Here is a 54,466-nt window from a genome sequence, read left to right as displayed (position 1 = left end):
CGCGACCGGCCCGATGCGCAGATGCTGCAGCCGATGCTGCTGCGCTCGATGCAGCAGGCCGTCTACAGCCCGGACAACATCGGTCACTTCGGCCTGGCCTACGAGGCGTACGCGCACTTCACGAGCCCGATCCGCCGTTATCCGGACTTGCTCACGCACCGCGCGATCTACGCGATCCTGTCGGGCAAGAAATACGTGCCGAAGGCGCCGGAAGGTTTCGAGCTGAACACCGCGCTGTCGCCGCGCGCTCGCGCGATGCAGCAGGCCGACGACGAATCGCGCGGCCGTTCGCGTTCGAACACGGCGATCTGGGAAGAGCTCGGCCTGCACTGCTCGGCGAACGAGCGCCGCGCGGATGAAGCATCGCGCGACGTCGAGGCCTGGCTCAAGTGCTACTTCATGCGCGACAAGCTCGGCGAGGAGTACGGCGGGATGGTGAACGGCGTCACGTCGTTCGGCATCTTCGTGCAGCTCGACACGCTGTTCATCGAAGGGCTCGTGCACGTCACGGAACTCGGCTCGGACTACTTCCAGTACGACGAGATCAAGAACGAGCTGCGCGGTGAACGCACGGGCATCCGCTATCGCCTGTCGGATCGCGTGCGCGTGCAGGTGAGCCGCGTCGATCTCGATGCACGCAAGATCGACTTCCGCCTCGTGCGCGATACGCCGGTGAAGGCGCCGCGTCCGTCGCCCGTGCCGGCGTCCGCTGGCGGCGGTGCCGACCGCGGCAATGGCCCGCGCGTACGCACGCTGCCGCAGGCGGAGGATCCCGTGCCGCGTCGCAAGAAGGCCGCGAGTGCGCCGAGCGTCGCGGTGAAGGAAGCGCGCGCCGCGCGCAAGAAGGGTAGCAGCGGTGGCGGTGCGGCGGCGAAGCCGACCGCGAAGAAGGCACGCGCCCGCAAGAAGTATTGAGCGTTCGGGGCGGCGCCCGCGCCCGCTCTGCAGTATCGAGAGACGCCGCGTGACCGGTCATCAACCGGCAACGCGGCGCTTTCCTTTTCCATGGATCGCGGCTGCGCGCGTCGCGCGGCCGCACGTTTGATCGAAGGTTGTTCCAGTCATGTCACGTCTGAAGGTTCTTTACGGTTTTCATGCGGTGACCGCACGTTTGCGGCACGATGCATCGACGGTTGCGGAGGTGCTGTACGACCAGACGCGCCGCGACCGCCGCATGCAGGACTTCCTGCACACCGCGAAGGAAGCGGGCGTGCGGCTGATCGCGGCCGACGAAACGCGCCTGTGGGGCCTCGCGCATACCGAGCGTCACCAGGGTGTCGTCGCGCGTGTCGAGGACGTCCCGCTCGCGCAGAACCTGTCCGAGCTGCTCGACGGCATCCAGGGCCCGGCGCTGCTGCTGGTGCTCGACGGTGTCACCGATCCGCACAACCTCGGCGCGTGCCTGCGTGTCGCCGATTCGGCCGGCGCGCACGCGGTGATCGCGCCGCGCGACCGTGCGGTCGGCCTGAACGCCACCGCGGCCAAGGTAGCGAGCGGTGCGGCGGATACGGTGCCGTACATCACGGTGACGAACCTCGCCCGTGCGTTGCGCGAGCTGAAGGAGGCCGGCGTGTGGATCATCGGCACGTCGGACGAGGCATCGGCGACGCTCTACGAAACGAAGCTCGACGGCCCCGTCGCGCTCGTGATGGGTGCGGAAGGCGAAGGCATGCGCCGGCTGACGCGCGACACCTGCGACGAGGTGATGAGCATTCCGATGGCCGGCAGCGTGGAAAGCCTGAACGTGTCGGTCGCCAGCGGCGTATGCCTGTACGAAGCCGTGCGCCAGCGGCGCGTGAAGGGCTGACGCAGCCCGCCCCGCGCGCCCTGCGCGGGCCTCGAATGACCCGAACGACGCGTGCCGCGATCCGATGCGGCACGCGGCTCTCCGGAGCTCGCGACCGATGACCCTGTTTCGCGCTGGCGCATCCTGCGCCGTGCTGTGCCTGCTGGCTGCCTGCACGTCGCCGTCGCTCGTCGAACGTGGTACCTACTACGCCGACACGAGCCTGCACGCGCGCGGCGCCGATTCGCGGATCCGCTTTCTCGTGATGCATTACACCGAAAGCGACGAGGCGAAATCGCTGCGCACGCTGACGGGCGATTCGGTCAGCGTGCATTACGTCATCCCGCCGCAGCCGCGCCTCGAGCGCGGGAGGCCGGTCGTCTACCAGCTCGTTCCGGAATCGGAGCGCGCATGGCACGCGGGCGTCAGCGAGTGGCAGGGCACGACGGAGCTGAACGCGGTGTCGATCGGCATCGAGAACGTGAACCGCGGGCCGCTCGATCCGCAAAACCGCACCTGGCAACCCTATCCGCCCGAACAGGTCGCGGCGCTGACCCGGCTGTCGAAGGACATCGTCGCGCGCTACGGGATTCCGCCGACGCGTGTGGTCGGGCACAGCGACATCGCGCCGCAACGCAAGATCGATCCGGGGCCGTTGTTTCCGTGGCATGCGCTGGCCGAGGCCGGCGTCGGTGCGTGGCCGGACGAGGCGACCGTGACCGCGCGGCTCGGCGGTCGCGATCCGCATGCGCCGGTCGACGTGCGCGAACTGCAGCTCAAGCTCGCGCGCTACGGTTACGACGTGGCCACCGATGGCGTGCTCGACGCACGCACGCGCCGCGTGTTCGCCGCGTTCCAGATGCATTTCAGGCCGTCCGACTATGCAGGCAACCCCGACGCCGAAACCGACGCGATCGCGCAGGCGTTGCTCGACAAGTACTTTCCCGGCACGCAACCGCCGGACAACGCGCCCGAGGCGGGCGCGCCCTGAATCCGCCGCGCCCGGCACGCCGAAAAACCCGGGCCGTCATCCGAGTCCGGTAAACTGGCGGTTTTCCGCAATCCCGCAGCATTACCACTCCATGACTCAAGACGAACTCAAACGCCTCGTCGGCCAGGCCGCCGCCGATTACGTGATCCAGAACGTGCCGGAAGGCGCCGTGATCGGCGTCGGCACCGGCTCGACCGCCAACTGCTTCATCGACGCGCTCGCCGTCGTCAAGGCGCGCTATCGCGGCGCCGTGTCGAGCTCCGTCGCCACGACCGAACGCCTGAAGTCGCACGGCATCAAGGTGTTCGACCTGAACGAGGTCGATTCGCTGCAGGTGTACGTCGACGGCGCCGACGAGATCGACGCGGGCGGCGCGATGATCAAGGGCGGCGGCGGTGCGCTGACGCGCGAGAAGATCGTCGCATCGGTGGCCGATACGTTCGTCTGCATCGCGGACGCCAGCAAGCGCGTGCCGGTGCTCGGCGCGTTCCCGCTGCCGATCGAAGTCGTGCCGATGGCGCGCACGGCGATCGGCCGGCGCGTGACCGCGCTCGGCGGCGTGCCGGTGCTGCGCGTGACGAAGGACGGCGCGCCGTACATCACCGACAACGGCAACGAGATCATCGACGTGAAGGGGCTGCAGATCGCCGATCCGCGCGGTTTCGAAGCACAGGTGAACGCATGGCCGGGCGTCGTGACGGTCGGCCTGTTCGCCGAGCGCGGTGCGAACCTGTGCTTGCTCGGCACGGAAAACGGCGTTGAAACGATCGTTTATTCGGCAAATTGAAAGATTTCACAAGCAGTCCGTAATGATGTGTCGCGTGTCGTAATGGACTGAATGTTTAAATCTTGTGGAAATCGGGGCCCGGTAGGCGCAATGCGCTTCCCGGGCCTTATTTTTAGCCGTATAAATCACCCGGTCAAAAAGAGGGATAACCCTGTCAGGTGTTTACCAGATAGCGAAATATCCTCGAACTCATCAACTTATAGATCATAAGAACAGTCGTAACCAGGGCCGGCGGAACTGCGGAGCAGGTGTTCGCAAATCGACGCACGGGGAGGTGTCATGGAGCAGGGCAAAGACCGGTCACTGGTCGCGAAAGTGATGGATGGGCTTGTCTCGGGTATCGTCGAGGACAAGTACGGCGGCATCTTGCCGCCGCAGGACGTGCTGTCGAAAGAGTTCGATGTGAGTCGCACCGTGATGCGGGAAGCGCTATCGATGTTGCTTGCGCGCGACATGCTGGACGTGCGCCCGAAAGTCGGCACGCGCGTGCGGCCGATGCGCGACTGGCGGATGATCGACGAAGACGTGGTGAGCTGGCGATTCCGGGCGAAACCCGATCCGCAGTTCATGCGCGACGTCATCGAATTCCGGATGCTGATCGAACCGCGCGCGACCGCGCAGGCGGCGGTGCGCGCGACGGCTGCCGACATCGCGGGCATCCGTGAAGCGTTCGATGCGTTCAAGGTGCTGCAGCCGGGCGACCCCGGCTACGACACGGCGGACGAGTTGCTGCACACGCGAATCGTGCAGGCGAGCGGCAACCAGTTCTTCCAGCAGATGGCGGCGATCGTGCGCGGTGCGGTGCGTCTCGTGAATCCGCGTGTCGTGCAGAAGGAAGGTGCGCACGACGTCGTCGTGAAGGCGCATGCACGTGTGGTCGACGCGATCGAGCGGCGCGACCCGCGCGAAGCCGAAGCCGCTTCGCTTGCGCTGATCGATTTCAGCGCCGACGAGATCTCGCGCGATTTCTCCGTCGACGTGCCCATGCGCGCCTGACGCTGCGCGACTCGCTCATCCGTGTGCCGCGGGCCGTTTATCATGACGGCCGGCCGGCAGCGTGCCGGCCATCGTCATACGACCGACACGGAAGATCAGGATGAACGACAACGACCATCGCACGGTGCGCTTCGGCATCGTTGGCGCAGGCAGCATCGCGCGCCGTTTCGCGCAAAGCCTCGCGCACGTGCCGGGTGCCACGCTCGCCGGTGCCTGGGCCCGCCGCGCCGATGCCGCGGCAGACTTTTGCGATGCATACGGCGGTACGCCTGCCGCAAGCCTCGAAGCACTCCTCGCGAGCGATATCGACGCGGTCTACATCGCGACGCTCCATGACAGTCACGCGCAGTACACGCTGGCCGCGCTGGCTGCCGGCAAGGCCGTGCTGTGCGAAAAGCCCGCGACGCTGAACGCGGCGCAGCTCGACACCGTGCTGCGTGCGGCACGCGACGCCGGGCGGCTTTTCATGGAGGCGATGAAGCCGCCGTTCTTCCCGCTGTACCGTCAGTTACGTGCGCATCTGCATGACGATCCGATCGGCGAGATCCGGCTCGTGCGGGCAGGGTGCGCGTCGTCATCGGTGCCGGACGACCATGCCGTCTATCGTCTCGATCGCGCGGGCGGCGCACTGCTCGATATCGGGATCTACGAGGCGTTTCTCGCGGTCGACTGGCTCGGCGCCGCGCGCGACGTGCAGACGCTCGGCCGCGTCGGCGAGACGGGTGTCGATCTGTTCGCAAGCCTGAACAGCGTGCATGCGAACGGCGGGATCGCGCAGCTCTTTTGCGGGCTCGACGTGATGGGGCGCGGCGACGCGCTGATCGCCGCGGCCGGCGGCCACGTGACGATTCACGAGAAATGGTGGAACCCCGCGCGCGCGACGATTCGTTATGCGGACGGGCGCACCGTCGAACTCGACGCACCGGTCGACGGCGGCGGCCTGAACTACGAGACGGCGCACTTCTGCGACCTGCTGCGTGCGGGCCAGACCGAAAGCCCGATCATGACGCACGACCATTCGCGGCAGATGATCGCGATGACCGATGCCGCGCGAGCGGCGCTCGGCGTGCGTTATTCGGGCGAGTAAGCGGGAAGGCGGGAGCCGGGCGCGCGCGAGCGGCCCGGCGCGCGGCGTGCGCTCAGTGCCGCGACGGCAGCGACAGGCGCTTTTCGTACCAGCGCTGCACCCATTCGAGGATCTGGCACAGGATCCAGTACACGGCCGCGGCGGCGAGATAAAGCGGCAGCGGCTGATAGGTTGCCGCGATTACTTCCTGCGCGCTGCGCAGCAGTTCGGTCACGGTGATCACGGACACGAGCGACGTGTCCTTGATCAGGCTGATCAGGCTGTTCGACAGGCTCGGCACCGCGATGCGCAGCGCCTGCGGGCCGATCACGTAGCGCAGCGTCTGCCCCCACGACAACCCGAGGCTGTACGCGGCGAGCCATTGGCCGCGCGCGATCCCGTTGATCGCGCCGCGCATGCTTTCCGACATGTAGGCCGCGACGTTCGCGGACAGCGCGATGACGCCGGCGGGCGTCGGGTCGAGCGAGATGCCGAGGCTCGGCAGCCCGTAGTAGATGACGAAGATCTGCACGAGCAGCGGCGTGCCGCGCATCAGGCTCACGTACGCGCGTGCCAGCCACGCGAGCGCGTTGACCCAGATGCGTTCGAAACCGTCGAGCGCTTCGCTTTGCCGGATGCCCATCATCGCGAGCACGACGGCGCCAAGCAGGCCGAACACCATCGACAGCACGGCGAACTTGACGGTCAGAACGGCGCCCTGGGCGAGCACCGGCAGCGATTGGACGAGCAGGGACGTTGTCGACATGGAATACGAATCGAATGCGTGCGCGAAAGCGCAATCATAAACCGGACGCATAAAACAAAGGGCGGCATCGTGACGGATGCCGCCCTTTCCGGCCCGCCGTCAGGCGGGAAATGCAGGCGTGCTTACTTGATCGGCTTCGTCACGTCGATGCCGAACCACTTGTCCGAGATCTTCGTGAAGGTGCCGTCGGCCTCGAGTTGCGCCATCGCGTCGTCGATCGCCTTCTGGAACTTCGGGTTGCCCTTCTTGAACGGGATGCCCGACGGGTTCGCCGAACCGACGTTCGCGCCCGGGCGCAGCGGCAGTTGCGAGTTCTTCGTCAGGTACGCGAGCATCAGGCGGTCGTTGAGTGCCGCATCGAGACGGCCGGCCGCGAGATCGCGCAGGTACTCGGGCGCGCCCGGGTACGTCTTCACGTCGATGCCCGGCACCGACTTCGCCATGTCCATGTAGTTCGTGCCGAGCGCGACGCCGAGCTTCTTGCCCTTCAGGTCTTCCAGCGACTTGAAGTCACGCGTGTCGTCCTTGCGCTGGATCAGCTGCGCGGACGAGTACGTGTACGCCGGCGAGAAGTCGAGCGTTTCCTTGCGCTTGTCGGTGATGCCGACCTGGTTGGCGATCACGTCGAACTTGCCGGCCTGCAGGCCCGCGATGATGCCGCTCCATTCGGTCGTCACGAATTCGGCCTTCACGCCGAGCTTCGCGGCCACGGCCTTCGCGATGTCGACGTCGAAGCCGACGAGTTCGCCTTGCGGGTTCTTCGAGTTGAACGGCGGGAACGTGCCTTCCAGGCCGACCCGCAGCGTGCCGCGTTGTTTCACCTGGTCGAGGAGGTCGGCCGCATGCGCGGTGGCAGCGGCGAACGACGTGCCGATCAGGCCGGCAACCAGCAGCTTCTTCAGCAGCGCAATCTTCATCGTGTGTTTCCTTGCCCTGTCCGGGTCATTGATTCTGATAACGGGGTCGATGATAGCAAAAATGCAATCGACTTTTAAATATCGTTTGTTTATGCCTATATTACGCGGAGCGTTCGCGGGCGACGGCCTTCACGCATTCCGCGACGAGCGCGGGACCGCGGTAGATGAACCCCGTATAGAGCTGCACCAGCGCCGCGCCGGCCGCGAGCTTCGCGCGGGCATCCTCGCCCGAGAAAATACCGCCGACACCGATGATCGGCACATCGCTGCCGACTTCGGCGTGCAGCTTGCGGATCACTTCGTTCGACGCGTCGAACACGGGGCGGCCGGACAGGCCGCCGGCTTCGTCCGCATGCGGCAGGCCCTGGACGGCCGCGCGCGACAGCGTCGTGTTGGTGGCGATGACCGCCTCGATCTTGTGGCGCAGCAGCGTGTCGCCGATTTCCTTGACCTGTTCGTCGTCGAGATCGGGCGCGATCTTCAGCGCGAGCGGCACGAGCTTGCCGTGCAGGTCGGCGAGGCGCTGCTGCTTGTCCTTCAGCGCCGCGAGCAGTGCGTCGAGCTCGCCCGCACCCTGCAACTGGCGCAGGTTCTTGGTGTTCGGCGACGAGATGTTGATCGTCACGTAGCTCGCGAACGGGTACACGCGTTCGAGGCAGTACAGGTAGTCCTCCGCGGCGCGCTCGATCGGCGTATCGGCGTTCTTGCCGATGTTCAGGCCGAGGATGCCGCGATAGCGGGCAGCCTGGACGTTCTTCACGAACTGGTCGACGCCGTGGTTGTTGAAGCCCATCCGGTTGATCAGTGCTTCGGCCTGCGGCAGGCGGAACATCCGCGGGCGCGGGTTGCCGGGCTGCGGGCGCGGCGTGACCGTCCCGACCTCGATGAAGCCGAAGCCGAGCGCCGCGAGGCCGTCGATGGCCGCGCCATCCTTGTCGAGGCCGGCCGCGAGGCCGACCGGGTTGCGGAACGTGAGCCCCATCACGGTGCGCGGCGCGTCGGGCACGCGGGCCGACAGCGCGCAGGCAAGGCCCGTGCGGCCGGCCGCGCCGAGCGCGCGTAGCGTGAGGTGGTGAGCGTCTTCCGCATCCATCTTGAACAGGGATGCGCGGGCCAGCGGATAAAGGGAACTGAACACGGGAATAGGGCGGACAGCCGGAATGAATGACAACCCGCTATTTTACCGGGAGTTGGGCGGCAGGGGCGCGCTTCGCTTCGTCACCCCCGCGGCGCGCGTCAGCCCGAGCCGGAATGCCCGCCCGGCAACGGCGCACGGGCCAGTGCCGCGTCGACGGGCGGCAGGTCGATCCGTTCCGGATCGAGTATCTTCCAGCGGCCGTCGATCAGCCCTTCGAGCGGGTGGAAGTTCGCCTTGTAGGCCATCTTCGGGCTCTCGCGGATCCAGTAGCCGAGGTACACGTAGGGCAGGCCGAGGCTCTTCGCCTGCTCGATCTGCCACAGGATGTTGTAGGTGCCGTAGCTCGTGTGCCGGTCGTCGGGCTCGAAGAACGTGTAGACGGACGACAGCCCGTCGCCGAGGATGTCGATCATGCTGACCATGCGCAGCTTCCCGGGCTCGCCGCCCGGGGCATCGAGGTCGCGGAATTCGACGAGGCGCGAGTTGATCCGGCTCTGCAGCAGGAATTGCTCGTACTGGTCGCGGCTGTCGCGATCCATGCCGCCGCCCGCGTGGCGCGCGGACTGGTAGCGCATGTAGAGCGCGTAGTGCTCTTCGTCGTAGTGCAGCGGCGAAACCGTCGCGACGAGCGTGCGATGCCGCTTCCACATCCGGCGCTGCGTACGCGACGGCGCGAACGCGGCGACGGGGACGCGCACCGGCACGCAGGCACGGCAGCCGTCGCAGTACGGACGATACGTGAAGACGCCCGAGCGCCGGAAGCCGGCCTTCACGAGCTCGGTGTAGATGTCGGAGTTGATCAGGTGGCTCGGCGTCGCGACTTGCGAGCGCGCGACGCGGCCGTCCAGATAGCTGCACGGATAGGGCGCCGTTGCATAGAATTGCAGCGCCGAAAGCGGTGAAAGCGGCAGCTCAGTCGGGTGAGTCATGGGCAGCTCTCGTTGCAGGGAGGGAGTGCCGCGCTAGCGCTCGATCCCGGAGGGGGCCGCCGTTTCGGCGCGGCCCGTCAGCGCGGCGAGCACGCGCTTGTCGAACTGCCACGGAATCGGCGGTTCGGCTACCGCGCTGCGCACGTGAGCGACAAAGGCCTTGCGTGCGATCTCGCGGCCGCCGAGCGACGCTAGATGCGACGTATTCTGCTGGCAGTCTATCATTTCCAGCCCCTGCTCGCGAAGGTGCGCGACGAGCGCGGCCAGCGCGATTTTCGACGCATCGGTCGCGTCCGCGTACATCGATTCGCCGAAAAACATCCGCCCGAACGACACGCCGTACAGGCCGCCGACGCGCCGCCCGTCGTGCCACGTCTCGATGCTGTGCGCGTTGCCGGAGCGGTAGAGCGACGTGTAAGCGTCGATGATCTCGGCCGTGATCCACGTGCCGCGCTGCCCGCGCCGCGGCGCCTGCGCGCACGCGCGCATCACGCCCGGGAAATCGTGGTCGACGCGCACTTCCCAGTCGGGCTCGCGCAGCACGCGCTTCAGCGTCTTGCGCAGCGAAGGCGACACCTTGAATTCGGCCGGCACGAGGATCATGCGCGGGTCGGGGCTCCACCACAGCACGGGCTGGCCGTCCGAATACCACGGGAAGATGCCGCGCAGGTACGCGTCGATGAGGCGCGAGGGCAGCAGGTCGGCGCTCGCGGCGAGCAGGCCGGGCGCGCCGGTCGCGGGACCGAGCGCGCGTTCGATGGGCGGAAACGGATCGTCCGGGCCGAGCCAGGGGACCATGGGGCGGGGGCTCAGCCGTTGCGCAGCGAGCGGAAGATATCGCCGGTGTGCACGCCGTAGTCGCCCGCGGCGCGATCGGCGAAGAAGAACCGCAGGGTCTGGCTGACGGTCGGGAACGCGATTTCGTCCCACGGGATGTCGGCTTCGTCGAACAGCTTCACTTCGAGGCTTTCCTCGCCGGCCTCGAACGCCGGATCGGTGAGCCGCGCGAGGTAGAACAGGTGGACCTGGTGCACGTGCGGCACGTTGAGCAGCGTGAACAGGTTCTGCACCTCGACGCGCGCGCCGGCTTCCTCGAGCGTTTCGCGCGCGGCGGCTTCGGCCGTCGTCTCGCCCATTTCCATGAAGCCCGCGGGCAGCGTCCAGAACCCGTAGCGCGGTTCGATCGCGCGGCGGCACAGCAGGATCTGATCGCCCCAGACCGGAACCGTGCCGACGACGTTGCGCGGATTCTGGTAGTGGATCGTGCCGCAGTGATCGCAGATGAAGCGCTCGCGGTTGTCGCCCGGAGGAATGCGCGCGATGACTTCGTGACCGCAGACGGAGCAGAATTTCATGTCGAGTGGAAGGGACGAGGTGATGCGAGTGTATCACCGGGGCGCGGCATTCTTGAACGCCTGCGCGTGCAGGCCGCGTGTCGCGCGAAGCGGGACGAGGCGTGCGGCGGAAAAACAAAAAGCCCGGCGCGGAGCCGGGCTTTTTGCGTAATTCTGGACGGTTGGTTGCGGGGGTAGGATTTGAACCTACGACCTTCGGGTTATGAGCCCGACGAGCTGCCAGACTGCTCCACCCCGCGTCCGTCGAAGAAATGAATTATAAGGAGTAACCCGAATGCGTGCAAGCGTTTTCTGACAATTTCTTGTCGCTGCTTGTGGGGCCGGTACGGCGGGTGCGTGCGCTAGAATCGAGCGGTTTGTTTCGTTTCTTCGGCAGCGGGGCCGCGCGCGATCGCTTCGGCGCTGTTGCGACTCTCATTACTGTATCGACGGATTCATGGATATCGCTCACGATCTGCAATCGATCGGCGCGCAGGAACAGGCGCTCGTATTTCCCCAATTCGACGCGGCCCGCGCATGGGCGCTCGGCAACCGGATGCACGCGCTCGCGACGTCGCGTGGCCATGCGATCGCGATCGACATCGTCACGTTCGGCCAGCCGCTGTTTTACGCAGCGCTCGCTGGCGCCACGCCCGACAATGCCGACTGGGTACGCCGCAAGCGCAACGTCGTCGCCCATTTCCGCCGCAGCTCGTACGCGATCGGCCTGCGCATGCAGCAGGCCGGTGCGACGCTCGCCGACAAGCACGGGCTGCCGATCGCCGAATATTCGCCGCACGGCGGCTCGTTCCCGCTGACCGTCGCCGGTGCCGGCGTGATCGGCTCGATCACCGCGTCGGGGCTGCCGCAGCGCGCGGACCACGAATTCGTCGTCGAGGCGCTGTGTGCCGAGCTCGGCCACGACTACGCCGTGCTGGCCCTCGCAAGGAGCTGAGCGATGCAGCTTCCCGGTTACGCCTGGCTCGCGATCGCGATCGTCGCGGAAGTGATCGGCACGTCGGCGCTGCGCGCGGCGGACGGCTTCACGCGCCTCTGGCCGTCGTTGCTGGTCGTGGCCGGTTATGGCATCGCGTTCTACTGCCTGTCGATCACGTTGCGCACGATGCCCGTCGGCATCATCTATGCCGTCTGGTCGGGCGCGGGCATCGTGCTGATCACGCTCGTTGCGATGCTGCTCTATCGCCAGGTGCCGGACCTGCCGGCCGTGATTGGCCTCGGCCTGATCATCGCCGGCGTCGTGGTGCTGAACCTGTTCTCGAAGATGCAGGCGCACTGAGCGTGCGACTGCCATTTGCCGGATGACTCTCATGACCGATTCCTCTCCCGCTGCCGTTTCCGCCGAATCCACTCAGCCCGACGTGCGCGCGACTGTCGCGAACCGCATCGGCTTTCTCGAACTGAACCGGCCGAAGGCGCTGAACGCGCTGTCGGTCGGCATGATCCGGCTGATGCAGCAGGCGCTCGACGCGTGGCGCGACGATCCGGAGGTCGTCGCCGTCGTCGTGTACAGCCCGCATCCGCGTGCGTTCTGCGCGGGCGGTGACGTGCGCTTCTTCCACGATGCGTGGCAGCGAGGCGACCGCGATGCGGTCGACACGTTCTTCACCGAGGAGTACACGCTCAACCACACGATCTTCACCTATCCGAAGCCTTATATCGCGCTGATGCACGGCGTCGTGATGGGCGGCGGCATGGGGATTTCGCAGGCGGCGCGGCATACGGGCGGCTTGCGGGTCGTGACCGACTCGACGAAGATGGCGATGCCGGAAACCCGTATCGGCCTGTTCCCGGACGTCGGGATGAGCTGGTTCCTCGCGCGCACGCCCGGCGCGCTCGGCCGCTATCTCGCCGTGACCGGCGCGACGCTCGACGCGGCCGGCGCGCTGTACGCGCAGCTCGCCGACGTTTATCTGCCCGATGCCGCAGTGCCGGCGCTGCTCGATACGCTGCGCAGCGCGCGCATCGACAGCGGCGCGCAGGCAGTCGCGTGCGTGGCCGACGCGGCGGCCGCACACAAGGTCGTGCCGACGCCCGACACGTCGGCGCTGGCCGACGCGCGTGCCGGGATCGACCGGCATTTCGCGCAGCCGGACATCGGCGCGATCCTCGCGTCGCTCGACGCCGAGCCGGATTGCGCGGCCGTCGACGGATGGGCCGAGAAGGCGACTCACGCGATGCGCGAACAGTTGTCGCCGCTGTCGATGGCCGTCTCGCTGGAAGTCGTCGAACGTGCACGTGGCGCAACGATGGCCGATTGCCTGCGGCGCGATCTCGATCTCACGCGCTCGACGTTCGCGCGCGGCGACGTGATCGAAGGCGTGCGTGCACTGATCGTCGACAAGGACCACCAGCCGGCCTGGCGTTTCAAGTCGTCCGCCGATATCGACCGCACGGACGTGCTCGCGATGTTCGACAGCCCGTGGACGCCGGACACGCATCCGCTGCGGAAGCTGCAGGACTGACGTCGGTCGGACTGGCCGAAGCGCGCGCTGGAAACGACAAGGCCGCCTGCACGTGCAGGCGGCCTTTTGCATGGGTGTCGACCGGTGGGTGGCGAAGGGCGTAGTGCTTGCCGCCGCGTTATTCGTCGCCTGCGTCGTCCGACATGAACGCGCGCATGAACACGAGTGCGCCGAAGCCCCATACCGCGTTCGCGGCGAAGCCGGCCGCGAGCACGGGCATCATGTTGCCCGACGGCCAGATGCCGCGCAGCGGATCGATCGCGAACACGCGGGCGGCCGTCAGCACGATGCCGCCGAACACCAGCGCGCCGATCCACGAGGCCTCGCGCTCCGGCGAGACGCGCAGCAGCCACGCCATCGGGATCGCGCAGCACGCGCTGATCAGCGCATTCGCGACAAATTCAGGAATGCCGAGCGGCGCGAACGGCTGCGTGGAGAAGCCGGTTGCGGCGATCAGGTCGGCCGTATGAAGGAGGGCGAGCGTCGCTTCGCGGAAGAACAGGGCGGCCAGGAAGCCGGACAGGAATGGCAGGATGACTTTCTGCATCGATGAGTGCACCGCGGGCGCGCACGGCCGGGGCCGTCCGCGCGGAGTTATTCGGATAGGTGCGCCATTATAGGGCCCGCCCGCCGCGATATTCGCTCCAGCGTCGTGCTAATCACGAAAGCGGAAAACCTAAGCTCAAAAAAATCGTTCCAAAGCCCTGCACCGATCCCTAGACTGATTTCCCAGAAACAGCCGTGCAATCGCGTCCTCGCCCGCTGCACGGCCTGACCGGCGAGCCATCCCGATTCGAACGCACACCATGCATGCGCCGCGCATCCGCGACGCGAGCAGGGAGGTGTTTTTTCAAATTCCGGCAAGGACAGTCAAGCAGGAGCAGCAGATGAATGTGTTCTGGTTTATCCCCACGCACGGCGACAGCCGCTACCTCGGTACGGCCGAAGGTGCGCGCGCCGCGGATTACGATTACTTCAAGCAGGTCGCGGTAGCGGCCGATACGCTCGGCTACGAGGGCGTGCTGCTGCCGACCGGCCGTTCCTGCGAGGATGCGTGGGTCGTTGCGTCGAGCCTCATCCCGGCGACGCAGCGCCTGAAATTCCTGGTCGCGATCCGTCCCGGCATCGCATCGCCGGGGCTGTCGGCGCGGATGGCCGCGACGTTCGACCGCCTGTCGGGCGGCCGCCTGCTGATCAACGTCGTGACGGGCGGCGATGCCGCCGAGCTCGAAGGCGACGGCCTGTTCGCGGATCACGACACGCGCTACGAAATCACCGACGACTTCCTGAACATCTGGCGCGGGCTGCTGTCCGCGTCGCACGACAACGGCGGGTTCGACTACATCGGCAAGCATCTGCAGTCGAAGGGCGGCAAGGCACTGTATCCGCCCGTGCAGCGTCCGCATCCGCCGCTGTGGTTCGGCGGCTCGTCGCCGGCTGCGCACCAGATCGCGGCCGATCACATCGACACCTACCTGACCTGGGGCGAGCCGCCCGAGGCCGTCGCGAAGAAGATCGCCGATATTCGCGCCCGCGCCGAGGCGCGCGGCCGCAAGATCAAGTTCGGCATTCGTCTGCACGTGATCGTGCGCGAGACCGAGGACGAAGCATGGCGCGACGCCGAGCGCCTGATCAGCCGCCTCGACGACGAAACCATCGCACGCGCGCAGAAGGCGTTCGCGAACATGGATTCGGAAGGCCAGCGCCGGATGGCCGCGCTGCACGGCGGCAAGCGCGGCGGCCGCGAGGCGCTCGAGGTGTACCCGAACCTGTGGGCCGGCGTCGGCCTCGTGCGCGGCGGCGCGGGCACCGCACTCGTCGGCAACCCGGAGCAGGTCGCCGAGCGCATGCGCGAATACGCGGATCTCGGCATCGAGACCTTCATCCTGTCCGGCTATCCGCACCTGGAGGAGTCGTACCGTTTCGCGGAACTCGTATTCCCGCTGATCAAGGGCAACGGCGCGGCGAAGGCGACCGGCCCGCTGTCGGGCCCGTTCGGCGAAATCGTCGGCAACAGCTATCTGCCGAAAGCGGCCCAGAGCTGAGCGACAGGAGGCCTGCGATGACAACGAAAACGTCGACGACGGCCGCGGCCGTGGCCGCCCGCGCGTGGCGCGGCGTCGCGCCGTGGCTCGTGCCGCTCGCGCTGCTGGCGGCATGGGAAGTGGGCGCGCGCATCGGCTGGCTGTCGACCCGCGTGCTGCCCGAACCCGTGGCGGTCGTGCGAGCGGCCTGGTCGCTCGTGACGTCGGGTGAAATGTGGGCGAACGTGAAGGTCAGCACGTGGCGCGCGCTGTTCGGTTTCGCGATCGGCGGCGGCGTCGGCCTCGCGCTGGGGCTCGCGACCGGCTTGTCGAAGGCGGCCGAGGTCGCGCTCGATTCGACGATCCAGATGATCCGCAACATCCCGGCGCTCGCGATGATTCCGCTCGTGATCCTGTGGTTCGGCATCGACGAGAAGGCGAAGCTGTTCCTCGTTGCGCTCGGGGTGTTCTTCCCGGTCTACATCAACACGTATCACGGGATCCGCTCGGTCGACGCAAACCTGATCGAGATGGCGAAGAGCTACGGCGTACGCGGCTTTGCGCTGTACCGCGACGTGATCCTGCCTGGTGCGTTGCCGTCGATTCTCGTCGGCGTGCGCTTTGCGCTCGGGCTGATGTGGGTGATGCTGATCGTCGCGGAAACGATCTCCGCGCAGTCGGGCATCGGCTACATGACGATGAACGCGCGTGAATTCCTGCAAACCGACGTGGTGGTGGTCGGCATCCTGCTGTACGCGGTGCTCGGCAAGCTGGCCGACGTGCTGGCGAAATGGCTCGAGCGCGTGACGCTGCGCTGGCACCCCGCTTATCAATCAGGAGCAAAGGCATGAATGCGACGACTTCGGCGGCCGCCTACGGCCCGCTTGCCGGCGCAGACCTCGAGGCCGAACTGGTGCAGGCGCGTGTCGCGGACGGTGACGCGCGGGACGCAGCGGTTCTCGAACGTGACGCCAGTGCATCCGTCGTTCCGCTCGCGCGGCGACGGCCGGGAAGCCCGGCACCGGACGATGCGGTGACGCTGTCGGGCGTCAGCAAGCGCTTCGGGGCGCGCACGGTGCTCGACAACGTCGAGCTCGGCATCGCGCGCGGCAGCTTCGTCGCAATCGTCGGCCGCAGCGGCTGCGGGAAATCGACGCTGCTGCGTCTCGTCGCGGGACTGGAGCAGCCGAGCAGCGGCACGCTCGAAACGCGCGGCGAGGGCGGCGGCGAACTCGATACGCGGATCATGTACCAGGATGCGCGCCTGCTGCCGTGGAAGACCGTGCTGCAGAACGTGATGCTGGGCCTCGGACGCGGCGCGCGCGACCAGGCACGCGCGGTGCTCGATGAAGTCGGCCTGCTGGAACGCGCGAACGACTGGCCCGCGCAACTGTCGGGCGGCCAGCGGCAGCGTGTCGCGCTGGCCCGTGCGCTCGTGCACCGGCCCCAACTGCTGTTGCTCGACGAGCCGCTCGGCGCGCTCGATGCGCTGACCCGTATCGAGATGCATGCGCTGATCGAGCGGTTGTGGCGCGAGCATCGATTTACCGCGCTCCTCGTTACGCACGACGTGCAGGAGGCCGTCGCGCTCGGCGACCGCATCCTGCTCATCGAGCAGGGGCGGGTGGCGCTGGATCAGCCGGTGCCGCTCGACCGGCCGCGCGCCCGCGCGTCGGCTGCGTTTGCGGCGCTCGAGGATCGCGTGCTGAAACGCGTGCTCGCCGGCGGGCCCGGTGCGGCCGACCACGACGCACCGCATGAGGCAGACAACGTTCGACCGGTCGGGCAGATCCGCTGGGCCGTTTAATTCCGGGCGGCAGCGGCCGCCCGTTCTGAGATCTTTTTCTTCGGAGCGATCAACCTGATGAGCATCACTGCAATCAACGTACGTAACCAGTTCAAGGGCAAGGTCAAGGAGATCATTCGCGGATCGGTGGTCTCCGAGGTCGACGTCGAGACGCCGTTCGGCATCGTCACGTCGGTGATCACGACCCGTTCGGTTGACGAACTCGAACTGAAGGTGGGCGCGGAAGTCGTCGCGCTCGTGAAATCGACCGAAGTATCGATCGCGCGCCTCTGAGCCCGCGTGTGCTGCACCGGCGCGGCGCCGCGGGCAACCTGCCCGTTGGCGCCGCCCGGCATCGGCGCAGCGCGTTTGCCTTGGTATTCGATGTCCGGACGAAGTGCTAGGATGGAGCGACACCGATGCCGGAGGCCAACGCATGACCCCCATCCTTTCCCCCGAAGCCATCGAGGCGCTGAAATGGATCGACCAGTTCGGTGAAAGCCGGCCGGTTCCCGCCGTGTTCGACGACGTCGTCTACGCGTTGCTGAACGAGGGGCTGATCTACCAGGCGGCGGCCGACCGGGTCGACCTGACGGCCGATGGCAAATCCTTTTTATCCGACGAATACGATTGAGCGCACGGCGCCGGCCGCCCGGGCGGTCTGGCGCTGCGTCGCCACGGAGCGTGCGATGGAACCGAGAGGCAGCGACCTCGGCGATTTCAGCGAGCCGTACCGCGGCTTCGAGATCGAGGTGAAGACCGAGCAGGTCTGGGACGGCGAGCATGCGCATTACCGCGTGCTGCAGGGCGACGCGGTGCGGATCGACTGGCGGCTCGTCAAGGTCGACGGGATGCTGCTGACCGAACGGCGCGTGATCGAGCGCGTGCTCGACGAGGCCCGGCGGGCGGTCGATGCTGAGCTGGGCGAGGGGTAGCACGCGTGCCGGGCAGGCACAGCCCGTGTTGCGGTAAAATACCGGGTTGTTTCCGCGCCGCCTGGCCTGTTGCCCGAAATCCATGTCCGTACCGTCTTCACTTCCTCCCCGCCGCGTATCCGTCGCGCCCATGCTCGACTGGACCGACCGGCATTGCCGCTCGTTCCACCGTACGCTGACGCGCGACACGTGGCTGTATACGGAGATGATCACGACGGGCGCGCTGCTGTTCGGCGATGCCCAGCGGCATCTCGCGTTCACGCCGAACGAATCGCCGGTCGCGCTGCAACTGGGCGGCAGCGAGCGCGACGATCTCGCGCGCGCGGCGAAGCTCGGCGAGCAGTGGGGCTATGACGAAATCAACCTGAATTGCGGATGCCCGTCCGAGCGCGTGCAGCGCGGTGCGTTCGGCGCGTGCCTGATGAACGAGCCGCAACTCGTTGCCGACTGCGTGAAGGCGATGCGCGATGCGGTGTCGGTACCGGTTACGGTCAAGCACCGGATCGGGGTCGATGCGGTCGAGGACTACGCGTTCGTGCGCGACTTCGTCGGCACGGTGGCCGAGGCTGGCTGCGAAACGTTCGTCGTGCATGCGCGCAATGCGATCCTGAAGGGGCTGTCGCCGAAGGAGAATCGTGAGATCCCGCCGCTCAAGTACGACTATGCGTATCAGCTGAAGCGCGATTTTCCGTCGCTCGAGATCGTCATCAACGGCGGTATCACGACCCTCGACGAGGTAGCGCAGCATCTCGAGCATGTCGATGGCGTGATGCTTGGCCGTGAGGCGTATCACAACCCGTACGTGCTCGCCGAGGTGGATACGCGCTTCTACGGGTCGACCGCCGCGGTGCCGACGCGCGAAGAGGCCGAGGCGAAGCTGATCGAATACTGCGCGGCCGAACTGAAGCGCGGGACCTACCTCGGCGCGATCGTGCGGCACGCGCTCGGACTGTATCGCGGCATGCCCGGTGCACGCGGCTGGCGTCGTGTGCTGTCCGACAACAAGAAGCTCGCCCGAGCTGATCTGGCCGTGTTCGACGAGGCGCGCGCGCATCTGAACGAGGCCGAAGAAATTTTTGAAAAAAAAGCTTTGCAAGATTCAAAAGTGTTCGTATAATCTTGTTCTTCGCTGCTGAAACACAAAAGCAGCGAAGAACAAAAAGCAGTAACAGTGGTGGCTGTAGCTCAGTTGGTAGAGTCCAGGATTGTGATTCCTGTCGTCGTGGGTTCGAGTCCCATCAGCCACCCCACAGAATTCCAAGCGGTATCAAGTTGTTAAAAACGGCACTGTCCCAAAAGACAGTGCCGTTTTTGTTTTGGCATTCCACAAAATGGAATTCCAAGCGCTTTCCGATTTTGTTTCGGTCGTACGCCCGTGCGGTTGTCGCGGGGTTCGCATGCAGGTCGGGCAGGGCGCCGCGCTCGCTCTGATGTTGGGTGCGTAATATGCACGCAAGTCATGGAATGCGAATCGACCGGCAATGACCTTCGCCTCGATCGTTTCGCTCATCAACTTCCCTCGGCATCCCTTGAATCCGTCGCGCGTGTAGTGCGTGCCGCGCCTCGGCGTGAACACGGACAGGCATTTCTTCGTGCCGAATCGCCTCCAACCGACCGGGGCGTGCCGCGAGCGTTGGCATGATTTCGAACGGCTCGATTACCTTGCGGCGCATCTTCCGGCATTGCATTGCGCGCTTCACGCGAGTGTCGACCGGCTAAGCGAGTGCCTTCGATCGACACAAGGCGGTCGAGACGCGGAAACGCCCCTTCAACGGCGGAAATACCGCAACCACCTCCGCCATGAGCGCTCGTTCCCGCGATGACTGATTTGGCTGGCCTATGACAAACGCCCAGTGTAATTTTTTGCCGGGCGTGATTGAATATGTGCTGACAGGACGGATACACCGTCAATAAAAAGCATGGCCGGGGAAAATATGAGAACGAGAGTATTGGGGGCGTTTGCGATTGCTTGGATACTGACGGGTGTCATGTTTGCTGTCGATTTCGCGACCATGGGCCGATTTGGGCTGTCCCTCATTCACGAGTGGTATCCGCAATCGGTCGAGACGTGCGTCATGACGCTACTGATCTGCGGTGTCTTGGTCGGCATCGGACGTATCCCGCGCTATCGGGAAATTGCCGAAAAATTTCGCTGTCGGGATATCGCGCTCTCGGTCCTTTGCTTTCGAACCGTCACGATGAATGCGCAGGCGGCAGTGATTGCGACGTATATCGGGGCGGCCGTCAACCGTCCCGAGATCCAGGGTGCGCTTCTGGCGTGGGAGCAATCGTTCGGATTCGATTGGTTGAAAAGCTACCAATGGGTCGTACGTTACGAGGTTATTCAGCAAGTACTTTTGTTCGCATATAAAACCATTTCGTATCAGATGGTTCTGTTGTGTTTTTTATTCGGACTGTTGCGCCGAAAGCAAGAGCTTTGCGAGATGATGCTGATATTCGTGATTTCGCTGATATTCGTCGTTGCGATTTCGACGTGGTATCCGGCGGCGAGTGCATTCCCGTACTTCGGTATTATCGACTCCGGTCCGGCGTCTCACCTTTCTGATTATTTCAGTGCGAGAAGTGGGGCGCCCATGGTGATGAATCCCATGGCGATGCAGGGAATCGTTTCGTTACCGTCATTTCATGCAGTCGTCGCGGTAATGTTGATCTACGTCACACGTAATCTTCGCTTCATTTTTCCCGTCGCGCTCGCGCTCAATTCGGTCATGCTGGCATCGACGTTCTCGGTTGGTGGCCATTACCTGGCAGATATCGGTGCCGGCGTGATCGTGGGCATTGTGACGATAGGGTTGGTGCGTCGCTGGTTCTTGGGGTATGAAATCGCGCGGCGACCGATCCTGACGGGACGCTGAATCAACCTTTCCACCGTCCGCATGCTTACTCGACGCGCTGAAAGCGCAAGCCTGCGGCCCAGACAATGGAACGGGAAACAGACTCAAGGAGCAAGGTCATGGCTGAGACGACTTCCAGGGGGTGTTTTATTCGCTCGCTGGAGTTGCTTCCGCCGTGCCCCTGCTGATCTTGTCGTGGCTTCTGTTGGATCCTGGTGACTTTGCATCATTGCTGTTGCGATCATCTAACTGCACGAAGCGCTGGTGGTTCTGCGTGCAAGATACTTGACCAGGCTTCTCGGGCGATAGGTTCTGATGCCTTGTCCCTGTCACAGCCTCGCCGCGCGCGGTTTCGCTTTCCCAAGCAGTGATCTCACGCACTGAAGCTGACACGGGCTGGCACCTGCACGTCGAACTTCTTCGATCAAAGCGTAGTCAGCTAGATCTGGACGGCGCTCGTCGTCACCGATCGGCCACATTGCTCGCGATCCCCGCCTGAACCGTTCGAGTGTTTCTAAAAACCACCCACGACCACAAAGCGCCACCCGCCACCTTTGCAACGAACTGCAATGCGGCGATCGTCGGAAACACCGCCCCGAACGCAATAAGCGGAAAGACGATGGAGTCGACAGCCGCACCCGCGACGTTCGCACCGTTGGCGCGCGCCAGTATCGGAAAGCGACGTGCGAGTTGAAACACGATTGCACTTGCTACGGCTGCCGAACCGAACGCTGCGAGAGACGCGAGGGCGATTTCCTTGGCAGCCGGATTGAGCGCGTAACTGACAACACCAGCGGCCGCGATCAACGCAAGCATCCTTGACCAAAGCGCGCGACCGCGCCAGTCCAGATGGAGTCGGTCTCGAATCGCGAGATCGAGTCCGATCAGAAAGAACGCGATGATCGGTGTAGCAGCGGGTCCGAAATGAGCGACCATCAGGTTCGCGACAGCGACTGCTGCGATATAGATCAAGACGTACATGATTCCCCTGCAGTGAAGAGTGCGCGCTGCGCCGATTCGGAGCCGAAGTTTGCCATACATGGCCGATTGAATGGAGTGGTGCTTTGCTACGAGCAAGCCGGGTGGAGCTTCGCACGGTTGGCGGACGGCCAGCGTTGCGGGCGACAGGATATCGTCACTGTGTCGCCGGTTTTCATCAATGGATCTTCGACACGAGATTGGATGGCCGTATCCCGCCGACATGATGTTGCGAAGTTTCCTGTCCCAGCTAAGGTTCTTGCGCTCCGTGCCGTTATCTTCCATGGACAGCCCTCGTGCCTCGAATGCTGATCCGTTTTCTTGCCTGCTCGCGTTCCGCGTGAGCAGGCTTTTTTCGTTTATGGCCGCGCTTTGCGCATGAATGGCGGAATGGGACAGGGACTTGGCGTGAACCGACAGCGCGCAACAGTCTTGCATTGATGTAATGTGTCGGCTTCCTCGTGCCCTCATGCTTTGCAGGGCCGTTCGATCCCGACGACCAATGATGGTGTCGGGATTTTTTTTGCCTTCATTCCGTTGCACAGGCAACGAGTTGCAGCGACGCCCGGCGGGCAGGCGCTGACGCGATCGCGTCAGGCGTGAAGAAGACGAGCGCTGGCGGACGTCACGAGCTGGTGGGTGGCGACGGCGCATGCAAGGTACGCGCCGATTACGTGCGGAGTGCGATGCCGTGATTTCGTCGGCTCGGGACAGGCCGACACGGTATCGTTCGCACGCAGGTCGTCGAGGGTTGCATGCCGCAACGCGCGGTATATTTTGCGGCGGGATGTCCCGATCAAGAGAGCAAGCTGAAGGAGTGACCACCGATGCCGGAAACCCGGGCCACGCTGCGTGCCGCGACAGCGCACGACGCAAACCATATCGCTCGCCTGCACACGCTGAGCTGGCAAACCGCATACAGCCACATCCTGCCGGCTGCCTACCTCGCCGACGAGGTACCGACGGAGCACGCGAACCGATGGCGGCACTATCTGGATCGCAATGAAGAAGAGTGGGGGCTCGTGCTGATCGCCGAGGCGGATGGCGAGCCCGTGGGCTTCGTCAGCGCCGAGCGTCCGGTCGACCCGGTGCCTGGCGTGTTGCTCGACTGCCTGCACGTCCATCCTGCGCATCACGGAAGCGGCACGGGCAAGCGCATGATCGAAGCCGTTCGTGCCTGGGCGCGTACGTTTGGCGTGGACAAGGTCCACCTGAAGGTGCTGGAGGACAACGAACGCGCGATCGGTTTCTATGAACACAACGGATGGCAACTGGCGGGTATCGAGACGAGCCGCATCGGCCAGACGGAGGTCACCGACCGGATCTATGCGATACAGGCGTAGCGGCCTGGCGACGTTCGAGCGAACGGTCGCACGAGGTACGGCCGTCGCCGGGCGAAAGCCGAACGGACTCCGTCGCTACTCGCCGCAGTACCGCACGAGCAAATCGGCTTCCGTCTCGTGCACCTCGACGGGCAGGGTCGTTGCGCCTGCATAGGCCAGATAGCGTGCGCGATGCTGGCCGTTGCGGAACGACGCGACGCCGACCTTCGACAGGCCGGGGATGCCGAGCAGCGTTCGCGTTCTCGTCTCGCGAAACGTGATGTACGGCATGTCCGCAATCCTGTCCTGTTCAGGATCGAGGAATTCGCGAATGCCCGCGGCTTTTCCAGGGGCCCAGTACAGAACGGACGGCAACACGTAGTCCGTCGTGTCGCGGTCGGCACATGCCAGCAGTTTCGGCAGGTCGATCGTCACGACCCGATGGCGCGTATCGTCAGACGAGAATACCCGCTTGAGGTGCGTGTAGGCATAGGGTGTGTGCCCGGGAAGCTGGATCACCCAGACTTCTACGCCATTTTCCTGTGCGTGGGCGAGTGCCATTGTTTCCTCTGATGCCGCAAGCGGCCTTATTGATTCCAGTTTAGCAGCGCGATTGCGGCGGCGAGGCAGGACAATACCCGAAATAGGAAATCGGCACGATTCGCGGCAGAACCTTGGCCGCGAGCAAAAGCGCGGAGAACAATAGTGAGCAAATCGATTGCGGTCATGTGTCGGCGATCGATATCGACAGGTCACGAGAATATCGCGATACTGCTCGCGGACATGATGCGCCGCGCGAATTTCATCGAAGATTCATACAGTGTCGAGGAACCCGATGCGCGGCACATCGTAAGTACAGAGCTGGCAGATCGACCGGAGAAAACCATGTCGTCGAAACTTGAAATCGAGTATCTCGATTACTGTTTCACCGCGATGCTCGAAATCAGGGCGTCCGGTCGGACAGGCGTTGTCGACTGGCATCTCGAATCCGATTCGCGAAGCAAGACGCTTGCGTGGGTCGTGTTCGATCGATTTCTCGAGCGACATGATTTCGTCGATGAAGAGGATGCGCGTGCCAACATCATCGACTGGCTGGAGCGGCTGGCCGATCCGAGATCGGGCGCGCCGGTCGAAATGGCGAAGGCGAACGCGGTTGCTGCCGGGACGGTGGCGACGGGCGCATCGACCACATCGACTGCCGAAATCGTCGACGAAACCGTCATCGATATCGCGGGCGAACTCGACTGGATAGAGATGGTCGCAGAATGGCTTTTCAGCTGACCGTCACGATGACGAAACCCGGTTGTCATGACGCGAGTCACGGCGTTCGCAAACTGCGGTTTCGAAAAAATCGGTGCAAGAAAATGAAACCAGAATCGTCTCGATCGGAAAAATAGAATAAACCTGCTTTGACAACACCTGCGACTTACCGGAGACTGGGCCCGGGCTGAAAATATCCGATTGAATTAAAACAAAATAAAACTCCAGACATGAAAAGAAGAACGCTGTTGACGGCGGGCGCGATCGTTGTCGCTGCCGGCCTGGCAGGCTGCACTGCCATGCTGTTCGAAGACGGCCATTACGAAGAGACAGTCGACCGATTCCTCGTCAGCGAGGACGGCAAGCAATTCGTCGTGCTCGGCAAGAAATATCACTACATCTTCGAGATGCCGGAGCATCTCGGCGCGGTGCTGGCATCGCCTTACCGGAAATCGATCGAGGCGTCGCTATCTGGGTTCGTCGCGCAGGGTAGCAAGATTTCGGGCGACTTCTCGCTGCGGCTCCACCGCGATCACATGACCGATGAGGACTGGAATCGTGCGCTGGAGGACGGTTTCACGAAGCTCGGAGACTGGGATCTGGGGATGAAGGGTGAACTGGCCGGATCGCGCTATCGCGCCGATGGTTTTGCGCATGGCAAGACGTGGTCGTCGTTTGCGCATGCGTACAAGATCCCGGTCACCGACCACATCACGACGGCGGGCAAGGCCGTGCGCGTGCTCGCGACGCCTGTCACCCTCGCGGCCGACGGCGTGATGATGATCGGGGCCGTGGTGCTGTCGCCCATCATCGTGGTAATGCTCGCGCCTGTCGCGGGCGTTGCGCTCGGACCGTGACGCGATCCGCGCGGCACGCGAGCGAACCAATTGCTGCGGCATTGTCACCAAATGGTGAGTTGCCGCACAGATCGTTGTGCGGCCCACGCTCACAATTTGGCCGGTTGACCGTTCTTCCCCGGCCCGGTCAACCGTTTCCCCGCTCGCTCGCGCAGGAGCGGGGGCTTTTTGCCCGTCCGACGCGGGAAGGCTGCGTCGACGGAACCGGACAGGCGTCCGGCGGGCGGCGTGAGCGCATCGATTGCGCGCCCCGGCATCCGTTCGCCTGGTCCGCACGAATCGCTTTCCTCGTGCCTGAGCGAACCCTCAGGCCCATCGCCGGTTTCGGCCGGTGATGCCTTGGTCCCGGCGGCGCGCAAGCATGCCGCCGGGATATTTTTTGCGCCGGATGCGTTGCATCACGTGTCGCACAGCGGGCAGGTCGACCCGCTCAGCCAGCCTGTTCGACGCTGGTTTCCCATCCGTCGTAATCCCCTCCGAGTGCACGCACTTCGTGGTTGATCGCGATCGTATGGCGCGTGATGTCGGCCAGCGCCATGGTGCCTTCATGTGAAAACCGGACCGCCGACTTGCCGTCCTCGGTGGGCGCCACCGATTCGACCGGATAGCCTTTCGATTCGGCCCAGTCCGCGAACTGATGCGCGTCGCTCGGGTCGGGGAAGTATGCCCAGTGCATCACGCGCCGGCTTACCTCGCTGGCGTCGCCTTTCTTCCGCAATTCATCCAGCACGCGCATGTCGCGCATGATCAGCCAGTCGTCATCGGTCGGGTAGAGCGTCTGCCAGTACGCTTCCTTGTCCGGATCGTCCTGATGTGCGTACTGCAGGGCGTAAGTCGTCTGATCGGCCAGCGTGTCGATGATCTCCGCCGCTGCCTCGTGATCGAACGGCACGTAGAAGAGGAAATCCCGGTGGCCGTCGACGGTGATGCGGCCAACCTGCACGCCCCCTTTCGCGGTGATCGTCGCGTCGAGCAGATCCTCGATCGTCGCGAGGTCGGTGAATTCGTCGCCGCTCGGCAGGCCTTCCGGTGTCGGATGCGCAAAGGGGACGCGCACGCTGAGCAGCGACGTGCGCGGATCGCCTTCGGCGATTTCCGCAAAGCTGTGGTTGAAGCTGATGAAAGCCTGATGGTCGCCCATTCTGGCAGGGAAGGTTCCCCAGGCGTCGGTCATGTGTTTCTCCCGTGCACGATTGTCTGTTGACGGTTGTAAAGCGTCCCAATGTATCATCGAAAATCACGTGGGCCGGAGACGCGCGCATGATCGCGAGTCTGGGCATTCTGGTGCCGGTCGAAGACGATCGCTTCCCGGCGGTGGTGGATTTCTATCGGGTGGCGCTCGCGCTGCCCGTGCATGCCGAAGGCGTGTCGGCTGCGGGGAATCCGTGGCATCGCTTTGTCTTGGACGGGGCGGCGCTGGCCATCCATACGGGTAGCGGCGGCAAGTTTCCGTACCCTGAGTTTCGTCCGACCGGCCATGGCATTGCGCTGGCGATCGAAGTCGCGCACGTGTCGGAAGCCGTCGCGCGACTTGAGTCGTGTCGCGTCAGTATCCTGAACGAATGGGACTACGGCGACGGCACGATCGCGATTTCCGTGGCCGATCCGGCGGGAAACGTCTGCGAGATCTGGGGCCGTCCGTGATCGTGTATCGGTACGGCGGCCCGCAAAAAATTCGAAGGAGATGCCGATGTCGATGTTTGCGGTGAATGGCGTGCGAATCGATCCGCTCAGCGCGCGCGTGACGCACGTGCGCTGGGCGGCCGTGAATCCGGCTGACCGGTCGTGGGCGGCGACGCCGAGCGAAGCACCGGTGGCAGATGTGGCGCGTGCGCTTGCGTCCGGTAACGATGTCCGCGCAATCTTCTCGGCATCGGACGCCACCGCGATCGGGCCCCGGCTGAAGCGCGTGCTGTATCGCGATGCATCGGAAGGCATCGAGCTCGACATCGATGCAACGAACGAGTCGCGCACTTTGCGCGACCTGCCGCAAATCTGACCGGCGCGGCATGCGTCAGCGATGGCGCGTGCCGCCGCATGGAGGGCGGCACCTGGCCGAATGGCCGCTCGCGCGACGTCGATCGCGAGGAGTAGTATTGGATGGTCGCCATGCTGCATTGGCGGTTGCGCCGAACGGTCTGACGGGGCACGTGATCTTGAGCGAGCCCGTTTTCCCGGAAGCGAATATCGCAAACGCGTACGAAATCATGTCAAGACCGCTCATCGCCCTGTTGGCATCCGCTCTTTGTCTGGCGTTGTCGGCTTGCCAGACCGCGCCCGAGCCGCCTCCGCTCCCGTCGCCCGACACCGCGTCGGCTGCCGCGGCCGTGCCGGCATCTTCGCCGTCCGAGCCGATCCGTGGCGTCGGCCAGGCACCTCATCTGGCAGGGCAGAGCCACTGGGCCATTGGTCAATGCACGACCAACGGTACCGTCAAGGTGTGCAACTGAACATGGCCGATGCCGACGGAGCGTGGCCGGTTCCGTGCGGACGAAGGCGTGTTGTCGTGCGTCGATGCTTACCGTCGTCGATCCCGAGCATTTTGCGGCGACAGGCCGCCTGTCTCGGCGCGTCGATCGGGTATCCGGCCGCGATGAGCGGGTTGCCGTCGACGTGAGCGATTGCGCGATGAACGACGAAAGCGAAACCACCGATTCCGCCGGCTGGCACGTCGATTCCGACGCGGGAACCGTCGTCGGCCCGTTGCCGGTGACGCTGGCGGTCGACGGCCGGAGCCTGAAAAGAAGGGCGATCGCGTGCGCGGTGCTGGCCGTGGCGAGCCTGTGCGGTTACGCAGCCGCGCCGGCGCTTTGGCCGGTGGCGGCACTGGCCGTGTTGCTGGCGCTGGCGGGGGCCGCCTTCTTCGTGTCGTCGCGGCGCAGGATGGCGCTGCAGGTCGACGAGACGGGCTTCAGGCTGATCGGGGCTTTGCGCGAGCAACCCGTCACGCGATGGCGTGACGTCACCGAATTCCGGATCATCAGCGTCGCCGGAAATCGCTACATCGGCTACCAGTTCTCGGCGCTTTCATCGCGCAACAAGGTACCGGGTGGCGTGATGCTGCCGATCGCCCGGTTTGCCGATCTGCCGCTCGATGCGGTGGCGGGATTGCTGGAGGCATGCCGCCGGCAGTTCGGCGTGCCGGGCAACGAGGCCGACCTGACGCGCCGATGACGTCCGATGCGGGGAACCCGCGTGCGCCGATACCCGAGAAAACAAAAAAATGTTGGGCGCCGTGTCGATTTCCGCCAGGTTCGTCCGTCGTAGCATCGGAGGCGTGCGCATCGCGCGTCCGTCCCGATTCCGATACGACAACCGCCCGAAGGAGCGACACCCATGTCCACGTCCGTCAAACCGATCCCGGAAGGGATGCGCACGCTGACGCCGCACCTGATCTGCGCCGGCGCAACCGCAGCGATCGACTTCTACAAGCGCGCGTTCAATGCGAGCGAACAGTTTCGCCTGGCGATGCCCGACGGCCGGCTCGCGCACGCGTGCCTCGTGATTGGCGATTCGACACTGATGCTGGTGGATGAAATGCCCGAGCACGGCGCGCTCGGGCCGAAGGCACTGAAAGGCACGCCGGTGTGCCTGCACCTGTACGTGCCGGACACCGACGCGGCGATCGCGAAGGCGGTCGCGGCCGGCGCGACGGTCACGATTCCGGCTGCCGACATGTTCTGGGGCGATCGCTACGGACAGGTCGAGGATCCGTTCGGCCATCGCTGGTCGCTCGCGACGCATCAGCGCGACCTGACGCCCGAGCAGATCGCGGAGGCCATGGCCAGCGCGCCGCCGTGCGGAAGCTGATGCAACCACGCAACCGCAGTTGAGCGGCGGGGCGGCAGGGCGGCGACATGCGCCTGCGCCTGGTCCGCCCGCGCTTACTTGCCGGCCGTCTTGCCGCGCTGCTTGTCCTCGTACATCCGTTGATCGGCCGATGCGAGCAGGTCGGTCACGTCTCGATGCCGTGCGGGATCGTAATCGACATGCCCGACGCTGAACCGGATGTCATAGCCGCGTGCGTCGGCCGCGTTGCGCAGCGCGAGCGCCCGCGTCACGCGTTCGACCGGCTCGGCAACGTCGGCCGGATCGGTGGCGCTCAGCAGCACGACGAACTCGTCGCCGCCAAGCCGGGCGATCACGTCGCTGTCGCGCAGCGCGCCCGTCAGCGTGTCGGCGAAGGCCTTGAGCGCATGGTCGCCTTCGGCGTGGCCGAAGCGGTCGTTGATCGACTTGAAATCGTTCAGGTCGAAGAACAGCAGCACCGCGTGACGGTCGAGGCGATCGCACAGGCTCAGCACGTGGCGGGCGAGAATCTCGAAGCCGCGCCGGTTGGTCAGTTGCGTGAGCTCGTCGGTGGTCGCGAAATGCAGCGCGGCGATCTCGCGCTCGGTCATGTGGGCGAGATCGCCGAGCAGCGCGAGCTCGTCGGGTTCGAGCGAGCGCGGCCGCGTGTCGATCAGGCAGAGTGTGCCGATGGGCGCACCGTTTGGCGCCGTGATCGGTCGACCGGCGTAGAAGCGGATGCCGGGCGCGCCGGTGACGAGCGGGTTGTCGTGGAAGCGGTTGTCGTTCAGCGCATCCTGGATCACCATCGTATGGCCCTCGTGCAGCGCATGGGCGCAGAACGACACGTCGCGCGACGTTTGCGTGACATCGAGCCCGGCATGGCTCTTGAACCACTGCCGATCGTCGTCGACGAGGCTGACGAGGGCGATCGGTACGTCGAACAGCCTGCGTGCAAGACGCGTCAGGCGATCGAAGCGCTCTTCCGGTGGCGTGTCGAGGATCGAGAGCGAATGAAGCGTATCGAGCCGGGCCGCCTCGTCGGCCGGTTTCGGTGCGATTTGCATGGGCCTTGTCTTTTGTCGCGGCTGCGAGGCCGGTTACGGGATCGTATGTCGGACAGTATCGCGCATTGTTCGGCGCATCGCCACGTTGCGATTCCGCCGACCGGGGGGGCGACCCGGCACGAATCGATGCAGATGGGGTGAGAAGCAGGCGCCATGGGACCGCGTTTCGCCCCGATGCGCAATCGGAGGCGCGATACCTCAAGGTACCCCGGCGCATTGCCGTAAACAGGGCGAGTCCATTCGTTCATCGCCGCCCACCGCACCATGGTTCGATTTCTGTACGCGGGCTATCTCGCGTTTGCGCTGTATCTTCTTTATCCGACGGTCCAGAACACGCTGGCATTCGGCGTCGTTTGCGTGAGCAGCGCGCTGCCCGGCGGCTTGCCGACGTCGTCGGCAAGCGGCGCGAGCGGACAGGCGAATCGCTGTGCGCCGACGACGCAGGCCGGTGCGGCGACCGGGCGGACGCCCGACATCCATTGAGTGCGGCGGCGCGCTGGCCATTCGGCTGAATTGAGTTGCGCGCCGCGCTCGCCGATCATCAGCAATACGGCGGATCGAACACGGGGCGCGCGCCGCGCGGCCTGCCTCAGTAGCTGGAGCGGTACGGCGTGCCCTGGTCGAAGCGGCTTTGCCAGTGCGTGAGATAACGCGACGCGAGTTGCGGGTTGTTCCACACCACGACGACGTTCTCGGAATTGCGGCTGGCCGCCGATGCGCTGTAGTTGAACGAGCCCGTTTCGACGTGCTCGGCGTCGATCACGAGGTACTTGTCGTGATGGATCGCATAGGCGTCGATCGTGCGCGTCGGGATGCCTGCGTTGACGAGCAGGTTCAGCGCCTGCTTGCTGCTTTTTGCGCGATTGCCTTTGTCGTCGACGACCACCGCGACATTCACGCCGCGTCGCTTGGCCGCGAGCAGCGCACGCGTGACAGGCGGCGACGTGAACGAATAGGCGGCGACGCGGATCGAGCTGCGCGCGGCGCCGATCGCTTTCAGCACGAGCGCTTCGGCACCGCCGTCGGGCGAAAACGCCGATTCGACGACCTGTGTCGCGGGTGCTTCGTGAGTGGGGGCCGGCAGCCAACGCGACACGAGGTCGATCGCCTGTTGAAGCAGCGATTCACTTTGCGTCTTGCCGAAGGCGGCGAACGGAGTGGCGAGCAGGGAGGCGGCGAGACAGGCAGCGGCGAGGCGATTGCGCGACAACATCTTGGACAGCGAATAATTTCGAGACAGCGGGCCGTGAGTGTAACGCAGACGTGGCGGCCCGGTCACGTGTGGATGAGACGGGATGACGCATCGCGATGACCGCGGTGGCAGAGGCGGTGACGCAAAGTTGCGTTGTGCGGGATCCGAGTGCGTGATCGGGTTGATCAGCGGCTGGAGTCGAAAGCAGCGCGCGATTGCGCTTGCGGTGGTGGGAGAGTCGCGGCATGCAAGCCCTGCGCGAGTGCAGCCGGGTGGGCTCGACGCAGGCACGCAACAGCAGCGTGAGTGCGACTAACGATCCGTGTGCGTTGCGCGTTCATTATGGACGCACGACGCTGCATCAATTCTCGTCCGCAGGCGCCCCGGCTGCCTCGACTGCAATCCACCCGGGGCCACGCTCCGGCTGCACGTCGCGTGCGTCGAGCGGCTCGCCGCATGCGGAGCATACGGTGACCGCATGCATCAGATGGCCGCAAGTGCGGTGACGCAACTGCACCGGCGGCCCCTGGCCGTCGTCTTTCCAGCGGTCGCCCCACGCCGTCAGCGCGAGCAGGGTCGGGTAGAGGTCGAGGCCCTTGTCGGTCAGCCGGTATTCGAACCGCGGCGGCCGCTCCTGATACGCGCGCTTGACCAGCACGCCTTCGTCGACGAGTCGCGCGAGCCGCTCGGCCAGCACATGACGCGTGAGGCCAAGCTGGGCCTGGAATGCGTCGAAGCGGCGGCAGCCGAGGAACGCGTTGCGGAGGATCAGCATGGTCCAGCGGTCGCCGAGCACGGCGAGCGTACGCGCGACCGAACAGTTCAGCGTGCCGATGTCATCCCATTTCATCGTCGAGTCTCTTGCATCCTTGGCGGCAGTTCAGCGAAACAGCGGGTTCGATTATAGAACCCGCCTTCGGTTGTAACGGGCCCGGCCACGTTGACAACGGCCGCCGTCGTTGTCAATAATGAGTTCCAATTTGGAACTTACTCGCGCGGCGACGCGCTTTCAACCCGGAGACAACCCGATGAACCCGCTTTCCTTGTCCGGTCTCGATCTGTTGCGCGCGGCGGTATCGGGCGATGCACCGCTCGCGTCGATTTCCGAGACGATCCCGATGCGTCCGCTCGACGTCGAACTCGGCTACGTGAAGTTTTCGGCGCGGGCGGACGGCCGGCACCTGAATCCGCTCGGCGGCGTGCACGGCGGGTTCGCCGCGACAGTGCTCGATTCGGTCACCGGGTGCGCGGTGCATTCGATGCTGGATGCGGGCGTCGGCTACGGCACGGTCGATCTGCATGTGAAGATGCTGCGGCCCGTGCCGCGCGACGTCGACCTGGTCGCGGAAGGGCGCGTGATCCACCTGTCGCGTTCGCTGGGCGTCGCGGAGGGCACGCTGAAGACCGCGGACGACAAGATCGTCGCGCATGCGTCGGCAACCTGTTTCATCCAGCGGCCGCAGTGACGGCGGGCGGCAGCGCCATCGTCCGGGCCCGCGCGTGAACCTCGTTGCCGGCGCCGAAGGCCGCCTGTAAGCGTAGGCGGAGCCGGTCTGAAGCAGTCGCTTCAATGTGATAGCGTTCCTGCTTTCCACCGACGCGACAGGAGCAGCATGGAATACCGCACACTTGGCGATTCGGGCATCGAGGTCAGCCTGATCGGCCTGGGCACGATGACGTGGGGCGAGCAGAATTCGGAGCGCGATGCGCACGAGCAGATCGACTACGCGATCGGGCAGGGCGTCACGCTGATCGATGCCGCGGAGATGTATCCGGTGCCGCCGAAACCCGATACGCAGGGGCGCACCGAGGCGTACATCGGCACCTGGCTCGCGCAGCATCGCGCGCAGCGCGAGCGCATCGTGCTCGCGACGAAAATCGCGGGGCCGGCGCGGCAGCCGCACAATCCGCGCCATATCCGCGGCGAAGGCAACCAGTTCGACCGCAAGAACCTGACCGAAGCGCTCGACGGCAGCCTCAAGCGCCTGCAGACCGACTACGTCGATCTCTACCAGTTGCACTGGCCCGATCGCAGCACGACCACGTTCGGTCGTCCCGCCTATCCGTGGGTCGACGACGCCTATACGGTGCCGATCGAGGAAACCCTCGGCGTGCTCGCGGAATTCGTGAAGGCCGGCAAGGTGCGCGCGATCGGCGTGTCGAATGAAACGCCGTGGGGCGTCGCGCAGTTCCTGCGCGCAGCCGAGAAGCTCGGGCTGCCGCGCATCGCGAGCATCCAGAATCCGTACAGCCTGCTGAACCGCACGTTCGAGAACGGGCTGTCGGAATTCACGCATCGCGATGGCGTCGGCTTGCTCGCGTATTCGCCGCTCGCGTTCGGCTGGCTGTCCGGCAAGTACGAGAACGGTGCGCGTCCGGCCGGCGCGCGCATCACGTTGTTCGAACGCTTCCAGCGTTACAGCAGGCCGCAGGCCGTCGAGGCGACGTCGCGCTATGTCGCGCTTGCGCGACGTCACGGGCTGTCGCCCGCGCAGCTCGCGCTGGCGTTCGTCAACAGCCGGCCGTTCACGCGCAGCAACCTGATCGGGGCGACGTCGCTCGAGCAGTTGAAGGAGAACATCGGCAGCGTCGACGTGAAGCTGTCCGAAGAGATCCTCGCCGAGATCGACGCGCTGCACGAACTGCAGCCGAACCCGGCGCCGTGACCTGAAGCAGGCGGCGCCTGGCCCGCGCGGCAGCGATGCCGCGACGGGCCGCGCCGGCGGCGCATCGCTGCGCCGTCGGTTCTTCCGTTAGCGCATCTTGAGCCGCGTGCGCGCGACGAACAGCGCGGCGAGGCTCAGCAGCGCGCACCCCATCAGGTAGAGCGCCGGCGACAGCCGGTTGCCGGTCGCACTGATCAGCCAGGTGATGACGAACGGCGCGAAGCCGCCGAACAGCGTGACACCCGTGTTGTAGCTGACCGCGAGCCCCGTTGCGCGGGTTTGCGACGGGAACAGCTCGGCCATCAGCGCCGGCAGCGCGCCGCAGTACATCGCCTTCAGCGCGCCGATCCAGACCAGGGCGGCGAGCATCGTCGCGAACGACGCGTGACGCGTGAGCCACGCGAACGTCGGGTACACGGTGACGAGCATCAGGACCGCCGCGACCGCCATCATGCGGATCCGCCCGGTACGATCGGACAGGTGGCCGACGACCGGTGTGACGAGCGTGAGCACGAAGCCGGTCGCGAGCGTGGCCGCGAAGCCCGTCGAGGCGGGCAGGCCGAGCTGCTTGATCGCGTAAGTCGGCATGTACAGGATCATGTAGTTGATCGCGGTCGAGATCACGAGCGCGCCGATCGACAGCAGCACCCGCACCTTTTGTTCCGCGAACAGCTCGCGCACCGGCGCTTCCGAGCGTGCCTGCGTCTTGAACTCGACGCCTTCGTCGACGTAGCGGCGGATATACAGCCCGACCGGGCCGATCGCGAGCCCGAACAGGAACGGCACGCGCCAGCCCCAGCTTTCGAGTTGCGCGGTCGTCAGCGTGGCGGTCAGCAGCGCGCCGAAGCCCGATGCGAGCAGCGTCGCGAGGCCCTGGCTCGCGAACTGCCAGCTCGACATGAAACCGCGCCGCTGCGGTGCATGCTCGACGAGGAACGCGGTCGAGCTCGCGAATTCGCCGCCCGCGGAAAAGCCCTGCATCAGCCGCGACAGCATGATCCCGAGCGGCGCGAGCAGGCCGATCGATGCATAGGTCGGCATCAGCGCGATCAGCAACGTGCCGGCCATCATCATCGCGATCGACAGCAGCAGCGACGCCTTGCGGCCCGCGCGATCCGCGTAGGCGCCGAGGATGAAGCCGCCGATCGGCCGGATCAGGTAAGACAGCCCGAATGTGCCGAGCGTCAGCATCAGCGACGTCGCTTCGCTGGTGGCGGGGAAGAACAGCTTGGCGATCGTTACGGCGAAGAAGCCGTAGACGATCAGGTCGAACCATTCGAGTGCGTTGCCGATCGACGCCGCGAAGATGATGCGCCGGATCTTCGCGGCGCTGGGGCGGGCGGCTTCCTGCGAGGTCAGGGTGGTCGTATTCATCGTGTGTGCAGGTCCCGTGAAAGGGGCGAAGCGCGTTACAGGGCGGCGCCGGCCGCGGCGGGCGCCGTGAGGCGAACGGCCGGCGCGTCGTCGCCGAGATCCCAGAAGAGGCCGGCCATCATCTGCAGCCCCTCGCTGACGACGCTCGCGAGCAGGTGCTCGTCCGGTGCGTGCTGCGAGCACGCCGGGTACGAGTGCGGCACCCACAGCGTCGGGAGCCCGAGCGTGTCGGCGAACACGTCGTTCGGCAGCGTGCCGCCGAGATTCGGCAGGATCGCGGGCTTCTTGCCGGTGGTCCGCGCGAGCGACGCGACGACCCAGCGCACCCACGGATCGTCCGGCGGCACGCGCGTCGCCGGTGCGCCGCGCTCGACGTCGATCTCGATGTCGGCGAAGCCGTGCGCATCGAGATGCGTGCGCAAATGCGCGTGCAGCGCCTCCCAGTCGGTGCCGACGACGAAGCGCAACTGGCAGTGCGCATACGCGGCGGGCGGGATCGCGTTGACGGGGTGCTCGGGGTTGCCGGCCTTGAACGCGAGGATCTCGAACGTATTCCAGCCGAACACGCGCTCGGGCGCGGTGAGGCCGGGCTCGCCCCAGTCGGCGTCGAGCGCCGGATCGCCGGGGCCTCCGCCGACGGAAAGATCGGCGAGCGCATCGCGCACGGCCGCCGGGATCGGCGGCGGACGCAGCCCCGCGACGCGAATCGCGCCACGCGCATCGACGACGCTCGCGAGCGCATGCGCGAGCACGATTGCCGGGTTCCGCAGCAGCCCGCCCCAGTTGCCGGAGTGATGCGCGCCGTCGCGGGCGCGCAGGCTCAGCTTGAAATTGACCGAGCCGCGCGAGCCGAGGAACACCGTCGGGCGCGCGGCGGCGATGCGCGGGCCGTCGGAGGCGATCAGCACGTCGGCCGCGAGCGCGTCGCGCTCCTGGCGGCACAGTGCGTCGAGCCCCGGCGAACCCGTTTCCTCGCCCATCTCGATCAGCAGCTTCGCGTTGAAGCCGAGCCGGCCGCCGCGCGCGTCGAGCACGCTCGCCAGTGCGGCCAGGTTAATGGTGTGCTGGCCCTTGTTGTCGGCGCTGCCGCGGCCGTACCAGCGGTCGCCGTCGGCCGTCAGCGTCCACGGCGACAACGGCGCGCGCCACTGTGCGTCGTAGCCGCGCACGACGTCGCCGTGGCCGTAGATCAGCACGGTCGGCAGCGCGTCGTCTTCGTGGCGCGAGGCGAGCAGGAACGGGCCGCCGCCGTCGACGGGATTGTCGACGATCCGCGACGTGAAGCCGAGGCGCGCGGCCTCGGGTGCGATCTCGTCGGTCAGGTAGGCGCGCAGCGCGTCTTCGTTGCCGCTGTCCTGGCTTTCGGTGCGCAGACCGACGCGGCGGCTCAGGGTCGTGAAGAACGCACCGGATTCGAACTGGTTCAGCGCGTGCTGGATGGCGGCGGTACGGCTCAAGTCGGGTCTCCTCTGACGGGTGCGCCGCACGCGCCGGATCGGGCATGCAGCGTGAAATGCGATCGATTCTAGGAAGCCGTTTTTTTTGTCACAATGATCGAATTTCGAACCTTTCTTTGCCGAAAAGGCAAAGCGGCAAGCCCGGCAGCCGGGCGGAGACAGAGCGATGGCGGCTTTCCTGCATGGCCTGGCGTTGCGGTATTTCGTCGAGGTGGCGCGCACCGGCTCGATCAGCGACGCGTCCGCGCGGCTGCACGTGGCCGTATCGGCGATCAGCCGCCAGATCGCGAAACTGGAGAGCGAGCTCGGCGCACCGCTGTTCGAGCGCCGGCCGCGCGGAATGGCGCTGTCGGAGGCCGGCGAGCGGCTGCTGGCGTTCGCGCAGCGCAGCCTGCTGGAGGCCGAGCACGTGATGAAGGACATCGGCGGGCTCGACGCACTGCACGGCAGCCTGCTGAAGATCGCGTGCTCGGAAGGGTTCGCGATCGATTTCCTGCCCGGCACGCTGGCCAGCTTCAAGGCGCGCCATCCGGGTGTCGATTTCTCCGTATGGGTGGTGTCGCCGGCGGACGCGACGCGGCGTGTGCGCGATGGCGATGTGGACGTCGCGTTGAGCTTCAGCCTCGCGCCGGAGAAGGGCGTGTGTGTCGACCACACCGAGCGCGCGCCGATCTTCGCGTTGGTGCGGCACGACCATCCGCTCGCGACGCGGGAAGCCGTGTCGCTCGCCGATGTCGCGCGTCACCCGCACGTGCTGCCCGAGGCCGGCACGACGGTGCGCCAGCTGATCGACATCGCGTGCGCGCTCGACGGGCTGTTGCTCGAGCCCGAACTGACGAGCAACAACACGGCGGCGATGTACGGTTACGCGCGGCGCACGGGCGCAGTGATGTTCACGGGGCTGCTGTCGGTGCGTGACCGCTGCGCCGCGGACGGCTTCGTCGTCGTGCCCGTGACGAACCCGCAGCTGCGCGAGCGCAGCATCCAGGTGCAGACGATGGCGGGGCGCGATCTGCCCGCGTCGGTTCGCGCATTCCGCGACCATCTGATCGACGCGATGCAGGCCGCGTCGGCGCCGCCGACTGCCGCGCGGGGCCCGAGAGGCCGGCCCGTGAGATAATCGTCAATCCGCCTTCCGTGCCCATGCGGCTCATCGAGCCGCATCGCCCCTGTTCGACGCCAAATTGAAGAACCTGATTGTCACCCTCGATCGCGCCGGCGAGTTCGACGAGATCATCGACGTGCGCACGCCGCTCGAGTTCGCCGAGGATCATATTCCCGGCGCGCTGAACGCGCCCGTGCTCAGCAACGAGGAGCGTGTGCTCGTCGGGACGATGTACCGCCAGGTGTCGCCGTACGAGGCGACCCGGGTCGGTGCGGCCATCGTCGCGCGCAACATCGCGCGCCATCTCGACACGACGTTCGCCGACCGCCCGCGCAACTGGCGGCCGCTGATCTACTGCTGGCGCGGCGGCAAGCGCTCGGGCTCGATGACGACCTGGTTCAACCTGATCGGCTGGAAGGCGCGCCAGCTCGACGGCGGCTACAAGGCGTACCGCCAGTCGGTGTGCGCGACGCTCGACTCGCTGCCGACGCGCTTTCGCTATATCGCGCTCGTCGGCCATACGGGCTGCGGCAAGACGCGTCTGCTGAACGCGCTGCGCGACGTGGGCGCGCAGACACTCGATCTCGAGGCGCTTGCATGCCATCGCGGTTCGCTGCTCGGCGCGCTGCCGGGCAAGCCGCAGCCGGCGCAGAAGGGGTTCGATTCCGGGCTCGTCGAAACGCTTGGACGTTTCGACCCCGAATGGCCCGTGTTCGTCGAATCGGAAAGCCGCAGGATCGGGCTCGTGCAGTTGCCGATCGCGTTGATCGAGGCGTTTCACGCAGGGCCGTGGGTGCATGTCGACGCGGCGCACGACGAGCGCATCGCATTTCTCCTCGACGATTACGCCCACCTGTTCGACGAACCGGACGCGTTCAAGGCGCAGCTTCATCGGCTGATCGGCCTGCATAGCCGTGAGCAGGTGACGCACTGGAAGGCGCTGATCGATGCGGACGCACGGGCCGAACTGTTCACCGAGCTGATCGACAAGCATTACGATCCCGCCTATGCGCGCACCTATCGCGCGACGTACAACAAGCCGAACCGGGCATTGACGTTCACGTTCCGGCCCAATGCCGCGGACGGGCGCGATCAGGCGCGCGCGCTGCTGGCCGAACTCGCGCAGGCCGGGTTGCCCGCATCGGCCGCGCTCGCCGCGGGCGCGACATCCGAAACCGACCAAGACCAATCGACGACCACACGATGACGACCACACGCACCCAACCCAGTCCCGCCCTCGGCTGGATGACCTTCCTGCTGATCGCGGTCGCGGGACTGTTCTATGTGAAATGGTTTCCGTACTACAACAAGGCGTTCGTCGCCGCCGAGCACCATTCGATCGGCCAGTCGATCCTGATGGGCACGTCGGCGACCGCGCCCGAGCCGTCGCTGAAGGCCGCGCTCGACTATGCGTGGGCGTACGGCAAGGCGATCTGGCAGGCAATGGTGCTGGGCCTGCTGCTCGGTTCGGCCGTGCAGGCGCTGCTGCCGGCGCACTGGGTCGCGCGCGTGCTCGGCCGCACCGGCTTCGGCAGTGTCGCCGCGGGCGGCCTGCTGTCGCTGCCCGGCATGATGTGCACGTGCTGTGCGGCGCCGGTCGTCGCGGGGCTGCGTGCGCGCCATGCATCGCCGGGCGGCGCGGTCGCGTTCTGGCTCGGCAACACGGTGCTGAATCCGGCGGCGCTGGTCTTCATGGGCTTCGTGCTCGGCTGGCACTGGAGTGCGCTGCGCCTCGTGCTCGGCATCGCGATGGTGTTCGGGATCGGCTATCTGCTGAACCGCATCGCACGTCCCGAAGACCGCAGCATCGACGATGCGCAGCTCGCCGCGCTGGCGGCCGAGCAGGCCGCGGCCGGCAATCCGTTCGTTCGCTGGATGAAGCTGCTTGCGCGCATGGCCGTGCGGCTCGTGCCCGAATACATCGTGCTCGTGCTGCTGCTCGGCGCCGCGCGCGCGTGGCTGTTCCCGCATATCGGCCCGGACATCGGTAATCATCTCGGCTGGATCATTGCATTCGCGGTCGCGGGCATGCTGTTCGTGATTCCGACGGCCGGCGAGGTGCCGATCATCCAGGCGATGCTGTCGCTCGGCATGGGCGTCGGCCCGGCCGCCGCGCTGCTGATGACGCTGCCGCCGATCAGCGTGCCGTCGCTCGCGATGCTCGCGCGTTCGTTCAAGCCTTACATGCTGGCGATCGTCGCGACGCTCGTCGTCGTGTTCGGGATCGCGAGCGGCCTGCTCGCGGTCGCGCTCGGGTTCTGACGCGCGCGGGCGGCGCGCCAGCAGGGCGCAATCGTCGTATTCATCCGGCGCCGCCGTTTCACGCGTGCGGCGCCATTTACAAGAAGCAAACAGGAAAACGCATGACCCAACCGAAGATCCATCCTCGACTCGAAAAGGCGCTGACGCGCGGCGATCTCGCGATCCGCCAGGCCAATTCCGCGCGGGCGACTGCCGTGCTGAACGCACTCGGCACGATGATCATCGAGGCCTCCGCAACGATCGGCGTCGAGGCCAGCATCGACATTCCGCAAGGCGACCGCATTTACGATCCGGTCAACGGCCTGTGGCCGCAGAAAATGCTGGTGTCGTTCGACGGCCCGGTGGACGAAGCCGACAAGGAAGAGCTGCGCACGGTGTATCTGGTGGCCGACGATCCGGGCACGCAGTTCCGCGTCGAATGGCATCGCGCGGACGGCAAGCTCGGCCGCCAGGAAGGCGGCCCGCTCGCGACCGTCGCGTTCCTGACCGACGTCGAGATCCCGTGGAGCGACGACGACGAGTAAGGTCGTCGCAGAAAGCCGGCGCCCGTGCGCCGGCCGTCAGCGCATCATCCGCCGCCGGAACAGCCACGCGGAAAGCAGGAATCCGCCGACCGCGTAACCGGCGAGCACCGCGACATGCAGCGCGACGTCGGTCGCCGGCCGGCCGAGCATCGCGGGCCGGATCAGCTCGACGGCATTCGCGAGCGGCAGCGCCTGCGCCGCATGCTGTGCGATCGGCGGCAACTGCGTGATCGGGAAGAACACGCCCGACAGCAGCAGCATCGGCGTCAGCACGAGCGTCTGATAAAACATGAAGAAATCGTAGGACGGCGCGAGCGCCGTGACGATCATCGCGATGCTGGCAAACGCGAGGCCCGCGAGCGCGATCACGGGCAGCGCCGCGAGCATCGACGGAAACCGCGCATAGCCGAGCGCCCCCGCGACGAGCATGATCGCGGCCCCCGACAGCATCGCTTTGCTGGCTCCCCAAACGATCTCGCCGAGCACGATGTCGCCGAGCGCGAGCGGCGTATGCATGATCGCTTCCCACGTGCGCTGCACGTGCATGCGCGAGAACCCCGAATACATCGACTCGAAGCTCGCGGACATCATCACGCTCGACCCGACCGTGCCGGCCGCGAGGAATGCGATATACGACACGCCGTCGACATGGCCGAGCATCAGCCCGAGCCCGAACCCCAGCCCGAACAGATAGATCATCGGATCGGCAAGATTGCCGAACATCGACGCGAGCGCGAGCTTGCGCCAGACGAGATAGTTGCGCCGCCAGACGGCGATCCAGTTGGTCGCGTTCGCGGGCATCGCGATCGCGAAGCGCGACACGCGCGGCGGTGCCGACGGTGCGGCGGTCGAATAGTTGCGGACATCCATGATCGATCAGTCCTGCATTTCGCGGCCGGTGAGCCGCAGGAACACATCTTCAAGATTGGCCGGGCGATGCAGATAGCGCAACCCCGTGCGACCCTTGAGTCGCGCGCTCAGCGGTTCCGGATCGCTCACGTAGCAGAACAGCGTCTCGCCGCTGATCTCGGTGTGCTTCGCGAACGCCGACAGTTCGTCACGCAGCGTGGCCGGATCGGGCCCGTAGATCTCGATCACGTCGCAGCCGATCTCCGATTCGATCAGCGCGTGCGGCGCGCCTTCGGCGATCTTGCGGCCTTCCTCGATCACGCACAGGCGGTCGCACAGGCGCTCGGCTTCTTCCATGAAGTGCGTGGTGATCAGGATCGTCTTGCCGCGTGCGAGCAGTGAGCGCAGCCGCTCCCACATGAGGTGACGCGCCTGCGGGTCGAGGCCCGTCGTCGGCTCGTCGAGCACCAGCACATCGGGATCGTTGACGAGCGCGCGGGCGAGCGTCAGGCGGCGCTTCATGCCGCCCGACAGCTCGCCGACCTTCGCATCGGCCTTGTTCTCGAGCTTCGCGAATTCGAGCAGTGGCTTCACGAGCGCGTGCGCGGCCTGCGCCGACATGCCGAAGTAGCGACTGAAGACGAGCAGGTTCTCGCGCACGGTGAAGTCGGGGTCGAGATTGTCGAACTGCGGGACGACCCCGACGCGCTGGCGCGCATGCCGCGCACGCGATGGAACCGGTTCGCCGCAGAGCGAAATGGTGCCTGCATCGGGATGCGTGAGGCCGAGCAGCATTTTCAGCGTGGTGGTCTTGCCGGCGCCGTTCGGCCCGAGCAGGCCGTAGCATTCGCCGGCCTGGACGGTGAAGGACAGGCCGTTGACGACGAGCTTGTCGCCATAGCGCTTTTCGACGTTCCGGAAATCGATCGGTGCAGCGGACATGGGCATGTTGTCGTTGTAGGCGGCGCGGAAGCGCTCCGCTGCCGGATGCGTGGCCGGTTGACGAACCGATCGGACGATTGCGTGTCACACGGGCATGACCGAAGCGCACGACGCCGGCGCCTGATGGCCCGCTGGAGTACGAACGGGCCATTCTAGTGCATCGGCTGCGTCTCTTCAGGGCATGCCTGCACGGTGCGATGCCTGTACGCACCGATCGTGCACTGCATCATCGCGCACGAGCCGAGCGGGGCGAATCAGCGTTTTCCATCCCTTGCGTCCTGAATTGCGGCGCACCATGATGAATGCGTAGGCTCGTTGTTGCGATAGGGAGGTTTCATGGCTAGCTACAACAAGATTTTGCTGTGTTACGACGGCACGCTCGAAGGACGCAAGGCACTGCGTTGCGGCGCCAATCTCGCGATGGACCTCAAGGCCGAGACGCATTTGCTGTCGGTGGTCGACATGCGCTCGAGCATTGCACAGAGCGCGGGTTTGCTGACCGACGTCGCATGTGGCCGGTTCGAGGAAACCGCGCGTGAAATCCTGCAGGAAGGGGTGAACTGGCTGCGCGAGCGCGGCGTGCAGGCCGAGGGCCATTTCGCGTTCGGCTATCCGATCGACGAAATCGCGAATCTCGCGACGGAGCTGAAGGCCGACCTCGTCGTCGTCGGCCATCGGTGCCGTAGCGGGTTGTCCAGATGGTGGATGGGGTCGGGCAACACGCAACTGCTCGATCGCGTGAACTGCAGCATTCTGGTGGCGTGTTCGTCGGCGCAGGAGCAGAAGGAAGAAATCGCGCGGGAGCGTGAAGCGGCCACGGCGAACGGCAAATGATCCAATGATTCGATGACTGCCTGACCTGCGGATCGCGCCGGTCGGGCGTCATGCCACGTCCGTGGGGCGGGCGCTGACCGTGGCCACTCAGGACCGCTCAAGCATGCAGGTCGATTGCGGACAACTTCCACGAGAACAGGCCGAAGCGGTGGAATATCGCCGCATAGCGCGTGCCGTCGGCACTGCGCTGGTAGGTCACGACGAATTCATCGATATTCCGGTACCCGGCGCTGGTTTGCTGCGGGTGCGGCACATGCGTTGCATCGACCGGGCTGGCCGGTGCAGCAGCGGCGGATGGCGATGACGCAGCGGTAGCGGCCGTGTTGCTACCCGGAGCGGCTGCGCTTGCCGGAGGAGCCGGATTGGCCGCCGGCGCCGCCGGCGTATTGCTGCCTGGCGGCAGATTCGACCATTCCGGTGGACGCTCTCCTGGATTGCCACGCGGTGGCAATCCGCTCATCAGCGCGGCTACGCCTTCCGGGGTCGCGTACGCATCGACCAGCGGGCCGATCAGAGCGGACCCGATCAGCGCGCCGAGCACCGCGAACGGATTGTTCTTCTTCACCGCGTCGATCCGGCGCATCAACTCTTCCGTGACCTGCTGCTTCAGGCTGATGCGCAGCGACGGGAAATCGACATATTCACTGATGGCCTGCGCATCGCGCGCATCGATCGCCGATTTCAGACGACCGAGCGCCACGTACGGCGACGCGTAGGCATAGCCGATCGCCGCAACGATGGCGACGGCCATCACGACGATCAGCACGGGTTTGAGCCGCCATGCGCGGCCCGAAGATCCGGTCACGTTGCCTCCGGTGCGGGGATGTTCCGCAATCAGAGACCGCCTGGCGTGGCCGATCGTTCCTCTGCGATGCAGCGATCGATCATCCGGCACACGGCATCGATCGTGCCGACCATGATCAGGCGCGACCGGCCGTGATAGACGCGCACCGGTGCACGGCGCGCGGGTTCGGCGTGATTCAGGCCGGCGTTCAGCGATACCCGCGCGAAAGCGGGGAGCGCCGACGGCAGCAGGGACGCCTGCCGTTCGACTGCGACTTCTTCTTGCACAGGCGCCGCCGCGGACAGCGGTGCGCAGGGCGTGCGGCCGCGCAGGTGACGCAGGCGGCCGAATTGACGGAAAGGCAGCAGACGGGCAAGGCGTTCCATGATGTTCTCCTCAACGAGACGGAATGTCAGAGTTCGCCCGAGCGAATCAGCCCGACGGCGATGCCTTCCAGCGCGAATTCCGCGCTGCCGGCCTTGACGAAGATGTTTTCGTAATCGGGGTTCTCCGCGATCAGCTCGAGACCGCCAGGCCGGCGCATCAGGCGCTTGACCGTGACGTCGTCGCCGAGACGCGCGACGATGATCTGGCCGTCCTTTGCTTCCGTGCGCTTCTGCACGGCGAGGAGGTCGCCGTCGAGGATGCCGGCGTCGCGCATCGACAGGCCGCGCACTTTCAGCAGGTAATCGGGCTTGCTGGAGAACAGCGCGGGATCGCACGCGTAATGCTGCGAGATGTGCTCCTGCGCAAGGATCGGGCTACCGGCCGCGACGCGGCCGACGAGCGGCAGCGACAACTGCATCAGGCCGGCGTGCGGCAGCGTGAACTGGTGCGGGGCATCGTCGATGCCGAGCAGGCGGATGCCGCGCGACGCGCCGGCGGCCAGCTCGATCACACCCTTGCGCGCGAGTGCGCGCAGGTGCTCCTCGGCCGCATTCGGCGAGCTGAAGCCCAGTTCGGCCGCGATCTCGGCACGGGTGGGCGGGAATCCGGAGCGCTCGATCGCGCGACGGATCAAGTCGAACACTTGCTGCTGACGGGCGGTGAGTTTGGTCATGGCTCAACTGTATGGATAGACAGTGAGCTGTATTTTTATACAGTAGTCCGCGAATTTCAAGTGTTACTTGAGGTTCGACGCGATCACGCCGGTTCCGACGCGATTTCACGACGCCCGGACGTCGGTTCATCCGTCGCAACCGTCCATCCCGTCTGCGTTAGCACTTTTGAGTATTAAAAAATAAGGAACGATTATTTTTAATCATGTAACCCGTTCGTTAGACTGGCCCGACATCGCAATACCGACAACACTGGAGAACCAAGGATGGGCAAGCGCAATACGGGGCTGGTGGGCGGAGTGGGCCGCCTGATCGCAACACTCGCGCTGGGCGCGGCGGCGGCGCTGGGCGTCGCGACGCACGCACAGGCCGATACGACCTTCCTGAACGTGTCGTACGACCCGACGCGCGAGCTGTATCAGGACTTCAACCAGGCATTCGGCAAGGAGTGGAAGGCGAAGACGGGCGAGACCGTCAACTTCAAGCAGTCGCACGGCGGCTCGGGCGCGCAGGCGCGCTCGGTGCTCGACGGCCTGCAGGCCGACGTCGTCACGCTGGCGCTCGCGTACGACATCGACGCCCTCGCGAACAAGGGGCTCGTCAACAAGGACTGGCAGAAGCGTCTGCCCGACAACGCGTCGCCGTACACGTCGACGATCGTGTTCCTGGTGCGCAAGGGCAATCCGAAGGGGATCAAGGACTGGGACGACCTGACCAAGCCGGGCATCTCGATCGTCACGCCGAACCCGAAGACGTCGGGCGGCGCGCGCTGGAACTACCTGGCCGCGTGGGCGTACGCGCTGCACAAGCCGGGCGGCAACGAGCAGACGGCGAAGGAATTCATCACGAAGCTCTACAAGAACGCAGGCGTGCTCGATTCGGGCGCGCGCGGCGCGACCACGAGCTTCGTGCAGCGCGGGATCGGCGACGTGCTGATCGCATGGGAAAACGAGGCATTCCTGTCGGTCAAGGAGTTTGGCACCGACAAGTTCGAGATCGTCGTGCCGTCGGTGAGCATCCTGGCCGAGCCGCCCGTCGCGGTGGTCGACAAGGTGGTCGACAAGAAGGGCACGCGCAAGCTGGCCGAGGCGTACCTGAACTTCCTGTACAGCCCGCAGGGCCAGGAGATCGCGGCACGCAACTACTACCGGCCGCGTTCGAAGAACGTGCCGGCGGAGCTGACGAAGCAGTTCCCGAAGCTGAAGCTGTACACGGTCGACGATACCTTCGGCGGCTGGACGAATGCGCAGAAGACGCATTTCGCGGACGGCGGCGTGTTCGATTCGATCTACAAGCCGCAGTAACGCCATAACAACGGCGGCGCGCCACGATAGCGCGCCGCATCCCCGACGGGGCCGCCGGCGCGATTCACTGCGCCGGCGTTTGCGTCGGACCCATGAGCAGCATCGACCCAGCAAGAGCATCCGATGACGACGTACACCTTTCGCAAGCCGAGCGCGCTGCCCGGTTTCGGCGTGACGCTAGGCATCACGGTGGCCTATTTGAGCCTCGTGGTGCTGATACCGCTCGCCGCCACGTTCCTGAAGACCGCGACGCTGTCGTGGGACCAGTTCGTCACCGCCGTCACGTCGCCGCGCGTGCTCGCGTCGTATCGGCTGACGTTCTCGGCCGCGCTCGGCGGCGCGCTGATCAATGCCGTGTTCGGTTTCCTCGTCGCGTGGGTGCTCGTGCGTTACACGTTCCCGTTCAAGCGGCTCGTCGATGCGGTCGTCGACCTGCCGTTTGCACTCCCGACGTCGGTCGCCGGCATTTCGCTCGCGGCCGTTTACGCGACCAACGGCTGGGTCGGCCAGTATCTCGCGCCGCTCGGCATCAAGATCGCGTTCACGCCGGCCGGCGTGCTGGTCGCGCTGACCTTCATCGGGCTGCCGTTCGTCGTGCGCACGGTGCAGCCGGTGCTCGAGGATTTCGAGCGCGAGCAGGAGGAGGCCGCCGCGTGCCTCGGCGCGTCGCGCTGGCTGACGTTCCGCCGCGTCGTGCTGCCGGCCGTGCTGCCGGCGCTTCTCACCGGTTTCGCGCTCGCGTTTGCACGCGCGCTCGGCGAATACGGCTCGGTGATCTTCATCGCCGGCAACGTGCCGATGAAATCCGAGATCACGTCGCTGCTCATCATCACCAAGCTCGAGCAGTACGACTACGCGGGCGCGACCGCGCTGGCGGTCGTGATGCTGGTCGTGTCGTTCCTGATGCTGCTGCTGATCAACACGCTGCAGTGGTATCTGCAGCGCCGTACGAGCAAGGGCGCGAGCGGCCCGGCGCCCGCCACCGTCACCGCCGCCGCAGCAGCAGGAGGCCAGCAATGAGCCAGGAGGCCACCGTCGTGCTGAAAACCCCGTCGCCGGCCGCGCGTGCCACGAAGCGGCTCGACCCCGTCAGCGAGTCGCGCGTCGTGCGCTGGCTGCTCACGGGCATCGCGCTGGCGTTCCTCGCGTTTTTCCTCGTCGTGCCGCTCGCCGCGGTGTTCGTCGAGGCGCTGCGCAAGGGCGTCGGCTTCTATTTCGAATCGCTGGCCGATCCCGATGCGTGGTCGGCGATCAAGCTGACACTGACCGTCGCCGTGATCGCGGTGCCGCTGAATCTCGTGTTCGGCGTGTGCGCATCGTGGGCGATCGCGAAGTTCGAATTCCGCGGCAAGGCGCTGCTGACGACGCTGATCGACCTGCCGTTCTCGGTGTCGCCGGTGATCTCGGGCCTCGTGTACGTGCTGCTGTTCGGCGCACAGGGCTGGTTCGGGCCGTGGCTGCAGGATCACGACGTGCAGATCATCTTCGCGGTGCCGGGCATCGTGCTCGCGACGATCTTCGTCACGTTCCCGTTCGTCGCGCGCGAGCTGATTCCGCTGATGCAGGCGCAAGGCACCGACGAGGAAGAAGCCGCGCGCGTGCTCGGCGCGTCGGGCTGGCAGATCTTCCGCCGCGTGACGCTGCCGAACGTGAGGTGGGGCCTGTTGTACGGCGTGATCCTGTGCAATGCGCGCGCGATGGGCGAGTTCGGCGCGGTGTCGGTCGTGTCCGGCCACATCCGCGGCGTGACCGACACGATGCCGCTGCACGTGGAGATCCTGTACAACGAATACAACTTCGCGGCGGCGTTCGCGGTGGCGTCGGTGCTGGCGCTGCTCGCGCTCGTCACGCTCGCGCTGAAGCTGATCGCCGAGCGTCATCTTGCGGCCGAACTGGCCGACGCGCACGACGCCGTTCCCGCACATGCCGGCCCCGTCGGCGCCGTTTCGTCGAAATCGTAAAGAGGCAACCAGAATGGGTATCACCGTCCGTAACCTTCAGAAGCGCTTCGGCGATTTCACGGCGCTCGACAACGTATCGCTCGACTTCCCGCCCGGCGAGCTGGTCGCGCTGCTCGGGCCGTCCGGCTGCGGCAAGACCACGCTGCTGCGCGTGATCGCGGGCCTCGAGCACGCGGATGCCGGCCAGGTGGTGCTGCAGGGGCTCGACGTCGCGTCGGTCGGCGCACGCGACCGCCAGGTCGGTTTCGTGTTCCAGCACTACGCGCTGTTCCGCCACATGACCGTGTTCGAGAACGTTGCGTTCGGGCTGCGCGTGAAGCCGCGCCGCGAGCGGCCGTCGGAAGCCGCGATCCGCGAGAAGGTGCACGAACTGCTGAAGCTCGTGCAGCTCGACTGGCTCGCGCAGCGCTATCCGTCCGAGCTGTCGGGCGGCCAGCGCCAGCGTATCGCGCTGGCCCGGGCGCTCGCGGTCGAGCCGAAGGTGCTGCTGCTCGACGAGCCGTTCGGCGCGCTCGACGCGAAGGTCCGCAAGGAGCTGCGCGGCTGGCTGCGTCGTCTGCACGACGACCTGCACATCTCGACGATCTTCGTCACGCACGACCAGGAGGAGGCGCTGGAAGTCGCGGACCGCATCGTCGTGCTGAATCGCGGCCACGTCGAGCAGGTCGGCAGCCCGCAGGACGTCTACGATCATCCGCAGAGCGCATTCGTCTACGAGTTCCTCGGCGCGGCCAACCGGCTGCCGGGCACGGTCGCCGGGCGCGGCTTCGTCGCCGAGGGGGCGGCCGCGCCGATCGAGGTCGACGCCGATTTCGCCGGCCCCGCGAACGCCTATGTGCGCCCGCACGACCTGCAGCTGTGGCCGGTTGGCGAAGCAGGGCACCGCGACGGCATCGCGGTGGACGTGCGCCGCGTGATCCCGCTGGGCGGCTCGGTGCGCGTGGAGCTCGAGGCGCGCGCGGGCGGCGCGCTCGAGGCCGAACTCGATCGTGATGCATGGCGGGCGCTGTCGCTGCAGGTCGGCGACGGGGCGACGGCGGTGCCGCGCGCGGTGCGTGTGTTTCCCGCGCGTTGACGAGAAAATGCAGGGCAGGGGGCGGGATACGCTCGGAATCGACAATCAAACAACGACAGCCTAAGAGGCATACCCATGAATTTTCAGCAATTGCGGTTCGTGCGCGAAGCGGTGCGCCAGAACATGAACCTGACGGAAGTCGCGAACGTGCTGTACACGTCGCAGTCGGGCGTGTCGAAGCAGATCAAGGATCTCGAGGATGAGCTGGGCGTCGACATCTTCATCCGGCGCGGCAAGCGGCTGACGGGGCTCACGGAGCCCGGCAAGGCCGTGCACCAGCTGATCGAGCGGATGCTGCTCGACGCCGAGAACCTGCGCCGCGTCGCGCGCCAGTTCGCCGACCAGGACAGCGGCCACCTTGTCGTCGCGACGACGCACACGCAGGCGCGCTACGCGCTGCCGAAGGTGATCCGCCAGTTCACCGACGTGTTCCCGAAGGTGCATCTCGCGCTGCGCCAGGGCAGCCCGCAGCAGATCGCGCAGATGATCCTGAACGGCGAGGCCGATCTCGGCATCTCGACCGAGGCGCTCGACCGCTATCCGGACATCGTTACGTTCCCGTGCTATTCGTGGCACCACACGGTCGTCGTGCCGAAGGGCCATCCGCTCGTCGGCCGCGAGAACCTGACGCTCGAGGAAATCGCCGAGTACCCGATCATCACGTACGACCAGGACTTCACGGGCCGCTCGCACATCGACCAGGCGTTCACGCAGGCGGGCGCCGTGCCCGACGTCGTGCTCACCGCGATCGACGCGGACGTGATCAAGACCTATGTCGAACTCGGCATGGGGATCGGCGTGGTCGCGGCGATGGCCTACGATCCGCAGCGCGACACGGGGCTCGTCGCGCTCGATACGCAGCACCTGTTCGAAGCGAGCACGACGCGGGTCGGGCTGCGCAAGGGCGCGTTCCTGCGCGCGTATGCGTACCGGCTGATCGAGATGTTCGCGCCGCATCTGAACGAAGCGGAAATCGCGGGGCTGTTGCGCGAATCCGTTTGACGGCAGCGCGTCGTGCGTCATCCGCGCGCTCACCGCGGATGGCGCGACATACCGGCGCGGATTGTCATGTATTGGGCAGCGGCAGGCGATATGCCGCTGCCTGGGTGATTCGACTCACCGTATCATCGACCGCCATCGCGGTTTCCGTCCGATTCTTCGCCGCGCGCGGCGAACGACATGTATTCGCTTGCCGACCCAACGACAAGAACAAGAGGGTGCGCGTGCACGCCTCGTGTCGGGTTCGGCCATCTGCCATATCGAGCGATCCATTGGCCGGCAAATGTGATTCAATGCGCGTGAATGCCGGGTGACGCGCGCTCGGGCCGTCCGTTGGTCGCCATCCTGCGGCCGGATCGCACCAGCGACGCAACGCGCAACACCGGAATGGAGTGCGAAAAGCAAAGCCGGCAGCCCGTCCGCCCTCAAGAAACAAAGCACGCGGATCGCCGGTCCCGGCACGCCTGGAGACCAACCGCGCAGCCCGCAACACGCGTGACGAAGAGGTAAACAATGAATCTGAAATGGCTTCTCTTTTCGTTCGAAGGCCGGATCGGACGCCTGCCGTGGTGGATCTACGCGCTGGTTTCCACCGTACTCAGCGCGATTTTCGATGCGGGTTCCCGCGGTGCGCCGGAAGACGATCTGCCGCCGCTGGTGATGCTGGTGGCCGTCGTCATCGCGGTCGTCGCGGTGTGGTCGTCGATTGCGGTCGGTGTGAAGCGGCTGCACGACATCGACAAGTCGGGATGGTGGATGCTGCTGCTGTTCGTGCCGATCGTCGGCGCGCTCGCGTTGTTCGTGATGAACGGCTTCATCGCCGGCACGCCGCATGCGAACCGCTTCGGCGAGCCGCCGTCGGCCGATGAAGACGAACCGGCGCCGCGGGGCCCGGCGTGACACGCGCTCCGAATAAACCCTTAAATATTGATCAGACAGGTTGCACGCCGACGCGAATCGGTACAGCATAGCCTTCACTCCGCCGGCGTCCCGCCGGCGGCGGCGCGTAAACGACAGCGCGCCAGGCAGTCGGCCGTCTGCCTCGCTTCCATTCCGTGGTACCGACAGCAGCATCGATGGCCATTGCCCGGGTAGTGTGGCGCAAACGTTTGCTCACATTAAAACAACAGTCAAATAATCGTCCGGCCCTTGGGGCCAGTCGCCAGGAGATGAGTATGAATGTTCGCTTTCGCCGTCGCTTCCTGACCGCCGCGCTCGCCGCCGTCGCGGTCGCCGCCGCACCGGCCGTCCACGCGCAATCGGCAGCCAAGCCGAAGGTCGCGCTCGTGATGAAGTCGCTCGCCAACGAGTTCTTCCTGACGATGGAAACGGGCGCGAAGGAATACCAGAAACACAACGCGGGCCAGTTCGACCTGATCACCAACGGCATCAAGGACGAAACCGACACCGCGAACCAGATCCGCATCGTCGAGCAGATGATCGTGTCGAAGGTCGACGCGATCGTGCTCGCGCCGGCCGATTCGAAGGCGCTCGTGCCGGTCGTGAAGAAGGCGGTCGACGCGGGCGTCATCGTCGTGAACATCGACAACCGGCTCGATCCCGACGTGCTGAAGTCGAAGAACCTGAACGTGCCGTTCGTCGGCCCGGACAACCGCAAGGGCGCGCGCAAGATCGGCGATTACCTCGCGAAGCGGCTGAAGGCGGGCGACCAGGTCGGCATCGTCGAAGGCGTGTCGACGACGACCAATGCGCAGCAGCGCACGGCCGGCTTCCAGGACGCGATGAAGGCGGGCGGGATGAAGGTCGTGTCGGTGCAGTCCGGCGAATGGGAGATCGACAAGGGCAATGCGGTCGCCGCCGCGATGCTCAACGAATACCCGAACCTGAAGGCGCTGCTGTGCGGCAACGACAACATGGCGATCGGCGCCGTGTCGGCCGTGCGCGCGGCCGGCAAGCAGGGCAAGGTGCTCGTGGTCGGCTACGACAACATCAACGCGATCAAGCCGATGCTGAAGGACGGCCGCGTGCTCGCGACCGCCGATCAGTACGCGGCGAAGCAGGCCGTGTTCGGTATCGACACGGCGCTCAAGGCGATTGCCGAGCATCGCAAGCAGGCCGACATGTCGGGCGTGGTCGAGACGCCGGTGGATCTCGTGACGAAGTGACGCGGCCCCGATTCGGCCGCCGCCCTCAAGAATCGGGCGCGGCGGCCGTTATCCGGGGTGAGCGCGATCACGGCCACTGCATGCACATGCACTTGTGAGCGTCACACCCGCGCGCCGCGTGCGCGCGGCCGCAACCAGGATCGCGATGGACCCGACTTTCCAACCCTCCCGCGCAGCCGCTCCCGTGCTGTCCGTCTCCGGCATCGGCAAGACCTATGCCGAACCCGTGCTCGCCGACGTCACGCTGACGCTCGAGGCGGGCCACGCGCTTGCGTTGACGGGCGAGAACGGCGCCGGCAAGAGCACGCTGTCGAAGATCATCGGCGGGCTCGTCGAGCCGACCGCCGGCACGATGCAGCTCGGCGGCACGCCGTATGCGCCGGCGAGCCGGACGCAGGCCGAGGCACTCGGCGTGCGCATGGTGATGCAGGAGCTGAACCTGCTGCCGACACTGACGGTCGCCGAAAACCTGTTCCTGAACCGCCTGCCGCGGCGCTTCGGGATCATCGATCGCGCGCGGCTGCGCGACGATGCGCGGGCCGCGATGGCGCAGGTCGGGCTCGACGCGGTCGATCCCGATACGCCGGTCGGCGCGCTCGGCATCGGCCACCAGCAGATGGTCGAGATCGCACGCAACCTGATCGGCGACTGCCGTGTGCTGATTCTCGACGAACCGACCGCGATGCTGACCGCGCGTGAAGTCGAGCTGCTGTTCGAGCAGATCGACCGGCTGAAGGCGCGCGGCGTCGCGATCGTCTACATCTCGCACCGGCTCGAGGAACTCGCACGGGTCGCCGAGCGCGTCGCGGTGCTGCGCGACGGCCGGCTCGTCCACGCGGGCGACATGGCGGCGACGACGTCCGACGGGCTCGTCACGCTGATGGTCGGGCGCGAGATCGGCGAGCACATCGATCTCGGCGAGCGTCATATCGGCGCGCCGCGGCTCGTCGTGTCGGGCCTCAGCCGCGGGACGGCGGTGCGCGACGTGTCGCTCGAGGTGCGCGCGGGCGAGATCTTCGGCATCTCGGGGTTGATCGGTGCGGGACGTACCGAGCTGCTGCGGCTGATCTACGGCGCGGATGCGCCGGACGCGGGGACGATCGCGATCGGCCAGCCACCGAAGCCGGTGCGGATCGGTTCGCCCGTCGAGGCGGTGAAGCAGGGCATCGCGCTGATCACCGAGGATCGCAAGGGCGAAGGGCTGCTGCTGACGCAGTCGATCACCGCGAACGTGTCGCTCGGCCAGCTCGACCGGCTCGCGCGCGGCGGGATCGTCGACGGCGCGCGCGAAACGGCGCTCGCCGAGCAGCAGATCGACGCGCTGCGGATCCGCGCGCACGGCGCGACGCAGGCGGTCGGCGAACTGTCGGGCGGCAACCAGCAGAAGGTCGTGATCGGCCGCTGGCTCGCACGCGACATGGGCGTGCTGCTGTTCGACGAGCCGACGCGCGGGATCGACGTCGGCGCAAAGTTCGAGATCTACACTTTGATGGGCGCGCTCGCGCGCGAAGGCCGCGCGCTCGTCGTCGTGTCGAGCGACCTGCGCGAGCTGATGCTGATCTGCGACCGGATCGGCGTGATGTCGGCCGGGCGCATGACCGCCGTGTTCGAGCGCGGCAACTGGACCCAGGATGCGCTGCTGGCCGCGGCGTTCGCCGGCTTCGGCCGCGACACGCCGCCGGGCGGCGCGCAGCATCCGGACGCGGGGCACGCGCAAGGCGCTGCTCCCGGTACTTCGAATACAGGACGACCATGACCCAGCCTCCCGTAACCCCGACCGATGCAGGCGCGCAGCAGGACGTGACGGGGCGCCGTGCGCGCACGCTGTCCGGCACGCGGCTCGGCCTGTCGAACTACCTCGGGCTCGCCGGTGCGCTCGCCGCGATGA

62 protein-coding genes and 2 tRNA genes (2 of these 64 cut by a window edge) are annotated in these 54,466 nt (G+C 65.9%); 43 read left to right on the top strand and 21 right to left on the bottom strand.

What is annotated here, in order from left to right; all coding sequences use genetic code 11:
- The 6 genes from rnr to LGM56_RS32350 all read left to right on the top strand — a co-directional run.
- Window positions 1–915 carry the end of a ribonuclease R gene (gene rnr / locus LGM56_RS32375; RefSeq protein ID WP_226207789.1) on the top strand. Its footprint begins 1,554 nt before the window's first position, so the window shows 915 of its 2,469 coding nt (coding positions 1,555–2,469); its start codon lies off the left edge, out of view; the stop codon is at window positions 913–915.
- A 148-nt stretch (window positions 916–1,063) separates the two neighbouring features.
- Window positions 1,064–1,807, top strand: a complete 744-nt coding sequence (gene rlmB / locus LGM56_RS32370) for a 23S rRNA (guanosine(2251)-2'-O)-methyltransferase RlmB (RefSeq protein ID WP_059234599.1) — start codon at window positions 1,064–1,066, stop codon at window positions 1,805–1,807.
- Window positions 1,808–1,904: 97 nt separating this feature from the next.
- Entirely contained in the window at window positions 1,905–2,777 is an 873-nt protein-coding gene (locus LGM56_RS32365; RefSeq protein ID WP_226207788.1) for an N-acetylmuramoyl-L-alanine amidase, read from the top strand.
- Window positions 2,778–2,868: 91 nt separating this feature from the next.
- Window positions 2,869–3,564 carry a ribose-5-phosphate isomerase RpiA gene (rpiA, locus tag LGM56_RS32360; RefSeq protein ID WP_027787641.1) on the top strand — a complete coding sequence of 232 codons (696 nt, stop codon included), beginning with the start codon at window positions 2,869–2,871 and terminating at the stop codon, window positions 3,562–3,564.
- Between the two features lie 279 nt (window positions 3,565–3,843).
- A complete protein-coding gene (locus LGM56_RS32355; RefSeq protein ID WP_021161556.1) occupies window positions 3,844–4,560 on the top strand; it encodes a FadR/GntR family transcriptional regulator in 717 nt (238 codons plus the stop codon).
- Between the two features lie 100 nt (window positions 4,561–4,660).
- Window positions 4,661–5,647 carry a Gfo/Idh/MocA family protein gene (locus LGM56_RS32350; protein WP_226207787.1) on the top strand — a complete coding sequence of 329 codons (987 nt, stop codon included), beginning with the start codon at window positions 4,661–4,663 and terminating at the stop codon, window positions 5,645–5,647.
- A 52-nt stretch (window positions 5,648–5,699) separates the two neighbouring features.
- Here the strand turns inward: LGM56_RS32350 and LGM56_RS32345 are convergent, their stop codons facing one another.
- From LGM56_RS32345 to LGM56_RS32315, 7 genes are all read right to left on the bottom strand, one after another.
- The gene (locus tag LGM56_RS32345; protein WP_006484207.1) at window positions 5,700–6,392 is read right to left on the bottom strand and encodes an amino acid ABC transporter permease; all 693 of its coding nucleotides are present in this window, start codon (window positions 6,390–6,392) and stop codon (window positions 5,700–5,702) included.
- 122 nt (window positions 6,393–6,514) lie between these two features.
- Window positions 6,515–7,309, bottom strand: coding sequence for a cystine ABC transporter substrate-binding protein (locus tag LGM56_RS32340; protein ID WP_039358847.1), 795 nt, complete (start codon window positions 7,307–7,309; stop codon window positions 6,515–6,517).
- A gap of 100 nt (window positions 7,310–7,409) precedes the next feature.
- A complete protein-coding gene (locus LGM56_RS32335; RefSeq protein WP_089494763.1) occupies window positions 7,410–8,447 on the bottom strand; it encodes a quinone-dependent dihydroorotate dehydrogenase in 1,038 nt (345 codons plus the stop codon).
- A gap of 98 nt (window positions 8,448–8,545) precedes the next feature.
- Window positions 8,546–9,376, bottom strand: coding sequence for an arginyltransferase (locus LGM56_RS32330; RefSeq protein WP_089425267.1), 831 nt, complete (start codon window positions 9,374–9,376; stop codon window positions 8,546–8,548).
- A gap of 33 nt (window positions 9,377–9,409) precedes the next feature.
- Entirely contained in the window at window positions 9,410–10,174 is a 765-nt protein-coding gene (gene aat / locus LGM56_RS32325; protein WP_089494765.1) for a leucyl/phenylalanyl-tRNA--protein transferase, read from the bottom strand.
- Window positions 10,175–10,185: 11 nt separating this feature from the next.
- Window positions 10,186–10,731: an NUDIX hydrolase gene (locus LGM56_RS32320; RefSeq protein WP_089425269.1), complete on the bottom strand. Its 546-nt coding sequence runs from the start codon at window positions 10,729–10,731 to the stop codon at window positions 10,186–10,188.
- Between the two features lie 162 nt (window positions 10,732–10,893).
- Window positions 10,894–10,970: transfer RNA gene (locus LGM56_RS32315), tRNA-Met, on the bottom strand.
- 197 nt (window positions 10,971–11,167) lie between these two features.
- Here LGM56_RS32315 and LGM56_RS32310 point away from each other — a divergent pair.
- Genes LGM56_RS32310 through LGM56_RS32300 form a run of 3 tightly spaced genes read left to right on the top strand, consistent with a single transcriptional unit; the run spans window position 11,168 to window position 13,193 of the window.
- Entirely contained in the window at window positions 11,168–11,665 is a 498-nt protein-coding gene (locus LGM56_RS32310; RefSeq protein WP_124584177.1) for a heme-degrading domain-containing protein, read from the top strand.
- 3 nt (window positions 11,666–11,668) lie between these two features.
- Entirely contained in the window at window positions 11,669–12,007 is a 339-nt protein-coding gene (locus tag LGM56_RS32305) for a DMT family transporter (RefSeq protein ID WP_039358831.1), read from the top strand.
- 31 nt (window positions 12,008–12,038) lie between these two features.
- Complete coding sequence (locus tag LGM56_RS32300; protein ID WP_089494767.1) at window positions 12,039–13,193, top strand: enoyl-CoA hydratase/isomerase family protein; 1,155 nt, start codon at window positions 12,039–12,041, stop codon at window positions 13,191–13,193.
- Between the two features lie 118 nt (window positions 13,194–13,311).
- Here LGM56_RS32300 and LGM56_RS32295 read toward each other — a convergent pair whose 3' ends face one another.
- Window positions 13,312–13,740, bottom strand: coding sequence for a hypothetical protein (locus LGM56_RS32295; RefSeq protein WP_006484223.1), 429 nt, complete (start codon window positions 13,738–13,740; stop codon window positions 13,312–13,314).
- Window positions 13,741–14,080: 340 nt separating this feature from the next.
- Here LGM56_RS32295 and ssuD point away from each other — a divergent pair, with 340 nt between their 5' ends.
- The 9 genes from ssuD (at window position 14,081) to LGM56_RS32250 (ending at window position 20,814) form a co-directional block, all read left to right on the top strand.
- Window positions 14,081–15,238: an FMNH2-dependent alkanesulfonate monooxygenase gene (gene ssuD, locus LGM56_RS32290; protein ID WP_059496210.1), complete on the top strand. Its 1,158-nt coding sequence runs from the start codon at window positions 14,081–14,083 to the stop codon at window positions 15,236–15,238.
- A 17-nt stretch (window positions 15,239–15,255) separates the two neighbouring features.
- Window positions 15,256–16,068, top strand: coding sequence for an aliphatic sulfonate ABC transporter permease SsuC (gene ssuC, locus LGM56_RS32285; protein ID WP_089439997.1), 813 nt, complete (start codon window positions 15,256–15,258; stop codon window positions 16,066–16,068).
- Complete coding sequence (locus tag LGM56_RS32280; protein ID WP_226207786.1) at window positions 16,065–17,024, top strand: ATP-binding cassette domain-containing protein; 960 nt, start codon at window positions 16,065–16,067, stop codon at window positions 17,022–17,024. Before ssuC ends, LGM56_RS32280 begins: the two co-directional genes overlap by 4 nt.
- A gap of 57 nt (window positions 17,025–17,081) precedes the next feature.
- Entirely contained in the window at window positions 17,082–17,297 is a 216-nt protein-coding gene (locus tag LGM56_RS32275; RefSeq protein ID WP_006476104.1) for a TOBE domain-containing protein, read from the top strand.
- A gap of 142 nt (window positions 17,298–17,439) precedes the next feature.
- Complete coding sequence (locus LGM56_RS32270; protein WP_089425274.1) at window positions 17,440–17,637, top strand: hypothetical protein; 198 nt, start codon at window positions 17,440–17,442, stop codon at window positions 17,635–17,637.
- Between the two features lie 55 nt (window positions 17,638–17,692).
- Entirely contained in the window at window positions 17,693–17,938 is a 246-nt protein-coding gene (locus tag LGM56_RS32265) for a hypothetical protein (RefSeq protein ID WP_089425275.1), read from the top strand.
- Between the two features lie 130 nt (window positions 17,939–18,068).
- Complete coding sequence (dusA, locus tag LGM56_RS32260; RefSeq protein WP_235986660.1) at window positions 18,069–19,055, top strand: tRNA dihydrouridine(20/20a) synthase DusA; 987 nt, start codon at window positions 18,069–18,071, stop codon at window positions 19,053–19,055.
- Window positions 19,056–19,112: 57 nt separating this feature from the next.
- A tRNA-His gene (locus LGM56_RS32255) sits at window positions 19,113–19,188 on the top strand.
- 825 nt (window positions 19,189–20,013) lie between these two features.
- Complete coding sequence (locus tag LGM56_RS32250) at window positions 20,014–20,814, top strand: phosphatase PAP2 family protein (protein WP_226207785.1); 801 nt, start codon at window positions 20,014–20,016, stop codon at window positions 20,812–20,814.
- 441 nt (window positions 20,815–21,255) lie between these two features.
- On the opposite strand, the gene LGM56_RS32245 is transcribed toward LGM56_RS32250, so the two are convergent.
- Window positions 21,256–22,056 (bottom strand): VUT family protein, encoded by an 801-nt coding sequence (locus LGM56_RS32245; RefSeq protein WP_226207784.1) that lies wholly within the window; start codon window positions 22,054–22,056, stop codon window positions 21,256–21,258.
- A 542-nt stretch (window positions 22,057–22,598) separates the two neighbouring features.
- Between LGM56_RS32245 and LGM56_RS32240 the strand changes: the two genes are divergently transcribed.
- Complete coding sequence (locus LGM56_RS32240) at window positions 22,599–23,114, top strand: GNAT family N-acetyltransferase (protein WP_226207783.1); 516 nt, start codon at window positions 22,599–22,601, stop codon at window positions 23,112–23,114.
- 75 nt (window positions 23,115–23,189) lie between these two features.
- Here LGM56_RS32240 and LGM56_RS32235 read toward each other — a convergent pair whose 3' ends face one another.
- Window positions 23,190–23,654, bottom strand: coding sequence for a plasmid fertility inhibition factor family protein (locus LGM56_RS32235; RefSeq protein WP_089456141.1), 465 nt, complete (start codon window positions 23,652–23,654; stop codon window positions 23,190–23,192).
- A gap of 144 nt (window positions 23,655–23,798) precedes the next feature.
- On the opposite strand from LGM56_RS32235, the gene LGM56_RS32230 reads away from it, so the two are divergent.
- A complete protein-coding gene (locus LGM56_RS32230) occupies window positions 23,799–24,374 on the top strand; it encodes a hypothetical protein (protein ID WP_226207782.1) in 576 nt (191 codons plus the stop codon).
- A gap of 227 nt (window positions 24,375–24,601) precedes the next feature.
- The gene (locus LGM56_RS32225) at window positions 24,602–25,210 is read left to right on the top strand and encodes a hypothetical protein (RefSeq protein ID WP_226207781.1); all 609 of its coding nucleotides are present in this window, start codon (window positions 24,602–24,604) and stop codon (window positions 25,208–25,210) included.
- A 430-nt stretch (window positions 25,211–25,640) separates the two neighbouring features.
- Here LGM56_RS32225 and LGM56_RS32220 read toward each other — a convergent pair whose 3' ends face one another.
- Window positions 25,641–26,384, bottom strand: coding sequence for a DUF695 domain-containing protein (locus tag LGM56_RS32220; RefSeq protein WP_226207780.1), 744 nt, complete (start codon window positions 26,382–26,384; stop codon window positions 25,641–25,643).
- Between the two features lie 86 nt (window positions 26,385–26,470).
- On the opposite strand from LGM56_RS32220, the gene LGM56_RS32215 reads away from it, so the two are divergent.
- From LGM56_RS32215 to LGM56_RS32200, 5 genes are all read left to right on the top strand, one after another.
- Window positions 26,471–26,854: a VOC family protein gene (locus LGM56_RS32215; RefSeq protein ID WP_226207779.1), complete on the top strand. Its 384-nt coding sequence runs from the start codon at window positions 26,471–26,473 to the stop codon at window positions 26,852–26,854.
- A gap of 46 nt (window positions 26,855–26,900) precedes the next feature.
- Window positions 26,901–27,209 (top strand): phosphatidylserine/phosphatidylglycerophosphate/cardiolipin synthase, encoded by a 309-nt coding sequence (locus LGM56_RS32210; RefSeq protein WP_046546333.1) that lies wholly within the window; start codon window positions 26,901–26,903, stop codon window positions 27,207–27,209.
- Between the two features lie 208 nt (window positions 27,210–27,417).
- Window positions 27,418–27,660, top strand: a complete 243-nt coding sequence (locus LGM56_RS36985; RefSeq protein WP_226121710.1) for a hypothetical protein — start codon at window positions 27,418–27,420, stop codon at window positions 27,658–27,660.
- 178 nt (window positions 27,661–27,838) lie between these two features.
- Window positions 27,839–28,384, top strand: a complete 546-nt coding sequence (locus tag LGM56_RS32205) for an aspartyl-tRNA synthetase (protein WP_226207808.1) — start codon at window positions 27,839–27,841, stop codon at window positions 28,382–28,384.
- A gap of 162 nt (window positions 28,385–28,546) precedes the next feature.
- Window positions 28,547–29,020 (top strand): VOC family protein, encoded by a 474-nt coding sequence (locus tag LGM56_RS32200; protein ID WP_046545626.1) that lies wholly within the window; start codon window positions 28,547–28,549, stop codon window positions 29,018–29,020.
- 74 nt (window positions 29,021–29,094) lie between these two features.
- Here the strand turns inward: LGM56_RS32200 and LGM56_RS32195 are convergent, their stop codons facing one another.
- Window positions 29,095–30,066, bottom strand: coding sequence for a sensor domain-containing diguanylate cyclase (locus LGM56_RS32195; protein ID WP_089494779.1), 972 nt, complete (start codon window positions 30,064–30,066; stop codon window positions 29,095–29,097).
- A 264-nt stretch (window positions 30,067–30,330) separates the two neighbouring features.
- On the opposite strand from LGM56_RS32195, the gene LGM56_RS32190 reads away from it, so the two are divergent.
- Entirely contained in the window at window positions 30,331–30,549 is a 219-nt protein-coding gene (locus LGM56_RS32190; protein ID WP_089494780.1) for a hypothetical protein, read from the top strand.
- Between the two features lie 106 nt (window positions 30,550–30,655).
- Here the strand turns inward: LGM56_RS32190 and LGM56_RS32185 are convergent, their stop codons facing one another.
- A complete protein-coding gene (locus tag LGM56_RS32185; RefSeq protein WP_034201824.1) occupies window positions 30,656–31,279 on the bottom strand; it encodes a phospholipase D family protein in 624 nt (207 codons plus the stop codon).
- A gap of 340 nt (window positions 31,280–31,619) precedes the next feature.
- Window positions 31,620–32,108, bottom strand: coding sequence for a winged helix-turn-helix transcriptional regulator (locus LGM56_RS32180; protein WP_089494781.1), 489 nt, complete (start codon window positions 32,106–32,108; stop codon window positions 31,620–31,622).
- A 178-nt stretch (window positions 32,109–32,286) separates the two neighbouring features.
- On the opposite strand from LGM56_RS32180, the gene LGM56_RS32175 reads away from it, so the two are divergent.
- Window positions 32,287–32,724 carry a PaaI family thioesterase gene (locus tag LGM56_RS32175; protein ID WP_039358790.1) on the top strand — a complete coding sequence of 146 codons (438 nt, stop codon included), beginning with the start codon at window positions 32,287–32,289 and terminating at the stop codon, window positions 32,722–32,724.
- A 147-nt stretch (window positions 32,725–32,871) separates the two neighbouring features.
- Window positions 32,872–33,924 (top strand): NADP(H)-dependent aldo-keto reductase, encoded by a 1,053-nt coding sequence (locus LGM56_RS32170; protein WP_226207777.1) that lies wholly within the window; start codon window positions 32,872–32,874, stop codon window positions 33,922–33,924.
- Window positions 33,925–34,011: 87 nt separating this feature from the next.
- On the opposite strand, the gene LGM56_RS32165 is transcribed toward LGM56_RS32170, so the two are convergent.
- Both LGM56_RS32165 and LGM56_RS32160 read right to left on the bottom strand, forming a co-directional pair.
- Window positions 34,012–35,298, bottom strand: a complete 1,287-nt coding sequence (locus tag LGM56_RS32165; RefSeq protein WP_226207776.1) for an MFS transporter — start codon at window positions 35,296–35,298, stop codon at window positions 34,012–34,014.
- Between the two features lie 35 nt (window positions 35,299–35,333).
- Window positions 35,334–36,755, bottom strand: a complete 1,422-nt coding sequence (locus tag LGM56_RS32160) for a M20 family metallopeptidase (RefSeq protein WP_226207775.1) — start codon at window positions 36,753–36,755, stop codon at window positions 35,334–35,336.
- 166 nt (window positions 36,756–36,921) lie between these two features.
- Here LGM56_RS32160 and LGM56_RS32155 point away from each other — a divergent pair, with 166 nt between their 5' ends.
- The 4 genes from LGM56_RS32155 to LGM56_RS32140 all read left to right on the top strand — a co-directional run bounded on the left by LGM56_RS32155 (window position 36,922) and on the right by LGM56_RS32140 (window position 40,646).
- Entirely contained in the window at window positions 36,922–37,875 is a 954-nt protein-coding gene (locus LGM56_RS32155; RefSeq protein ID WP_226207774.1) for a LysR family transcriptional regulator, read from the top strand.
- Window positions 37,876–37,939: 64 nt separating this feature from the next.
- Window positions 37,940–39,067, top strand: coding sequence for a tRNA 2-selenouridine(34) synthase MnmH (gene mnmH / locus LGM56_RS32150; RefSeq protein WP_089494785.1), 1,128 nt, complete (start codon window positions 37,940–37,942; stop codon window positions 39,065–39,067).
- Window positions 39,064–40,122 (top strand): permease, encoded by a 1,059-nt coding sequence (locus LGM56_RS32145; protein ID WP_089494786.1) that lies wholly within the window; start codon window positions 39,064–39,066, stop codon window positions 40,120–40,122. Before mnmH ends, LGM56_RS32145 begins: the two co-directional genes overlap by 4 nt.
- 101 nt (window positions 40,123–40,223) lie before the next feature.
- Complete coding sequence (locus LGM56_RS32140; RefSeq protein WP_034174145.1) at window positions 40,224–40,646, top strand: hypothetical protein; 423 nt, start codon at window positions 40,224–40,226, stop codon at window positions 40,644–40,646.
- A gap of 36 nt (window positions 40,647–40,682) precedes the next feature.
- Here the strand turns inward: LGM56_RS32140 and LGM56_RS32135 are convergent, their stop codons facing one another.
- Complete coding sequence (locus LGM56_RS32135) at window positions 40,683–41,516, bottom strand: ABC transporter permease (RefSeq protein WP_089494787.1); 834 nt, start codon at window positions 41,514–41,516, stop codon at window positions 40,683–40,685.
- A 6-nt stretch (window positions 41,517–41,522) separates the two neighbouring features.
- Window positions 41,523–42,437, bottom strand: a complete 915-nt coding sequence (nodI, locus tag LGM56_RS32130; protein WP_264171048.1) for a nodulation factor ABC transporter ATP-binding protein NodI — start codon at window positions 42,435–42,437, stop codon at window positions 41,523–41,525.
- 336 nt (window positions 42,438–42,773) lie between these two features.
- Between nodI and LGM56_RS32125 the strand changes: the two genes are divergently transcribed.
- Complete coding sequence (locus LGM56_RS32125) at window positions 42,774–43,271, top strand: universal stress protein (RefSeq protein ID WP_039358765.1); 498 nt, start codon at window positions 42,774–42,776, stop codon at window positions 43,269–43,271.
- A 97-nt stretch (window positions 43,272–43,368) separates the two neighbouring features.
- Here LGM56_RS32125 and LGM56_RS32120 read toward each other — a convergent pair whose 3' ends face one another.
- From LGM56_RS32120 to lexA, 3 genes are read right to left on the bottom strand one after another with little or no spacing between them, the layout of a single operon-like run.
- The gene (locus LGM56_RS32120) at window positions 43,369–44,076 is read right to left on the bottom strand and encodes a DUF2939 domain-containing protein (RefSeq protein WP_226207807.1); all 708 of its coding nucleotides are present in this window, start codon (window positions 44,074–44,076) and stop codon (window positions 43,369–43,371) included.
- 29 nt (window positions 44,077–44,105) lie between these two features.
- Window positions 44,106–44,441 carry a hypothetical protein gene (locus LGM56_RS32115; RefSeq protein WP_006476078.1) on the bottom strand — a complete coding sequence of 112 codons (336 nt, stop codon included), beginning with the start codon at window positions 44,439–44,441 and terminating at the stop codon, window positions 44,106–44,108.
- 26 nt (window positions 44,442–44,467) lie between these two features.
- Window positions 44,468–45,115 carry a transcriptional repressor LexA gene (lexA, locus tag LGM56_RS32110; RefSeq protein WP_009689103.1) on the bottom strand — a complete coding sequence of 216 codons (648 nt, stop codon included), beginning with the start codon at window positions 45,113–45,115 and terminating at the stop codon, window positions 44,468–44,470.
- A gap of 264 nt (window positions 45,116–45,379) precedes the next feature.
- On the opposite strand from lexA, the gene LGM56_RS32105 reads away from it, so the two are divergent.
- The 9 genes from LGM56_RS32105 to LGM56_RS32065 all read left to right on the top strand — a co-directional run.
- Window positions 45,380–46,417, top strand: coding sequence for a sulfate ABC transporter substrate-binding protein (locus LGM56_RS32105; RefSeq protein WP_089440023.1), 1,038 nt, complete (start codon window positions 45,380–45,382; stop codon window positions 46,415–46,417).
- Between the two features lie 123 nt (window positions 46,418–46,540).
- On the top strand, window positions 46,541–47,437 hold the full coding sequence (cysT, locus tag LGM56_RS32100; protein WP_226207772.1) for a sulfate ABC transporter permease subunit CysT: 897 nt from the start codon (window positions 46,541–46,543) through the stop codon (window positions 47,435–47,437).
- Window positions 47,434–48,378 (top strand): sulfate ABC transporter permease subunit CysW, encoded by a 945-nt coding sequence (gene cysW, locus LGM56_RS32095; RefSeq protein ID WP_089425349.1) that lies wholly within the window; start codon window positions 47,434–47,436, stop codon window positions 48,376–48,378. The genes cysT and cysW overlap by 4 nt, the downstream gene beginning before the upstream one ends.
- A gap of 13 nt (window positions 48,379–48,391) precedes the next feature.
- Window positions 48,392–49,453, top strand: coding sequence for a sulfate/molybdate ABC transporter ATP-binding protein (locus LGM56_RS32090; RefSeq protein ID WP_089431032.1), 1,062 nt, complete (start codon window positions 48,392–48,394; stop codon window positions 49,451–49,453).
- Window positions 49,454–49,528: 75 nt separating this feature from the next.
- A complete protein-coding gene (locus LGM56_RS32085) occupies window positions 49,529–50,455 on the top strand; it encodes a CysB family HTH-type transcriptional regulator (RefSeq protein WP_226207771.1) in 927 nt (308 codons plus the stop codon).
- 510 nt (window positions 50,456–50,965) lie between these two features.
- Window positions 50,966–51,352 carry a DUF805 domain-containing protein gene (locus LGM56_RS32080; RefSeq protein WP_089494790.1) on the top strand — a complete coding sequence of 129 codons (387 nt, stop codon included), beginning with the start codon at window positions 50,966–50,968 and terminating at the stop codon, window positions 51,350–51,352.
- 275 nt (window positions 51,353–51,627) lie between these two features.
- Window positions 51,628–52,578: a sugar ABC transporter substrate-binding protein gene (locus tag LGM56_RS32075; RefSeq protein ID WP_089494791.1), complete on the top strand. Its 951-nt coding sequence runs from the start codon at window positions 51,628–51,630 to the stop codon at window positions 52,576–52,578.
- Window positions 52,579–52,723: 145 nt separating this feature from the next.
- Complete coding sequence (locus LGM56_RS32070; protein ID WP_089494792.1) at window positions 52,724–54,334, top strand: sugar ABC transporter ATP-binding protein; 1,611 nt, start codon at window positions 52,724–52,726, stop codon at window positions 54,332–54,334.
- A protein-coding gene (locus tag LGM56_RS32065) for an ABC transporter permease (protein WP_046545645.1) crosses the window boundary here: on the top strand, window positions 54,331–54,466 show its 5' portion. 884 nt of this gene lie beyond the right edge of the window; only the first 136 of its 1,020 coding nucleotides appear in the window; it begins with the start codon at window positions 54,331–54,333; its stop codon lies beyond the right edge, outside the window. The genes LGM56_RS32070 and LGM56_RS32065 overlap by 4 nt, the downstream gene beginning before the upstream one ends.

The sequence above is a fragment of the Burkholderia sp. AU38729 genome, from assembly GCF_020419725.1.
In the GTDB taxonomy this organism is placed as follows: domain Bacteria; phylum Pseudomonadota; class Gammaproteobacteria; order Burkholderiales; family Burkholderiaceae; genus Burkholderia.
This window is presented reverse-complemented; position numbering and strand designations above follow the sequence as displayed.

Coding starts and splice junctions, on each gene's coding strand:
- LGM56_RS32345 (WP_006484207.1), bottom strand. CDS start 6,392: ATGTCGACAACGTCCCTGCTCGTCCAATCGCTGCCGGTGCTCGCCCAG.
- LGM56_RS32270 (WP_089425274.1), top strand. CDS start 17,440: ATGACCCCCATCCTTTCCCCCGAAGCCATCGAGGCGCTGAAATGGATC.
- LGM56_RS36985 (WP_226121710.1), top strand. CDS start 27,418: ATGTCAAGACCGCTCATCGCCCTGTTGGCATCCGCTCTTTGTCTGGCG.
- ssuD (WP_059496210.1), top strand. CDS start 14,081: ATGAATGTGTTCTGGTTTATCCCCACGCACGGCGACAGCCGCTACCTC.
- LGM56_RS32355 (WP_021161556.1), top strand. CDS start 3,844: ATGGAGCAGGGCAAAGACCGGTCACTGGTCGCGAAAGTGATGGATGGG.
- LGM56_RS32185 (WP_034201824.1), bottom strand. CDS start 31,279: ATGTTGTCGCGCAATCGCCTCGCCGCTGCCTGTCTCGCCGCCTCCCTG.
- LGM56_RS32165 (WP_226207776.1), bottom strand. CDS start 35,298: ATGAATACGACCACCCTGACCTCGCAGGAAGCCGCCCGCCCCAGCGCC.
- LGM56_RS32240 (WP_226207783.1), top strand. CDS start 22,599: ATGCCGGAAACCCGGGCCACGCTGCGTGCCGCGACAGCGCACGACGCA.
- LGM56_RS32340 (WP_039358847.1), bottom strand. CDS start 7,309: ATGAAGATTGCGCTGCTGAAGAAGCTGCTGGTTGCCGGCCTGATCGGC.
- LGM56_RS32320 (WP_089425269.1), bottom strand. CDS start 10,731: ATGAAATTCTGCTCCGTCTGCGGTCACGAAGTCATCGCGCGCATTCCT.
- LGM56_RS32090 (WP_089431032.1), top strand. CDS start 48,392: ATGGGTATCACCGTCCGTAACCTTCAGAAGCGCTTCGGCGATTTCACG.
- LGM56_RS32350 (WP_226207787.1), top strand. CDS start 4,661: ATGAACGACAACGACCATCGCACGGTGCGCTTCGGCATCGTTGGCGCA.
- cysW (WP_089425349.1), top strand. CDS start 47,434: ATGAGCCAGGAGGCCACCGTCGTGCTGAAAACCCCGTCGCCGGCCGCG.
- LGM56_RS32180 (WP_089494781.1), bottom strand. CDS start 32,108: ATGAAATGGGATGACATCGGCACGCTGAACTGTTCGGTCGCGCGTACG.
- lexA (WP_009689103.1), bottom strand. CDS start 45,115: ATGACCAAACTCACCGCCCGTCAGCAGCAAGTGTTCGACTTGATCCGT.
- LGM56_RS32365 (WP_226207788.1), top strand. CDS start 1,905: ATGACCCTGTTTCGCGCTGGCGCATCCTGCGCCGTGCTGTGCCTGCTG.
- LGM56_RS32155 (WP_226207774.1), top strand. CDS start 36,922: ATGGCGGCTTTCCTGCATGGCCTGGCGTTGCGGTATTTCGTCGAGGTG.
- LGM56_RS32075 (WP_089494791.1), top strand. CDS start 51,628: ATGAATGTTCGCTTTCGCCGTCGCTTCCTGACCGCCGCGCTCGCCGCC.
- LGM56_RS32195 (WP_089494779.1), bottom strand. CDS start 30,066: ATGCAAATCGCACCGAAACCGGCCGACGAGGCGGCCCGGCTCGATACG.
- LGM56_RS32070 (WP_089494792.1), top strand. CDS start 52,724: ATGGACCCGACTTTCCAACCCTCCCGCGCAGCCGCTCCCGTGCTGTCC.
- LGM56_RS32175 (WP_039358790.1), top strand. CDS start 32,287: ATGAACCCGCTTTCCTTGTCCGGTCTCGATCTGTTGCGCGCGGCGGTA.
- LGM56_RS32305 (WP_039358831.1), top strand. CDS start 11,669: ATGCAGCTTCCCGGTTACGCCTGGCTCGCGATCGCGATCGTCGCGGAA.
- LGM56_RS32250 (WP_226207785.1), top strand. CDS start 20,014: ATGACGCTACTGATCTGCGGTGTCTTGGTCGGCATCGGACGTATCCCG.
- LGM56_RS32265 (WP_089425275.1), top strand. CDS start 17,693: ATGGAACCGAGAGGCAGCGACCTCGGCGATTTCAGCGAGCCGTACCGC.
- cysT (WP_226207772.1), top strand. CDS start 46,541: ATGACGACGTACACCTTTCGCAAGCCGAGCGCGCTGCCCGGTTTCGGC.
- LGM56_RS32330 (WP_089425267.1), bottom strand. CDS start 9,376: ATGACTCACCCGACTGAGCTGCCGCTTTCACCGCTTTCGGCGCTGCAA.
- ssuC (WP_089439997.1), top strand. CDS start 15,256: ATGACAACGAAAACGTCGACGACGGCCGCGGCCGTGGCCGCCCGCGCG.
- LGM56_RS32220 (WP_226207780.1), bottom strand. CDS start 26,384: ATGACCGACGCCTGGGGAACCTTCCCTGCCAGAATGGGCGACCATCAG.
- LGM56_RS32115 (WP_006476078.1), bottom strand. CDS start 44,441: ATGGAACGCCTTGCCCGTCTGCTGCCTTTCCGTCAATTCGGCCGCCTG.
- aat (WP_089494765.1), bottom strand. CDS start 10,174: ATGGTCCCCTGGCTCGGCCCGGACGATCCGTTTCCGCCCATCGAACGC.
- LGM56_RS32200 (WP_046545626.1), top strand. CDS start 28,547: ATGTCCACGTCCGTCAAACCGATCCCGGAAGGGATGCGCACGCTGACG.
- LGM56_RS32105 (WP_089440023.1), top strand. CDS start 45,380: ATGGGCAAGCGCAATACGGGGCTGGTGGGCGGAGTGGGCCGCCTGATC.
- LGM56_RS32210 (WP_046546333.1), top strand. CDS start 26,901: ATGTCGATGTTTGCGGTGAATGGCGTGCGAATCGATCCGCTCAGCGCG.
- LGM56_RS32135 (WP_089494787.1), bottom strand. CDS start 41,516: ATGGATGTCCGCAACTATTCGACCGCCGCACCGTCGGCACCGCCGCGC.
- LGM56_RS32280 (WP_226207786.1), top strand. CDS start 16,065: ATGAATGCGACGACTTCGGCGGCCGCCTACGGCCCGCTTGCCGGCGCA.
- rpiA (WP_027787641.1), top strand. CDS start 2,869: ATGACTCAAGACGAACTCAAACGCCTCGTCGGCCAGGCCGCCGCCGAT.
- LGM56_RS32215 (WP_226207779.1), top strand. CDS start 26,471: ATGATCGCGAGTCTGGGCATTCTGGTGCCGGTCGAAGACGATCGCTTC.
- LGM56_RS32080 (WP_089494790.1), top strand. CDS start 50,966: ATGAATCTGAAATGGCTTCTCTTTTCGTTCGAAGGCCGGATCGGACGC.
- LGM56_RS32085 (WP_226207771.1), top strand. CDS start 49,529: ATGAATTTTCAGCAATTGCGGTTCGTGCGCGAAGCGGTGCGCCAGAAC.
- rlmB (WP_059234599.1), top strand. CDS start 1,064: ATGTCACGTCTGAAGGTTCTTTACGGTTTTCATGCGGTGACCGCACGT.
- LGM56_RS32235 (WP_089456141.1), bottom strand. CDS start 23,654: ATGGCACTCGCCCACGCACAGGAAAATGGCGTAGAAGTCTGGGTGATC.
- dusA (WP_235986660.1), top strand. CDS start 18,069: ATGCTCGACTGGACCGACCGGCATTGCCGCTCGTTCCACCGTACGCTG.
- LGM56_RS32310 (WP_124584177.1), top strand. CDS start 11,168: ATGGATATCGCTCACGATCTGCAATCGATCGGCGCGCAGGAACAGGCG.
- LGM56_RS32145 (WP_089494786.1), top strand. CDS start 39,064: ATGACGACCACACGCACCCAACCCAGTCCCGCCCTCGGCTGGATGACC.
- LGM56_RS32205 (WP_226207808.1), top strand. CDS start 27,839: ATGAACGACGAAAGCGAAACCACCGATTCCGCCGGCTGGCACGTCGAT.
- LGM56_RS32300 (WP_089494767.1), top strand. CDS start 12,039: ATGACCGATTCCTCTCCCGCTGCCGTTTCCGCCGAATCCACTCAGCCC.
- LGM56_RS32140 (WP_034174145.1), top strand. CDS start 40,224: ATGACCCAACCGAAGATCCATCCTCGACTCGAAAAGGCGCTGACGCGC.
- LGM56_RS32190 (WP_089494780.1), top strand. CDS start 30,331: ATGGTTCGATTTCTGTACGCGGGCTATCTCGCGTTTGCGCTGTATCTT.
- LGM56_RS32170 (WP_226207777.1), top strand. CDS start 32,872: ATGGAATACCGCACACTTGGCGATTCGGGCATCGAGGTCAGCCTGATC.
- LGM56_RS32245 (WP_226207784.1), bottom strand. CDS start 22,056: ATGGAAGATAACGGCACGGAGCGCAAGAACCTTAGCTGGGACAGGAAA.
- nodI (WP_264171048.1), bottom strand. CDS start 42,437: ATGTCCGCTGCACCGATCGATTTCCGGAACGTCGAAAAGCGCTATGGC.
- LGM56_RS32125 (WP_039358765.1), top strand. CDS start 42,774: ATGGCTAGCTACAACAAGATTTTGCTGTGTTACGACGGCACGCTCGAA.
- LGM56_RS32275 (WP_006476104.1), top strand. CDS start 17,082: ATGAGCATCACTGCAATCAACGTACGTAACCAGTTCAAGGGCAAGGTC.
- LGM56_RS32295 (WP_006484223.1), bottom strand. CDS start 13,740: ATGCAGAAAGTCATCCTGCCATTCCTGTCCGGCTTCCTGGCCGCCCTG.